The sequence below is a fragment of the Ruegeria sp. BHSB064 genome, from assembly GCF_059613205.1.
The window spans coordinates 1-56729 of record NZ_JBXWSB010000011.1 but is presented as its reverse complement, the minus strand read 5'-3'; the positions used below and the strand labels follow the sequence as shown (position 1 = coordinate 56729).

General features: G+C 56.6%; 52 protein-coding genes and 3 tRNA genes (1 of these 55 running past the window's edge). 20 read left to right on the top strand and 35 right to left on the bottom strand.

Annotated elements, in window-relative coordinates; all coding sequences use genetic code 11:
- From AC2FNU_RS04590 to AC2FNU_RS04575, 4 genes are all read right to left on the bottom strand, one after another.
- On the bottom strand, positions 1-864 hold the 5' portion of the coding sequence (locus AC2FNU_RS04590; protein WP_496785396.1) for a fructose bisphosphate aldolase. 18 nt of this gene lie to the left of the window's left edge; 864 of the gene's 882 nt are visible here — the first part of the coding sequence; its start codon is at positions 862-864; the stop codon falls past the left edge of the window.
- Between the two features lie 73 nt (positions 865-937).
- The gene (locus AC2FNU_RS04585) at positions 938-2287 is read right to left on the bottom strand and encodes a cytochrome P450 (protein ID WP_496785393.1); all 1350 of its coding nucleotides are present in this window, start codon (positions 2285-2287) and stop codon (positions 938-940) included.
- Positions 2284-3498, bottom strand: coding sequence for a hypothetical protein (locus tag AC2FNU_RS04580; protein WP_496785389.1), 1215 nt, complete (start codon positions 3496-3498; stop codon positions 2284-2286). The genes AC2FNU_RS04585 and AC2FNU_RS04580 overlap by 4 nt, the downstream gene beginning before the upstream one ends.
- A 62-nt stretch (positions 3499-3560) precedes the next feature.
- Positions 3561-4313: a cytochrome c biogenesis CcdA family protein gene (locus AC2FNU_RS04575; protein WP_171089861.1), complete on the bottom strand. Its 753-nt coding sequence runs from the start codon at positions 4311-4313 to the stop codon at positions 3561-3563.
- Between the two features lie 106 nt (positions 4314-4419).
- Between AC2FNU_RS04575 and AC2FNU_RS04570 the strand changes: the two genes are divergently transcribed.
- Positions 4420-4653, top strand: a complete 234-nt coding sequence (locus AC2FNU_RS04570; RefSeq protein WP_496785385.1) for a sulfurtransferase TusA family protein — start codon at positions 4420-4422, stop codon at positions 4651-4653.
- A 47-nt stretch (positions 4654-4700) separates the two neighbouring features.
- Here the strand turns inward: AC2FNU_RS04570 and AC2FNU_RS04565 are convergent, their stop codons facing one another.
- From AC2FNU_RS04565 to purC, 7 genes are all read right to left on the bottom strand, one after another.
- On the bottom strand, positions 4701-7595 hold the full coding sequence (locus AC2FNU_RS04565; RefSeq protein WP_496785383.1) for an Rne/Rng family ribonuclease: 2895 nt from the start codon (positions 7593-7595) through the stop codon (positions 4701-4703).
- A gap of 497 nt (positions 7596-8092) precedes the next feature.
- Positions 8093-9427, bottom strand: a complete 1335-nt coding sequence (locus tag AC2FNU_RS04560; RefSeq protein WP_050603452.1) for a sigma-54-dependent transcriptional regulator — start codon at positions 9425-9427, stop codon at positions 8093-8095.
- Positions 9428-9439: 12 nt separating this feature from the next.
- Positions 9440-11185, bottom strand: a complete 1746-nt coding sequence (locus AC2FNU_RS04555; RefSeq protein ID WP_480798923.1) for a sensor histidine kinase — start codon at positions 11183-11185, stop codon at positions 9440-9442.
- A 69-nt stretch (positions 11186-11254) separates the two neighbouring features.
- A complete protein-coding gene (purQ, locus tag AC2FNU_RS04550; protein ID WP_496785379.1) occupies positions 11255-11923 on the bottom strand; it encodes a phosphoribosylformylglycinamidine synthase subunit PurQ in 669 nt (222 codons plus the stop codon).
- An 11-nt stretch (positions 11924-11934) separates the two neighbouring features.
- The gene (locus tag AC2FNU_RS04545) at positions 11935-12978 is read right to left on the bottom strand and encodes a zinc-dependent alcohol dehydrogenase family protein (protein ID WP_496785374.1); all 1044 of its coding nucleotides are present in this window, start codon (positions 12976-12978) and stop codon (positions 11935-11937) included.
- 4 nt (positions 12979-12982) lie between these two features.
- Positions 12983-13213, bottom strand: a complete 231-nt coding sequence (gene purS, locus AC2FNU_RS04540; protein ID WP_117872765.1) for a phosphoribosylformylglycinamidine synthase subunit PurS — start codon at positions 13211-13213, stop codon at positions 12983-12985.
- Between the two features lie 235 nt (positions 13214-13448).
- Positions 13449-14204, bottom strand: coding sequence for a phosphoribosylaminoimidazolesuccinocarboxamide synthase (gene purC / locus AC2FNU_RS04535; RefSeq protein WP_171089849.1), 756 nt, complete (start codon positions 14202-14204; stop codon positions 13449-13451).
- Between the two features lie 187 nt (positions 14205-14391).
- On the opposite strand from purC, the gene AC2FNU_RS04530 reads away from it, so the two are divergent.
- Positions 14392-14709: a DUF1476 domain-containing protein gene (locus tag AC2FNU_RS04530; RefSeq protein ID WP_171089847.1), complete on the top strand. Its 318-nt coding sequence runs from the start codon at positions 14392-14394 to the stop codon at positions 14707-14709.
- 121 nt (positions 14710-14830) lie between these two features.
- Positions 14831-15844, top strand: a complete 1014-nt coding sequence (gene bmt, locus AC2FNU_RS04525) for a betaine--homocysteine S-methyltransferase (RefSeq protein ID WP_496785369.1) — start codon at positions 14831-14833, stop codon at positions 15842-15844.
- A gap of 11 nt (positions 15845-15855) precedes the next feature.
- On the opposite strand, the gene AC2FNU_RS04520 is transcribed toward bmt, so the two are convergent.
- From AC2FNU_RS04520 to AC2FNU_RS04475, 10 genes are all read right to left on the bottom strand, one after another.
- A complete protein-coding gene (locus AC2FNU_RS04520; RefSeq protein ID WP_496785365.1) occupies positions 15856-16632 on the bottom strand; it encodes an enoyl-CoA hydratase-related protein in 777 nt (258 codons plus the stop codon).
- 75 nt (positions 16633-16707) lie between these two features.
- Positions 16708-17163, bottom strand: a complete 456-nt coding sequence (locus AC2FNU_RS04515; protein WP_496785363.1) for a cytochrome c-type biogenesis protein — start codon at positions 17161-17163, stop codon at positions 16708-16710.
- Complete coding sequence (locus tag AC2FNU_RS04510; protein ID WP_496785358.1) at positions 17160-19124, bottom strand: heme lyase CcmF/NrfE family subunit; 1965 nt, start codon at positions 19122-19124, stop codon at positions 17160-17162. Before AC2FNU_RS04510 ends, AC2FNU_RS04515 begins: the two co-directional genes overlap by 4 nt.
- Positions 19125-19199: 75 nt before the next feature.
- Positions 19200-19778, bottom strand: a complete 579-nt coding sequence (locus AC2FNU_RS04505; protein WP_496785353.1) for a holin family protein — start codon at positions 19776-19778, stop codon at positions 19200-19202.
- Entirely contained in the window at positions 19769-20380 is a 612-nt protein-coding gene (locus AC2FNU_RS04500) for a holin-associated N-acetylmuramidase (RefSeq protein ID WP_496785351.1), read from the bottom strand. The genes AC2FNU_RS04505 and AC2FNU_RS04500 overlap by 10 nt, the downstream gene beginning before the upstream one ends.
- A gap of 149 nt (positions 20381-20529) precedes the next feature.
- Positions 20530-20976 (bottom strand): cytochrome c maturation protein CcmE, encoded by a 447-nt coding sequence (gene ccmE, locus AC2FNU_RS04495; RefSeq protein WP_171089834.1) that lies wholly within the window; start codon positions 20974-20976, stop codon positions 20530-20532.
- Between the two features lie 7 nt (positions 20977-20983).
- Positions 20984-22012, bottom strand: a complete 1029-nt coding sequence (argC, locus tag AC2FNU_RS04490) for an N-acetyl-gamma-glutamyl-phosphate reductase (protein WP_496785347.1) — start codon at positions 22010-22012, stop codon at positions 20984-20986.
- Positions 22013-22106: 94 nt separating this feature from the next.
- Positions 22107-22916 carry a glutamate racemase gene (locus tag AC2FNU_RS04485; protein WP_496785343.1) on the bottom strand — a complete coding sequence of 270 codons (810 nt, stop codon included), beginning with the start codon at positions 22914-22916 and terminating at the stop codon, positions 22107-22109.
- Between the two features lie 8 nt (positions 22917-22924).
- Positions 22925-23803, bottom strand: coding sequence for a lysophospholipid acyltransferase family protein (locus AC2FNU_RS04480; RefSeq protein ID WP_496785340.1), 879 nt, complete (start codon positions 23801-23803; stop codon positions 22925-22927).
- A 78-nt stretch (positions 23804-23881) separates the two neighbouring features.
- Complete coding sequence (locus tag AC2FNU_RS04475) at positions 23882-27301, bottom strand: indolepyruvate ferredoxin oxidoreductase family protein (RefSeq protein ID WP_496785338.1); 3420 nt, start codon at positions 27299-27301, stop codon at positions 23882-23884.
- A 169-nt stretch (positions 27302-27470) separates the two neighbouring features.
- On the opposite strand from AC2FNU_RS04475, the gene AC2FNU_RS04470 reads away from it, so the two are divergent.
- The 5 genes from AC2FNU_RS04470 (at position 27471) to grxD (ending at position 34234) form a co-directional block, all read left to right on the top strand.
- Positions 27471-28379 (top strand): LysR family transcriptional regulator, encoded by a 909-nt coding sequence (locus tag AC2FNU_RS04470; protein WP_496785335.1) that lies wholly within the window; start codon positions 27471-27473, stop codon positions 28377-28379.
- A gap of 437 nt (positions 28380-28816) precedes the next feature.
- On the top strand, positions 28817-30916 hold the full coding sequence (locus tag AC2FNU_RS04465; RefSeq protein ID WP_496785334.1) for a mechanosensitive ion channel family protein: 2100 nt from the start codon (positions 28817-28819) through the stop codon (positions 30914-30916).
- Between the two features lie 179 nt (positions 30917-31095).
- The gene (gene purL, locus AC2FNU_RS04460) at positions 31096-33255 is read left to right on the top strand and encodes a phosphoribosylformylglycinamidine synthase subunit PurL (RefSeq protein WP_496785332.1); all 2160 of its coding nucleotides are present in this window, start codon (positions 31096-31098) and stop codon (positions 33253-33255) included.
- A 145-nt stretch (positions 33256-33400) separates the two neighbouring features.
- Entirely contained in the window at positions 33401-33637 is a 237-nt protein-coding gene (locus AC2FNU_RS04455; RefSeq protein ID WP_480498144.1) for a BolA/IbaG family iron-sulfur metabolism protein, read from the top strand.
- A gap of 234 nt (positions 33638-33871) precedes the next feature.
- Positions 33872-34234, top strand: coding sequence for a Grx4 family monothiol glutaredoxin (gene grxD, locus AC2FNU_RS04450; protein WP_171089818.1), 363 nt, complete (start codon positions 33872-33874; stop codon positions 34232-34234).
- Between the two features lie 6 nt (positions 34235-34240).
- Here the strand turns inward: grxD and AC2FNU_RS04445 are convergent, their stop codons facing one another.
- Genes AC2FNU_RS04445 through AC2FNU_RS04435 form a run of 3 tightly spaced genes read right to left on the bottom strand, consistent with a single transcriptional unit; the run spans position 34241 to position 35834 of the window.
- The gene (locus AC2FNU_RS04445; RefSeq protein ID WP_496785329.1) at positions 34241-34588 is read right to left on the bottom strand and encodes an MliC family protein; all 348 of its coding nucleotides are present in this window, start codon (positions 34586-34588) and stop codon (positions 34241-34243) included.
- Positions 34585-34980 (bottom strand): cell division protein ZapA, encoded by a 396-nt coding sequence (locus tag AC2FNU_RS04440; protein WP_496785324.1) that lies wholly within the window; start codon positions 34978-34980, stop codon positions 34585-34587. Before AC2FNU_RS04440 ends, AC2FNU_RS04445 begins: the two co-directional genes overlap by 4 nt.
- A complete protein-coding gene (locus AC2FNU_RS04435) occupies positions 34980-35834 on the bottom strand; it encodes a hypothetical protein (RefSeq protein WP_496785322.1) in 855 nt (284 codons plus the stop codon). Before AC2FNU_RS04435 ends, AC2FNU_RS04440 begins: the two co-directional genes overlap by 1 nt.
- Positions 35835-36070: 236 nt before the next feature.
- Between AC2FNU_RS04435 and tkt the strand changes: the two genes are divergently transcribed.
- Positions 36071-38095 (top strand): transketolase, encoded by a 2025-nt coding sequence (tkt, locus tag AC2FNU_RS04430; RefSeq protein ID WP_496785320.1) that lies wholly within the window; start codon positions 36071-36073, stop codon positions 38093-38095.
- Positions 38096-38140: 45 nt separating this feature from the next.
- On the opposite strand, the gene AC2FNU_RS04425 is transcribed toward tkt, so the two are convergent.
- Positions 38141-38548 (bottom strand): hypothetical protein, encoded by a 408-nt coding sequence (locus AC2FNU_RS04425; protein ID WP_496785316.1) that lies wholly within the window; start codon positions 38546-38548, stop codon positions 38141-38143.
- A 1-nt stretch (position 38549) separates the two neighbouring features.
- Positions 38550-39509 carry a DUF808 domain-containing protein gene (locus AC2FNU_RS04420; protein ID WP_496785312.1) on the bottom strand — a complete coding sequence of 320 codons (960 nt, stop codon included), beginning with the start codon at positions 39507-39509 and terminating at the stop codon, positions 38550-38552.
- Between the two features lie 181 nt (positions 39510-39690).
- On the opposite strand from AC2FNU_RS04420, the gene gap (AC2FNU_RS04415) reads away from it, so the two are divergent.
- The 3 genes from gap (AC2FNU_RS04415) (at position 39691) to gap (AC2FNU_RS04405) (ending at position 41994) form a co-directional block, all read left to right on the top strand.
- Entirely contained in the window at positions 39691-40692 is a 1002-nt protein-coding gene (gap, locus tag AC2FNU_RS04415; protein ID WP_496785310.1) for a type I glyceraldehyde-3-phosphate dehydrogenase, read from the top strand.
- Between the two features lie 71 nt (positions 40693-40763).
- Positions 40764-40907, top strand: coding sequence for a hypothetical protein (locus AC2FNU_RS04410; protein ID WP_171089800.1), 144 nt, complete (start codon positions 40764-40766; stop codon positions 40905-40907).
- Positions 40908-40989: 82 nt separating this feature from the next.
- A complete protein-coding gene (gene gap / locus AC2FNU_RS04405) occupies positions 40990-41994 on the top strand; it encodes a type I glyceraldehyde-3-phosphate dehydrogenase (protein WP_496785306.1) in 1005 nt (334 codons plus the stop codon).
- Here the strand turns inward: gap (AC2FNU_RS04405) and coaD are convergent.
- The 3 genes from coaD to AC2FNU_RS04390 all read right to left on the bottom strand — a co-directional run bounded on the left by coaD (position 41986) and on the right by AC2FNU_RS04390 (position 43964).
- Positions 41986-42477 carry a pantetheine-phosphate adenylyltransferase gene (gene coaD, locus AC2FNU_RS04400; protein WP_496785302.1) on the bottom strand — a complete coding sequence of 164 codons (492 nt, stop codon included), beginning with the start codon at positions 42475-42477 and terminating at the stop codon, positions 41986-41988. The genes gap (AC2FNU_RS04405) and coaD overlap by 9 nt on opposite strands.
- An 85-nt stretch (positions 42478-42562) precedes the next feature.
- Positions 42563-43000, bottom strand: coding sequence for a CBS domain-containing protein (locus AC2FNU_RS04395; RefSeq protein WP_496785300.1), 438 nt, complete (start codon positions 42998-43000; stop codon positions 42563-42565).
- A 61-nt stretch (positions 43001-43061) separates the two neighbouring features.
- The gene (locus tag AC2FNU_RS04390; RefSeq protein WP_496785298.1) at positions 43062-43964 is read right to left on the bottom strand and encodes a LysR family transcriptional regulator; all 903 of its coding nucleotides are present in this window, start codon (positions 43962-43964) and stop codon (positions 43062-43064) included.
- A gap of 104 nt (positions 43965-44068) precedes the next feature.
- Here AC2FNU_RS04390 and AC2FNU_RS04385 point away from each other — a divergent pair, with 104 nt between their 5' ends.
- Positions 44069-45568, top strand: coding sequence for a CoA-acylating methylmalonate-semialdehyde dehydrogenase (locus tag AC2FNU_RS04385; protein ID WP_496785295.1), 1500 nt, complete (start codon positions 44069-44071; stop codon positions 45566-45568).
- A gap of 205 nt (positions 45569-45773) precedes the next feature.
- Positions 45774-46358, top strand: coding sequence for a L,D-transpeptidase (locus tag AC2FNU_RS04380; protein ID WP_496785293.1), 585 nt, complete (start codon positions 45774-45776; stop codon positions 46356-46358).
- Positions 46359-46423: 65 nt separating this feature from the next.
- On the opposite strand, the gene AC2FNU_RS04375 is transcribed toward AC2FNU_RS04380, so the two are convergent.
- Positions 46424-46900, bottom strand: a complete 477-nt coding sequence (locus tag AC2FNU_RS04375; protein ID WP_496785291.1) for a fasciclin domain-containing protein — start codon at positions 46898-46900, stop codon at positions 46424-46426.
- A gap of 71 nt (positions 46901-46971) precedes the next feature.
- Positions 46972-47823, bottom strand: a complete 852-nt coding sequence (locus AC2FNU_RS04370) for a class I SAM-dependent methyltransferase (RefSeq protein ID WP_496785286.1) — start codon at positions 47821-47823, stop codon at positions 46972-46974.
- Between the two features lie 137 nt (positions 47824-47960).
- Here AC2FNU_RS04370 and AC2FNU_RS04365 point away from each other — a divergent pair, with 137 nt between their 5' ends.
- The 5 genes from AC2FNU_RS04365 (at position 47961) to AC2FNU_RS04345 (ending at position 52674) form a co-directional block, all read left to right on the top strand.
- On the top strand, positions 47961-49076 hold the full coding sequence (locus tag AC2FNU_RS04365) for a carboxylate-amine ligase (RefSeq protein WP_496785284.1): 1116 nt from the start codon (positions 47961-47963) through the stop codon (positions 49074-49076).
- 102 nt (positions 49077-49178) lie between these two features.
- Positions 49179-50321: an acyl-CoA dehydrogenase family protein gene (locus AC2FNU_RS04360; RefSeq protein ID WP_496785281.1), complete on the top strand. Its 1143-nt coding sequence runs from the start codon at positions 49179-49181 to the stop codon at positions 50319-50321.
- Positions 50322-50328: 7 nt separating this feature from the next.
- Positions 50329-51369 carry an enoyl-CoA hydratase/isomerase family protein gene (locus AC2FNU_RS04355; RefSeq protein WP_496785279.1) on the top strand — a complete coding sequence of 347 codons (1041 nt, stop codon included), beginning with the start codon at positions 50329-50331 and terminating at the stop codon, positions 51367-51369.
- Between the two features lie 3 nt (positions 51370-51372).
- Complete coding sequence (mmsB, locus tag AC2FNU_RS04350; protein WP_496785275.1) at positions 51373-52245, top strand: 3-hydroxyisobutyrate dehydrogenase; 873 nt, start codon at positions 51373-51375, stop codon at positions 52243-52245.
- Positions 52246-52350: 105 nt separating this feature from the next.
- On the top strand, positions 52351-52674 hold the full coding sequence (locus AC2FNU_RS04345) for a hypothetical protein (RefSeq protein WP_496785273.1): 324 nt from the start codon (positions 52351-52353) through the stop codon (positions 52672-52674).
- 16 nt (positions 52675-52690) lie between these two features.
- Here the strand turns inward: AC2FNU_RS04345 and uvrA are convergent, their stop codons facing one another.
- The 3 genes from uvrA to AC2FNU_RS04330 all read right to left on the bottom strand — a co-directional run bounded on the left by uvrA (position 52691) and on the right by AC2FNU_RS04330 (position 55925).
- Complete coding sequence (uvrA, locus tag AC2FNU_RS04340; protein WP_496785270.1) at positions 52691-55549, bottom strand: excinuclease ABC subunit UvrA; 2859 nt, start codon at positions 55547-55549, stop codon at positions 52691-52693.
- 177 nt (positions 55550-55726) lie between these two features.
- Positions 55727-55803: transfer RNA gene (locus AC2FNU_RS04335), tRNA-Asp, on the bottom strand.
- Between the two features lie 45 nt (positions 55804-55848).
- Positions 55849-55925 (bottom strand) — tRNA-Asp (locus tag AC2FNU_RS04330).
- A gap of 180 nt (positions 55926-56105) precedes the next feature.
- Here AC2FNU_RS04330 and AC2FNU_RS04325 point away from each other — a divergent pair.
- Positions 56106-56180, top strand: a tRNA-Val gene (locus AC2FNU_RS04325).
- 63 nt (positions 56181-56243) lie between these two features.
- Here AC2FNU_RS04325 and AC2FNU_RS04320 read toward each other — a convergent pair.
- Entirely contained in the window at positions 56244-56531 is a 288-nt protein-coding gene (locus AC2FNU_RS04320) for a hypothetical protein (RefSeq protein WP_496785267.1), read from the bottom strand.
- Positions 56532-56729 lie beyond the last annotated feature (198 nt).

Here is a 56729-nt window from a genome sequence, read left to right as displayed (position 1 = left end):
GATCTTATCGATGTTGCTGCCCAAGGCTGCATTGAACTCTGCATCAGATTGCTGTTTCGACAAACCTTCGGTCAGCGCACGCGAGAACGACGCGATCATCTTGCCGTTCTGACCCAGCAGATCACACGCCTGCTCGGTCGAATATCCACCTGACAAAGCAACCACGCGCACCACGCGCGGGTGATCGGCCACTTCATCATAAAGATTTGCCGTGCTCGGGATCGTCAGTTTCAGCATGATGTCCTGCCCCTCGGCCAGTTGGTCCAGGTTTTTCAGGATTTCAGCCTTCAGGATGTCTTCCGCCTCGGCTTTGGTTTCCGAATTGATGTTGACCTCGGGCTCGACAATCGGAACCATGCCTGCGGCGACAACTTCGCGGGCCACATCGAATTGCTGTGCCACAACGGCGGCGATACCTTCCGCGTTGGCTTCATGAATCACCGAACGTTCTTTTGTGCCAAACACCCCGTCTGCCTTGGCCAACGTCTCGGCCAGACCCGGAATCGGCTTCATCAACTGAACACCATTGGCCGTCTCTTCCAGGCCCTTGTCGATTTTCAGGAACGGAACGATGCCTTTGACAGACCAAAGGTAATCCGCAACCTTGCGGCCTTCGATCTCTTCACCCAGCGTGCGTTCGAACAGGATCGCACCGATCACTTTGTCCTTGGTGAAGTCGTCTGCCAGAATGATCCGCGCGCGCATGTTCTGGATTTCGCCAAACATCTCTTCTTCCGAGGCGTAATCCGACGCGTCCACCCCGTACAGCGCCAGCGCCTTGGGGGTCGATCCACCGCTTTGATCCAGTGCAGCGATAAAGCCTGCTCCGTTGGTCATTTGCGCGCGCTGTTCTGCTTTGGACATAATGCTTTCCCGTTCAAGAATGATTCCGATTTCATTCCTCGCATACAGCACGGCGGTGGACGATGGTAGTTTGTTAGCGCTCAACCAACTTCAACCATATCCCTTCCTTGGACCGAACAGTCAGATGCGCCACCGGAACCGGCGTTTTGCCGGGGATTGTTTCGAATTTGAAACGTCGCACCAGCGTTGACAGGATCAAAGTACCTTCAACCATCGCAAACCCCGCCCCCGTGCACACTCGTGGCCCAGCAGAGAACGGAATGTAGGCATTGCGCTGACATATTTTGCCGTTCTCTGTTGTCCATCTTGCGGGATCGAACCCGTCCGGATTGTCCCAAAGTCGTTCTTGCCGATGCAAGTGCCACGGGCTGATGACAATTTGTGAACCCTTTGGAACCTCTCGATCTCGAAACCTTTCAGGACACTGCGTTTCCCGCACCATCATCGGCACTGGTGGATAAAGCCGCAACGCCTCGCGAAACACATCTCGGGTGACGTTCAGCCTGGACATGGTCGCAAAGGACGGTTCCAGATGTGCTTGTGCCTCTTCCGCGACTTTCTCCTGCCATTCTGGATAAAGCGCCAGCAGATACAGTGTCCAGGCTAGGGCCGAGGCGCTGGTCTCGTGGCCCGCCAGAAAGAAGATTGCGACCTGATCAATCATCTCATCGGTTTCAAAACACTTCCCCGTGGCAGGATCGGGAGTTGTCATGATTTTCGTGGCCAGATCGTTTGGTGCCGTCCCATCAGCTATGGCTGCCGCGCGATCTGCTGTAAGTTTCTGGATTAAACGCCTGATATCATGCGCATTCCGCCGTGTGTCGCCGGAATGAAATCGAGGTGCCCAACGCGGCAGAGGTAAAAAAGCCGCAAGGTTCAAAAGCGGTTGCTGCCTTTGATAGGCGCGGAACTTATGGAATACTTCGGCTGCGATTTCATGTTCGATCGGTACCGAAAACAGTGTTCGGAAAATGACGTCAGCAGCGACATGGCTGGTGATTTCTTCAACTTCGATCTCCTTCCCCACACTGACGTGAAGTCGATCCGCGCAAGCGTGGGACGCGTCTCGCATCGCCGGAAACGTGTCTTTCAACCGCCCGCCTTCGAACGCTGGATCAATGATACGACGTTGTCGCTTCCATGCCTCACCGTTTGTCAGAAATACAGACTCACCCAAAAGCTGCCGCAAACCTTCGCTGATGCGGTTGGATTTGGGGAAGTCTTCGGACCTCTTTTTCAAAACCAGATCAACCAGTTCCGGCTGATTAATCATGTAAGATCTGAAGAACGGCGTTCGAAATTCAGCCATCCACGCGCGATAGAGCCGCTGAGGCTGTGCTGAAAGCAGGTCTTTCCGAAACAGTCTCAGATACTGCCACAGCGAAACTTTGTCTGGGCGTGGGGTCGGCTTTGGCGGGATCATGCATGAACCCTGGTGTATTTTGATACGGGCTGATCAATTCGCGAGGGTGAAGGCGCGCGCCCGGCAAATCGTGCAGCCAAGGTTTGCGGGCCCGCAGTGATCCGAAAATAATCGTATGCACCCGGACGGTCAAAAGCGCAGAGATACTGAAAATGCAGCTTGAAGAACCGCCAGCGATCCGCCTTCCAGCGCTCAGGTGACAGTGTTTGAGTAAAAGCTGCCGACAAAACCAGCGGCCATTTCTTATCAGGGCTGCCCACACCGCTGACCGCAACCGGGTCGCACAGCGCAAAGGCGCAGCCATCGCCGGGGGCGGTAAAATCGACCCATGCCACAGTGGGTTGCTTGGAAAGAAACTGCAAATCCGCGCGTAAACGGTGTGCGTTTGGCAGGAAGGACACCATCGGCACCACCTGCCCCAAAGTCAGAAACGACAAAACCGGTCCTTGGTCAGACACGTCACGTTCACGGATCAGATCGGCAAGCACCGACACACCCAGATGCGCGCCCGAGCTGTGACCGATCACCAAAACCTCATCCACCTCTTCAGTCAAAGCGTCTTTGATCAGGTCTTGGAATGTGTCCAGCCGCGCCTGCAATTGCGGCGGTGTTTCCCCCTTCAACTGCGCGGAATATGCGTAGTCATGCATCAGGTAATAGGCAAACAGCCGGTTGTCGATTGTGCGAAACCAATGCAGCACAGCATAAGCCAGCACACCCGCCGGACCCAAAGCCCACAGCCCCAGCATTGGGGCAAGCAGATTTAGCGCCACCCCTGCAACCAACAACGCGACCAGCAGTTGCGCAATGAGCATCCCAACCGGATAAAGCGCAGCGATGACCGGCCCCTTTCGCAGCCGCATCAACCGGCGCAGAGTTCCCGTCGAGATGTAGGTCCAAGCGGTTCGAGCCAACTGCAGATAGGTGGACAGGATCGATCCCGTCATGCTGTCCCGTACGATATCCGACCAGACAAGTACATCGACATCCGTGTGCACCTGTTCGCCATCCTGAAGCGACGTGACATGCCAGCCAAAGACGTCAGATCGCGGCTTGGCTGAGACAGAAATCTCGTAACCGGAAATCTCGGCCTGGACCTGTGACTCGGACCGATACAGTTCCCGGTATCGTCTGGGTGGAAAGGGATCATAACCGGGTATGTAAAACACCCGACGTTTGCGCACCTGAGGCTGATTTGTCTGACTGCTCATGCCCTTACCTTCTGCCGTGCAGGTTAACGCAGGCTTGAGGTCAAGGTAAGGGGGTCAGCGGCTCATCCGAAGTTCGCCAAGGCCGGGAAGGTCTCCAGCAACCACCAGCTGAACCGCGTAAACAGACCGGTGATCAGCATGATGCCTACGAACAACAGCAAGCCGCCCATGACCTTTTCGATCGTACCCATGTAAGGCTTGATGCGGTTCATGACGGTCATCGAGCGGTTCAGGAACATCGCCGCCAGCAGGAACGGAATACCCAGCCCCGCCGCATAGACGCCCAGCAATACCGTACCGCGCGCAACAGATGCCTCATTCGCCGCCAGCGAAAGGATCGCACCCAACTGAGGCCCAATGCACGGCGTCCAGCCAAAGGCAAACGCCAGACCCAGGATATAGGCCCCAAAAACCGAGCCACCGGAATCACCGGTATCGATCCGCGCTTCGCGGTCCAGAAAAGGGATGCGGAAAACGTTCAGGAAGTGAAGGCCAAACACGATCACCACTGCGCCCGAGAGCTTGGCAAAAAGCACCTGATTCTGAAGAACAAACGCCCCGAAGGCAGACGCGGTAAAGCCCAGAAGAAGAAAGACGGTCGACAGACCCATCACAAAGAACAATGCCGACATCGTCGCCTTGCGCCGCGCACGTGCCTCATCCTGCATCTCGTTGATTGTGACGCCGCTCATATACGCCAGATAGGGCGGCACGATGGGCAGCACGCATGGTGACAGAAAGCTGATCAAGCCACCCAACAGCGCGACAAACATGGCGGGCAACAGGCCCGCGTCTATTATTTCAATTCCGAACATGTCTCTGCACATAAGTGATGAATGGCGATCCGTCACGGGGCCATTCAGTCACATCCTCGTGGTTGGAATCTGGACAATATTTCAACTTGGTCCTATCCCGAAATGCATGACCGAGATTACAGATACTTTGGACGCCCTTGGGCTTTTGTGCCCTCTACCCGTCCTCAAAGCCCGCAAACGGCTCAAATCCTTGCCTGCTGGGGCCGTCCTGCGTGTGCTGGCCGATGATCCCGCGGCCATCGTCGATGTTCCGCACTTTTGCACCGAGGCCGGACATACGCTGCTGTCTCAGGAACTTGACGGGGCGCATCAGGTTTATCTGATCCAAAAAGCCGTCTAAAACACCCCGGCAAACAAAAAAGACGGGCCCCTTAGCCCGCCTTTTCATTACTTGCCCAGAGACCACCAGCCGCGCCGCTTCGGCTTGGCGGGGCTTGGTTCCGGTTCTTCCGCTACTGTTTCCAGCACCGGCTCGGGCGTTTCGTCCACAGGGGCTTCTTCAGTGGGCGCAACATCTTCAGCAGTGACCTCTTCAACCGCTTGCGCCGCAAGTTCTTCCACAACAGCAGGCGTTTCTTCGGTTGGTGCATCGTCGATGCCGGGTTCTTCGGCGCTTATCGGTTCCTCAGGTGCAGCCTCAAAAGTCTCAGCTTCCGCCTCAACAGTTTCGCTTTGTTCCTGAGCCACCTCGGGTGTCTCGGCCTCGGGGGTTTCTGTAGCGTCTTCTGCCACAGGCACCTCGGCTACGGTCTCAGCTTCAACAGCTTCCGTTTCAGCCTGTTCAACCGTTTCTTCAGCCACTACGTCCTTCTTCCGGCGACGCGGAGCACGTTTGCGCTTGGGCTTGGCAGGCTTTTCTTCCTCTGCCGCTTCTGCTTCTACGACGTCAGCCGCACCTTCTTCATCGGCAGCATTCTCCTGAGTTTCCGCTTCGGTACTTTCGTTGGATTGCTCTGCGGCATCACCATTGCCCCCACCCTTCTTGCGCCGCCGACGACGACGTTTGCGCTTGGGCTTGGCATCTTCTTCGGCCTGGACAGTATCGTCCTCGACCTCTTCCTCGTCAGACGAATCCACCATGTCCATCAATGACGCGTCCACAGAAACGACAGGCGCTGTGGCTTCCGGTACGATCCGGCTGGCGGTCTTGAATTTTTCCATCGAGAAATCGGGGCTCACCAAGTGGATGTCGCCTTCGATCCTCACAGACAGACCATACCGCGCCTCAATCTGCGCAATGTGCTCGCGCTTCTGGTTCATCAGGAAGTTGGCAATGCTGACCGGGCAGCGCACCAAAACTTCACGCGAACGGCGGCGGGTGCCTTCCTCTTCGATCTGACGCAGAATCGACAAGGCCATGTTGTCGTCCGAGCGAATCAGACCAGTCCCATGACAGGCCGGACATGGCTGCGTCGTGGCCTCGATCATTCCAGGGCGCAGTCGCTGTCGGCTCATCTCCAACAAGCCAAAGCCGGAAATCCGGCCAACTTGAATGCGCGCGCGGTCAGTCTTGAGCTTATCTTTCAGACGCTTTTCAACGGCCGCATTGTTCTTGCGCTCGTCCATATCGATGAAATCGATGACGATCAGACCGGCCAAATCCCGCAGACGCAGCTGGCGCGCCACCTCTTCCGCCGCTTCAAGGTTGGTCTTAAGCGCGGTCTCCTCGATCGAGCCTTCTTTGGTCGCCCGCCCCGAGTTCACGTCGATAGCGACCAGAGCCTCGGTCACGCCGATCACGATATAGCCACCGGATTTCAGCTGCACTGTCGGGTTGAACATCCCCGCCAGATAGCTTTCCACCTGATAGCGCGCGAACAGTGGCAGTGCATCTTCATAACGTTTCACGTTCTTGGCGTGAGACGGCATGATCATTTTCATGAAGTCCTTGGCGATGCGATAACCGCCTTCGCCTTCGACCAGAACCTCATCAATGTCTCGATTGTAAAGATCGCGGATCGACCGTTTGATCAGGTCGCCTTCCTCATAGATCTTTGCAGGCGCAATCGATTCCAACGTCAGGGCACGGATCTGTTCCCACAAACGCTGAAGATATTCATAGTCACGCTTGATCTCGGACTTGGTGCGCTTGGCACCTGCTGTACGGATGATCAGACCTGCCCCGGTCGGCACATCAATGTCCGCAGCGATTTCTTTCAGTTTCTTGCGATCAGCGGCGTTGGTGATTTTGCGGCTTATACCGCCACCGCGCGCGGTGTTCGGCATCAAGACGCAATAGCGACCGGCCAAAGACAGGTAGGTTGTCAGCGCAGCACCCTTGTTTCCACGCTCTTCCTTGACGACCTGCACCAGCAGGACCTGACGAACCTTGATGACTTCCTGGATCTTGTAACGACGCGGGCGCGGTTTGCGTGGCGGACGGATGTCTTCGCTGTCATCCTCGTCAGCCACGGATTCAATCGAATCGTCTTTTGAAGAAGCATCGGCACTTTTGCCTTCAGCATCGTCATCTTCCGCGCCCTGATCGCCGTCGGCATCCGCAGACGCTTCATCCGAGGCGTCAACATCCTCAGCAGCAGCTGCCTCCGCGTCATCCGTCGGTGCGCCATCAACTTCTGCGCTGTCTTCTGGCGCCTCATTTGAAGCCGCAACCGCGTCTTCACTAACCTCACCTGCATCATCACCCGCTTCTTCGGGCGAGTCAGACGCGTCTTCCACGTCAGAATCCGCTTCTTCTGCCGCTTCTGCCTTGTCGTCAGAAACAGATTCTGCCGCAGTCACATCACCGTCTTCCGGTTCTTCTACCGGTGTCTCAGCAACCATCTCCATCGGAGAGGTTCCTTCGAGCACTTCGATATCCGCATCTTCGCTTTCGGCCAGATCGATGGTTTCCATACCGGTCGGCTCGGTTGAAACCTCCATTGTTTCAACCGGATCGTCCGATTTCACATCAGCAGCCTTGGAACGCGACCGGGACCGCCGCTTTTTTGGTTTGGCTTCTTCGGCTTCGTCACGCGCTTTCATCGCCTCGGCGTAAGCGCGTTCCTCCTCCATCAGCGCCTCGCGGTCGGCGACTGGGATCTGATAGTAGTCGGGGTGAATTTCCGAAAACGCCAGGAATCCATGCCGATTCCCACCATAGTCCACAAATGCCGCCTGAAGAGACGGTTCAACCCGTGTTACTTTTGCAAGGTAGATGTTGCCAGCCAGCTGGCGTTTGTTTTCGGATTCAAAATCGAACTCCTCGACCTTGTTTCCGTCCACCACCACGACGCGGGTTTCCTCCGCGTGGGTGGCATCGATAAGCATTTTCTTAGCCATGTTTCCTTGGTGCACCGCGCCAAACGCGTTGTCCTGACCTGTCCAGGCGGACAGGCGCTTTTGGGGAGGTGTCTTGTCAGGGCGATATCAGACGGCGCGCGGCAGGGTCTGGCGCTGTGGCCCCCTGCCCGGTCTCTCAATCGTTGCGCGCGCGTCATCGCGGTTCTTCTCCGACAGGCGCAGTTTCTGCAGCCCGCCCATTTATTCCTTTCACCCAACGCATCGGGCTCAGGTACTCTACTGCCCCCAATCGGGGCACAATCGGTCTGCTTCGCAGCGAAAATTACGTGCAGCAAAGCAGCGAAACTCAAAGATTCGGGGCTTAAGGGCGAAAAAAAGGCCCGGCCCGTTCGGACACAATAAAAGCAGTCCTGTGGAAAAGACAATGGGCAAACTGCATCGAGACCGTAGACGCAGTGCGGGATCTCTTCATCTGGCCTCAAATACCTCGGGGGAGTCGCCAAAGGCGACGGGGGCAGAGCCCCCGTTCGTAAAGGTTAAAGATAGTCTGATCGCTGAAGCCCGTATTTCGCCATCTTCTCGTTCAGCGTCCGGCGCGGCAGGCACAATTCGTCCATAACCGACGCGATCGACCCCTTATGGCGGCGCATCGTGTTGTCGATCAGCATTCGCTCAAACGCTTCGACATATTCCTTCAGCGGCTTGCCTTCGGTGGTCATCACCGGCTGCATCTCTTCGTGATCCGACATCAGCAAGGATGCAATTGTCCCCGACCCACGACGTGATTGCAGCACAGCACGTTCAGCAATATTGATCAGTTGACGCACGTTGCCCGGCCACGGGGCCTGCAACAATTGCGCCGCCTCCTGCGCGCTGACCTGAGGCGCATCGCAGCCATATTCTTCTGCAAATTGCTCACTGAGGCGCGTGAACAGGGTCAGGATATCCTCGCCCCTCTGACGCAGCGGCGGCATGGTGATCCGCAACGCCGCCAACCTGTAGAACAGGTCCGGGCGCAGAACGTCTTCGGATGTCTTTCCCGCTTCCTGCAGGTTCGAAATCGCTACGATCCGGGTTTCCGCAGGGGTGCCCTGCTCGTTCATCACACTTAACAGTTTGGCCTGCAACGTGTCGCTCAGCGCTTCCACGTCTTCCAATACCAGCGTCCCGCCGCGCGCTTCTTCGATAGCCGGCAGCTGCGCATCCTCGGGCATCATCGGGCCAAACAGGCGCTTGGCCAGCGCGTCTTCCTCAAGTGCGGCGCAGGACACCAGAACAAACTTCTTGCCAGCGCGACTGCCCACCGCATGGAGCGCGTGCGCAACAAGGGTTTTGCCAGTCCCGGTCTCTCCGTCGATCAGCACATGGCCGTCGGCTTGCCCAAGATCCAAGATATCCTCACGCAGCCGCTCCATAACCGGGCTGGCACCGATCAGCTTGTTCATGATCTGCGTGCCACCCGACAGCTCCCGCCGCAGCGCCCGGTTGTCCAGTGTCAGACGGCGCGCATTGCTGGCGCGCTTGGCGAGTTCGGACATGCGATCCGGATTGAATGGCTTTTCAAGGAAATCGAACGCACCGACACGCATGGCTTCAACCGCCATTGGAACATCGCCGTGCCCCGTGATCATGATGACTGGCAGGGTGCTGTCGGCCCCCATCAGCTTTTTCAGCAGCTGAATACCATCCATCCCCGGCATCTTGATATCCGAAATCACAATCCCCGGATAATCCGGTCCCAGAACCTTGAGCGCATCTTCCGCGCTGGCAAAGGTTTCAGTGTCGTATCCGGACAAAGCAAGCCACTGGCTGATCGATTGGCGCATGTCCTGTTCGTCATCCACAATGGCAATTTTCATGGCCTGTGCCATAGTCATTCCTCGTTATTCCGCGGCCTCGAGGCCGTCGCTTCCCAGTGCTGGCAACTGCATTTCAAACACCGCGCCCCCATATTGGCCGTTGCGCGCAGTCAGCCGTCCCCCATGGTCGTTCACGATCCCTGACGAGATGGCAAGCCCCAGTCCAACCCCGTCACCGGGCTGTTTGGTGGTATAGAACGGCTCGAACAGGTTCTCGATATCCTCAATACCGTGCCCGTTGTCCCGAACGGTCAGAACCGCCATGTCGCCCGCCGCCAGGATGATTTCCACATCCGGCTCTGCTACTGATTTGGTGGCATCCAGAGCGTTTCGCAAGAGGTTGACCATCACCTGCTCGATCCGCATCCGGTCCCCCATAACCATGACAGGTTCTTCTGGCAGGATCTGCGTGATCTTCACATGACGCTGACGCAGTTGAGGCTCCATCATGGATAAGGCCGAGGCCAGCGCTTCGCCAAGATTTACAGGCGAAAACGCATCCGCCCCCTTGCGAGCATAAGACTTGAGCTGGCGCGTGATCGCCCCCATCCGCTCGATCAGACCATCGATGCGACCAAAGCTTGCCAGCGCCTCTTCCGGCCGGTTGCGCCTCAACAACAGACGCGCACCGGCAAGATAGGTTTTCATTGCAGCCAGAGGTTGATTGAGCTCATGACTGACCGCTGCCGACATCTCGCCCAGGGCGGCCAGTTTCGAGCTTTGCGCAAGGGTCTGTTCCGCCAAATCCAGCGTCTTTTCAACCCGTTCCCGCTCAGCAATTTCCCGCTGTAGCCGTGCGTTCAATGCGCGAAGCTCTGCCGACTCGCGCTGAAACAGGGCCATGCGAAGGGTCGCCCGACGGCTGAGCGCATAAAACGTCAGCGCCAGAAGAATCGCAAAGCCCATGATTTCCAGCGCAAGCACGCTGTTCACCTTTTCCCGGATCGAAGCAAAGGTTGTGAACGACGTCATTTGCCAGCCCCGAAACGGGATGCGTGTTTCCATGCGCATCACCGCCTCGCCTTGCAGGTAGGCATCCGGCGGCAAAGCCGTCCAATCGGTTGTGGCCCGAATGGCGCGTTGAATTGCACCCTGCGGCGGCTGGCGCAGCATCGCTGTGCTTTCTTCTAACCCACGCCAGCGGGGCTCGGTGGATAGGATGATGGTTCCGGTGCTGTCCGTGACCATCACTGCGTCCGAGATACCGGCCCACGCGCGTTCGAATTTCTGCAGGTCGACTTCAACAACGATGACGCCCAGAATTTCCGACCCGTTTTCCAGTCGCCGGGAATAGACAAAGCTATATCCGCCGGATTCCTTGGGAATGACCGAAAAGATCGTGGCATTAGATCGGATGGCATCCACATAATAAGCTGTATTTCTGTGCCCTTCGCCCAGCTTGTTACGATCCGTTGCGGCAACGGTTCGACCGTCACTGTCCAAGAGCATCAGTGAGGCCGCGCCAATTTCTTCAACGAAGGAAATCAAACGCTGGGTTGATAGTGTATAGTCACTGGATTGCAGCGCCGAAATGAGCGTCGGGTCTCGTGCCAGCAACTGCGGCACGATCGAGTTTCGGCGCAACTCGCTCAGCAGGTTGCCGGAATACAGGGCCAGTCGCAGCTCGGCCCGGTTTCGAGTGGATTCCGTGAACCTGTCGGTCAACAGGCTGTTGGTGATCCAGACTGTCGTAATAGTTGCGAGCAGCAGAATAAGAACCGCGACGCGCAATCGCCAGCCCAGCGGAGCACCGCGAAGCGGTTTCAACATATTTGACCAAGCTGATCGCACGTCCGAGTTCATGGCCAGACGTTACGCGCGGGCGCGCGTGACCTCAAGTCACGCTGATTCAAACACGCCTGACAATGCGCGGAACAGCGCCACTCCGTCGGTGCCACCATGCCCTTCATCTGCCGCACGCTCAGGGTGGGGCATCATCCCCAATACACGTCGGTTTTCGGACAGGATGCCAGCGATGTCGCCGACCGAGCCATTGGGATTCTCGGAATAGGTGAACGCGATGCGATCCTGATCCTTCAGGGCCGCAAGCGTTTCGTCATCTGCAAAGTAGTTGCCATCATGATGCGCGATTGGGATGCCGATCACGTCGCCTGCATTGTAGCCCCCGGTAAACACGCTGTCGCTTGTTTCAACCTTCAAGCCCACTGTTTTGCAGATGTATTTCAGCCCGGCATTGCGCAGCAACGCGCCCGGCAGGATCCCGGTTTCGGTCAGAACCTGAAACCCGTTGCAGATACCCACGGCATAGCCGCCGCGCTCGGTATGCGCGACCACCGCCTTGCAGATCGGGGACTTTGCAGCGATGGCCCCGCAGCGCAGATAGTCGCCATAGGAAAAGCCACCCGGTACACCTACGATATCCACACCTTCGGGCAGCGCTGCGTCCTTGTGCCAGACCATATCAACCTTGAACCCGGCCTGCTCAAAGGCGACGGCGAGGTCTCGGTCACAGTTGGATCCGGGGAATACGATTACGGCTGCGCGCATGGCGGGCCCTCCTACGAGACAAAATCTGTAACCACCGCAACGCCCGGCGGGGTTGGGTGGTCAAAGGCGGCAAGCTCAGCGCTCACCTGGTTAAGAGTTATTTTGCGCGTGACCAGCGGGCTCAGGTCAATCCCGCCCCCTGCGATCAGCGACAACAAAGACGGATAGCGCCAGCTTGGCATGCCACGCGTTCCGAAAACAGAAAGCTGGCCGGAATAAAGCACGTCCATCGGCAAAGCCATCTGCGTGTGATCCCCGGCTGGCATTCCGATCTGCACCATGCGCCCCATTTTGCGCAGGGACCGCATCGCAGATACGGTTGTGACTTCGATTCCCAAAGCCTCAATCGCAACATGCGCGCCGCCGCCGGTGAGGTCTTTCACGGCCTGAGGCGCATCACATGTAGCGGCATTGACAACCGCATCAGCCCCCAAAGACTGTGCATAGTCCAGCTTGTCGTCTGCAATATCGACCACGACGACCCGTGCGCCAAGCGCCTTGCCCAAAAGCAGCGTGGAAATCCCAACACCGCCACCGCCAAAGACAGCGATCCATTCCCCACCCTGAACCTGTGCTCGTCCGACCAAAGCCTGCCACGCCGTTGTCACACGACACCCCAAGGCTGCAGCAACTTCGGGCGCAATGCTATCGGGCAATGTCGTGAGGTTCGCATCCGCATGGGCCACTGCGATATATTCCGCAAAAGCACCATCGCAGGTAAAACCCGGAACAATCTGGTCGTTACAGATTGTCTGATGCCCCTGCGCGCAGTCTGCGCAATGCCCGCAAGCCAGAATGAACGGCGCGATAACTCTGTCGCCCACTCGCCAGCGGGTGACCCGAGAACCGACCGCGACAACCTCACCACAATATTCATGACCGGGTGTCATCGGAAGGATCACGTCCGGGTCCGCGCCTGACCAAGCATGCCAATCGGATCGGCACACGCCACACGCCAAAACCCGAACCACAACACCATCTTCGGCGGGTTCGGGATCGGGCACGGTCGCAACCTCAAGCGGTTGACGATAGGTGATCAGACGCGCGGCCCGCATTCGATCAGACCAGTTCGATCTCGTAGCGTTCGATAACGGTGTTGGCCAACAGCTTTTCGCACATTTCGGTCACATCTGCCTCGGTCGCGCCATCGGCCAGTTCCAGATCAATCACTTTGCCCTGACGGACGCCTTCGACCTGATCAAAGCCCATTGCGCCCAATGCGTGCCGAACTGCTTCGCCCTGCGGGTCCAGCACCCCGTTTTTGAGCATCACATGAACCCGTGCTTTCATTTTGGCAACTCCACCTTCGGGCCGCAATCCATGGCCCATTTCGTTGCGCGGGGGATAGCGTGCCTGACCGTTTTCGACAACCCTGTTTCCCAAGCAGTTTGCCGCACTTGTCATTAAGCGAAGCGACTATTTTGGTTGATGATCAAAAGATGAACCTGCCGCGCACGCAAAAACCAAAATGCGCCGCGGTTTTAGCCGCAGCGCAATTTAGTTGAAACAAAAGTTCCAGAACGGATCAGTTGATCAGCGTCGGCTTGGTGACATTGGTATTCGGCAGCACACCCAGACGGCGCGCAACTTCTGAATAGGCATCGGTCAGATTGCCCAGATCACGACGGAACACGTCTTTATCCAGTTTCTGGCCGGTTTCGATGTCCCAAAGGCGGCAGCTGTCGGGGCTGATTTCGTCAGCCACAATCAAACGCTGATAATCCCCTTCGAAAATGCGTCCGATTTCGATCTTGAAGTCCACTAGGCGAATACCAACCGCCAGCATCACACCGCTCATGAAATCGTTCACGCGCAACGCTAGGCTGAGGATATCGTCCATGTCCTGTTGGCTGGCCCAGCCAAAGGCGGCGATATGTTCTTCGGTGACCAGAGGATCACCCAAAGCATCGTCCTTGTAGCAATATTCGACGATCGGACGCGGCAGCTGTGTCCCTTCGGCAATGCCCAGACGTTTAGACATCGATCCGGCAGCATAATTGCGAACGATCACTTCCAACGGCACGATTTCGCAATTGCGCACCAGTTGTTCGCGCATGTTCAGACGGCGAATAAAGTGGTTCGGAATGCCGATCTGGGTCAGACCGTTCATGAAGAACTCGGACAGTCGGTTGTTCAGCACGCCTTTGCCGTCAATCACGTCCTTCTTTTCTGCGTTGAATGCAGTGGCGTCATCCTTAAAATACTGTACGATTGTGCCCGGTTCGGGGCCTTCATACAAAATCTTGGCCTTGCCTTCGTAGATTTTCTTGCGACGCGCCATAAGCGACCTTTCCAGTCTGAGCAGAGGGAATGAGTCCCTTCTCGTTGGCGTCCTCATAGTGCAAGCACTCTTTTCCCGCAAGTTCATGTACCCGAGAGGCTTTGACGCAGCGCAAATACCTTGCGCCCGGGACGTCGTATGGTCATATCATCAGGAAAGAAGATGTAACCCAAGAGGTCCTCACCCAATGACCACGTTCGATGAACGCGAAAACGCCTTTGAAGCCAAGTTTGCCCATGATGAAGAAATGCAGTTCAAGGCGCAGGCCCGCTGCAACAAACTGCTGGGCCTGTGGGCGGCAGAAAAGCTGGGCAAATCCGGCGCGGAAGCCGAAGAATATGCCAAAACCGTTGTAGTCGCCGATTTCGAAGAAGCCGGGCACGAAGACGTTGTACGTAAGGTCGCCGGTGATCTGGGTGATTTATCGTCGGCCGAAGAAATCCGCGCCAAGATGGCCGAAATTCTGCCGGAAGCCAAAGCTCAGGTCATGAGCGAAGCTGACTAAGGTTTTCTTACAGACCTCATGATCTTCATGAGTTTTATGAATTTGCTTTGACGCCCCGGTCATGTGACATGGGGCGTCTCTATTTTTAACGGCGATTTGCGCCTTTTTCTGGAATAACCCAATGACAAATGCGCTCAGCAAGCTTCTGGACACCAAAGATGCCATTTTGGCCGATGGTGCGACAGGGACCAATCTGTTCAACATGGGCCTGCAGTCTGGCGACGCACCTGAACTTTGGAACGTGGAGGCCCCAGACAAGATCCGGGCGCTGTATCAGGGTTCGGTGGATGCAGGCAGTGACCTGTTTCTGACCAACACCTTTGGCGGCACGTCTGCACGGCTCAAGCTGCACGATGCTCAGAATCGCGTGGGTGAACTAAACCGCATCGGCGCTGAACTGGGACGCGAGGTGGCAGACAAGGCCGGGCGACTTGTCGTTGTTGCGGGTTCTGTTGGACCAACCGGTGAAATCATGGAACCGGTCGGCAGCCTGACGCATTCCGACGCGGTGGAAATGTTCCACGAACAAGCAGCGGCGCTGAAAGAAGGCGGAGTTGATGTTCTGTGGGTAGAAACCATCAGCGCCCCTGAAGAGTTCCGCGCTGCTGCAGAAGCATTTGCACTGGCTGACATGCCATGGTGTGGCACGATGAGCTTTGATACTGCCGGGCGCACGATGATGGGTGTGACCTCGGCCGATCTGGCGCAAATGGTCGAAACACTACCCAACCCGCCCATCGCCTTTGGGGCAAACTGCGGTACCGGCGCATCAGACATTCTGCGCACAGTTTTGGGCTTTGCCGCACAAGGGACAGAGCGTCCACTGATCTCCAAGGGTAACGCGGGCATTCCGAAATACGTGGATGGTCACATCCACTATGACGGCACGCCCGAGCTTATGGGCCAGTATGCAGCAATGGCACGCGACGCGGGCGCGACAATCATTGGCGGTTGCTGCGGAACAATGCCTGATCACCTGCGCAAGATGCGTGAGGCACTGGATACCACATCGCGCGGCGAACGCCCGACTCTGGATCAGATCACTGATGCGCTGGGTCCATTCACGTCGGCCTCTGATGGAACCGGCGACGAGGCTGCCCCCGAACGCCGCACGCGCCGCCGTCGCCGTGCCTGAAGTGAATTAAATCAGCGCCCTTCGAATTTCGGAGGGCGTTTTCCCATGAAGGCCACCACACCTTCGGCGAAATCGCGCGAGCGACCACATTCGCCCTGCAGATGCGCCTCGGTCGCAAGCTGCTGAGGCAGCGTGTTTTCATAGGTTCCACGAATGGCCTGCTTGATCGCGCCGTAAGTTGCTGTTGGACCATTGGCCAGGTATTCCGCCCGTTTCCGCCAATGCGCAGCGAAATTGTCATCGGGCACAGATTCCCAGATCAAGCCCCAGTCATCCGCTTGTCGTGCGCTGATCTTGTCGGCGAACAATGCCGCACCCATCGCCTTGGCCATTCCCATATGACGCGGCATGAACCAAGTTCCTCCGGCATCCGGCAACAAACCGATCCGCGCAAAGGCTTGCAGGAAATAGGCGCTTTCAGTTGCGATCACAACATCCGCGCAAAGGGCCAGGTTCGCCCCTGCCCCGGCCGCAGCCCCATTCACAGCCGCAATTGTGGGAACCGGACAGCTGTGGATCGTTTCCAACATTGGTTCGTATTCGTCGCGCAAAGAACGCTCCAGATCGATCTTGCCGGTTGAGGACGCATCACCCAGATCCTGCCCGGAACAAAAGGCGGGACCAGCGCCGGTGATCACAATGCACCGGGCTCGGCTTGCGGCGTCTTTCATTGCGTGGGCGACTTCAGCGCGCATCTGTGTTGTCAGAGCGTTCATTTTGTCTGGTCTGTTCAAGGTCAAAACCGCCAGACCATCCGCAATATCCAGAACAACTGTTTCGTAATGCATGAAAACCCTCCCGTCGCGCCAAGCGTTTTCGAACACTTACTGGCCCAAACAAGAAGGTAAAGGCAGAACCAAACGTCAGTCTTCAAGAATTCGGCGCAGACGCTCCTTTTCGTCTTCACTCAGCGCCGCGCTTTCCGCTGACGCATGAGCTTTGGCACGGTTGCGCAGAAAATTCAGCCCGACCCCGGCCGCAATCAACAGCATGATGGGGCCGGCGAGCCAAAGGAACAGGTTCGAGCCGCTGGTGGTGGGCTTGAGCAGTACGTATTCGCCATAGCGATCAACGATAAACGCGATGGCCTGTTCGTCGGTATCGCCTGCAACCAGACGTTCCCGCAGCAGCAAACGCAAATCACGCGCCAGATCAGCGTTGCTTTCGTCGATGCTTTCGTTCCGACAAACAAGGCATCGCAATCCGGTGCTAAGGTCGCGGGCGCGTTGTTCCAGCACCGGATCATCCAGAACCTCATCCGGCTGCACCGAAAACACGGGTGTCGCCAGCAACATCAGGATCAGTACAAGGCGTTTCATTCTGCGGGTACTCCGCCAACCGGGGTTTTTCGCGCCCCTGCGGCAACCCTGAACCGCCTGTCACACAGGCTGAGGATACCGCCAAGCGACATCAGGATGCAGCCAGCCCAGATCCAGTTCGCGAAAGGCTTGATATAGGTGCGCATGACCCAGCCCCCATCTGCCTGTTGATCACCGATCACAACGTAAAGATCACCCAGGAAACGGTAATCAATCGCAGCCTCGGTCGTGGGCATACGGGCAACCGGATAATCCCGCTTTTCAGGGTGAAGTGTCCCAATCGGGCGTCCATTTTTTTCAACCAGAACATCTGCCGTGGTCGAGAAATAGTTTGGCCCTTCAACCAACCGCACATCTTGCAGGGTCAGCGTAAACTGCCCCACCTCAAAGGGCTGATTGGGTTGCGCAACGCGGATATCTTCGGCCTCCCAAGCGGTCAGGCCAGCCACGGCAAAGATGGTGACGCCCAGACCAGTATGCGCGACCGCTTTACCCCAATCTGCACCCGGCAGGCGGAACAGGCGTTTCAGGCTGCCGTTGCGGCCCGTGCGGCTCCACAAATCGATGGCGGCACCAAACGTAATCCATGCCCCAAGGAACAGACCCACCGGCCCCAACGCGCTGCGTCCGGTCTGCATGGCCCAAACCAGCAAAGCAATCGCCAGCGCCAGCCCAAAGGCATAGCGCAGAGACCAAGCCGTCCTTCCAATCCTTCCCCGTTTCCAAGGCAACATAGACCCGATCGGCAGGATCAGCCCCAGCAACACCATGAACGGAGAGAAAGCAGCGTTGAAGAAAGGCGCTCCGACCGAAAGCTTCCGGTCAAACATCATCTCGGCCACCATGGGCCACATGGTGCCCACAAAAACAACGAAGCAACTGACGGCCAGCAAAACATTGTTGGCCACCAAAGCGCTTTCGCGGCTGACCATACCAAAGACGCCCTTGGCCTCCATCGCCTGAGCGCGCGCAGCAAAAAGTGTCAGCGCCCCACCGATAAAAAACACCAGAATCATCAGGATAAAAACGCCGCGCTCCGGGTCGGTGGCGAAGGCATGAACCGAAGTCAGAAGACCCGAACGCACAATGAATGTACCGATCAGTGAAAATCCGAACGCAATGATCGCCAGCAGAATGGTCCAGCTTTTCAGCGCCTCGCGCTTCTCCACAACAATGGCAGAGTGCAACAAAGCGGCCGCCAGAAGCCAAGGCATGAACGACGCATTCTCGACCGGATCCCAGAACCAGAACCCGCCCCAGCCCAATTCGTAGTAAGCCCACCATGACCCCAGTGCGATACCAATGGTCAAAAAGACCCAGGCCGCCAATGTCCAGGGCCGCACCCAACGCCCCCAGGCCGCATCGACACGCCCTTCGATCAGGGCTGCAATGGCAAAGCTGAACGCCATGCTCAGGCCCACATAACCGAGATACAGAAAAGGCGGATGAAAGGCCAAGCCTGGGTCTTGCAGCAATGGATTCAGGTCGCGCCCGTCAAACGGCGCAATTGCAAGGCGGTCGAACGGGTTCGACGTGAACAGGATGAAGGCAAAAAACGCGACCGCGATTGACGATTGCACCGCCAGCACACGGGCCTTGAGCGTCGGCGGCAACCCGCCTCCAAAGAACGCGGCTAACGCGCCAAACAAGGTGACAATCAACACCCACAGCAACATGGATCCTTCGTGGTTCCCCCATGTTCCACTGATCTTGTAGATCATCGGCTTGGCAGAATGGCTGTTCTCAACCACGATCCTCAGGGAGAAGTCCGACACGACAAACGCCCAGATCAACGCACCGAAGGAAAACGCCGTCAAAAGGAACTGTACGATGGCCGAAGGCTCGGCAAATGCCATCCAACCGGCCCAACGTTTCGAAGCCCCGATCAGGGGCACCACGCTTTGCACGATAGCAACAAAGAAGGCGAGGATAAGGGCGAAGTGACCGAGTTCTGTAATCATGCCCCGGAATATACTCCGCGGCCAATCCGGGGGCCAATAACTTTCGTCAAGTACGAAGGCACATAGTGTCGCGGGTCAAGTTCCGCGCAGCTTGCGCCAATCGTCCAGCGCCGGGTTAGTATCCGGGCGCATGACATCCTGAGACAAGTCGACATCCGGACCGGGCTTCGCAGCGCCCGGACTATCACCGCGCAAGGTACGCAACTGCTCGATATTGTTCAGAACAGTGGGCAGCCGCAATATGGTTGAGCTGATATCACGCTGAAATTCCTGCATCTTTAACTGGTGCCTTGCGCCAAAATAGAAGGATACGATGACACCCAACAACCACCACAAGGGCTCTGGCACCAAGGCCATGCCTTGCATCCTAGCGGCAAACCACAGCGGGTCCACCATGGCTGCAACGAACAGCCCAAGTGTTCCCAAGGCCAATGCTGGACGTGGCAACCGATTTACCCCATCCATGAAACGGTCAAATGATCCTTTTTGCGCGGTTTGAAACTCACCACCAAACTGCAACATGGCCTGTGTCTGCACTTCGACCCCGCGTTGCGCACGCGCTTCAGCATTCTCACGATAAAGTTCAACAGTTTCTCGAACCGCATTCCGCCCATTCCCGAACAACAGCGCCAACACACCCGAGATCAGTCCCATGCTGCAACCCTTCTTTGAAATTCAATATCCGACATGTGATAGCGCGCAGACAAAAACTCTTCGGCCCGCTTGATCCAACCGCCTTTGCCTCCCGAGCGGCTGCGCGCGTATTTTCTGGATGCCGGTCGTCTATCGGCGAGGCGAAAATAGTAATTGCGCCTTGCCACCCCGTAGGCATCCCGCAAAACAATTGGGTCCGGCTGAGCGGCACTTTCGCAAGCGGCCGCGGTCTTCGGCCCAAGTAATCCATCCACCACCACATTGAATCCCATGTCCCGCAATAGTCGCTGCAGGATTTTTATCGCCTGCGCCCCGGCATTCACATACATGTCAAAGACCGAAGCGTGCAGCAGATTAGGCAACCGCGAGATGCCTGGTTTCTCAAAGTAATGACGTATGAAAATCTCAACCGCTTGCCGCTGGGTCAAAACCTGAACATCACGTACGTCAACCACTCCATCACCGGTTAAATCCAATCCCAACCGCCGCATGGTGTGAATGGTCACACCATATTTTGTGGCGCCACCCGGATCGTCCGGATCATCCACAAACCCGCCTTCCCGCGCCACGATCTCTTTCGCGATCTGTCGAACCGTTTGCATGGCCTTCCCCAACTCGTTGATCAGAGCAACGGTCCTGCAAACATCTTTAAACGCGCTAATAGCAAAGGGCGCTGCCCGCCAATTGCGCGCAACGCCCCGCTTCTTCTGTTCAAAAATACCTCTGCCAGAGGCACGCAGCGCAGCTGCGTTCAGCTACCCTCTGCCTCTTTGTAGACGCCCTGCTCTTTCAGCGCGTCCATAACCTCTTTCGGCATGTAGGTTTCATCATGTTTGGCAAGGATTTCAGTCGCTTCAAACACGCCGTTCACGTAGCTTCCAGTGCCAACCATACCCTGGTTCTCGGTAAACAGATCCGGCAGTACACCCGTGAACGAGACCGGGACACTCTCACCCCCATCTGTAACCACAAAATGTACGGTTTCGCCCTGCCCGCGAATGATCGAGCCTTCTTCAACCAGCCCGCCAATGCGGAACACCTCGGTCGGCTTGGGCGGCTCGGCAATCACCTCGCTGGGGGAACGGAAGAAATTGATGCCATCCTGCAAGGCCCACCCAATCAACGCCGTCGATGCCACCAAGGCAACGACAGCTACCAGAATGACTTGTACTCGACGACGTTTCTTGAGCGTTTTCATACCGTCCTCACGGGAATAGAGGGGCCATCATGAGGCCCAGAGTTTCATCCTCACCTAACATCAGGTTGGCGTTCTGCAAGGCTTGGCCACTGCTACCTTTTGTCAGGTTATCCAGCGCTGCAATCACAATCGCGCGACGTTCGATCCTGTCTGCGACAACACCGATATGGCAGAAGTTCGACCCGCGTACATGATGGGTCGACGGCGCTTCGCCCATTGGCAGCATTTGGATAAAGGGCTCGTCTGCATAAGTCTTTGCCAGCGTTTCATAGACGCTTTGTGGATCACCCTTTACATAAGTCGTTGCCAGAATGCCCCGGTTTGCAGGGATCAGGTGCGGCGTGAACTGTACATGTACAGTGCGACCTGCAAGCTTCGAGAATTCCTGATCAAACTCGCCCAGATGCCGGTGCGTGCCACCGACTGCGTAAGCATTGGAACCTTCACTAAGCTCTGCGTGCAACAAGTTTTCTTTCAGCGACCGGCCTGCACCCGACACGGCGCATTTCAGGTCCAGCACAATATCGTCCAGATCAATTACACCGGCAGAGATCAACGGACGCAGCACATACTGCCCTGTCGCCGCGTTGCAGCCTGTACCAGCGACCAAACGTGCCGACCTGATCTCATCCCGATAGAACTCGGTCAGACCATAAACAGCCTCTTCCTGCTGTTTCAAAGCGCTGTGCGGATTGCCATACCACTTCTCATACTCATCCGGGTCCTGCAGCCGGAAATCCGCTGACAAATCAATGATCTTCAGGTCTTTGGGCAGATCCCGGATCACCTCTTGACTAGTTTTGTGCGGCAAAGCACAGAAACACAGATCGACATTGGAGAAATCGATCTCGGAAATCTTGCACAGATCCGGCAAGTCCATGTGGCGCAGATGCGGAAAGACCTGCGCCATGCTCATCCCTGCCTTCCGTTCGGCGGCCAAAGCAACAATGTGCAGGTTCGGGTGCTCGGCGATCAGCCGCACCAGTTCAGCGCCGGTGTAACCAGAAGCGCCCAGAATTGCGATTTTATGGGTCATGTCAGACCTCTTCTTTACGTGTGTCACATATCACGACCGCCGATGTGACGGTCTTTGAATTAGAAAAATCGGGTAAGTGCGTCCTTGACCTAAATCAGGCCGCCTCGAACGAGATTTGTCGTCGGAGGAATTGCGTCGCCCGATCACTGACAAACCCCGGCTTGCCCGTGGTCAGATAGCCGCCTGCGCCATCGCCAAGCATGTTGGGATGACGTTGCAGATAGTCGGCCAGACTTTCGGCCACCAGATCCCCTTGGCTGAAGACTTGAACGTCTGAGCCCAAAGCGGCCTGAAAGGTCTCGGCCATCAACGGATAGTGTGTGCAGCCTAAAATCGCGGCCTGCGGCTCGGGCATTTTTCGTTTCAAAGCATCCACATGGCTGCGAACCAAGGCTTCGGCCAGAATCATGTCGCCGTCTTCAATGGCATCGACCACACCACCGCAGGCCTGCGCCTCGACATCCACACCGATTGCGCGGAATGCCAGTTCCCGCTGAAAGGCCCGGCTGGACACGGTGGCAGGCGTGGCGAACAAGGCCACATGCTTCACAGCCACTTCACGCGGCGGAGAGTTATCCCCCCACTGCCGTTCGGTCAGCGCTTCGATCAAGGGAACAAAGACGCCCAGAACCCGCTTACCCTCGGGCACGCCTTCTTCCTGCATCCGGCGCAGAGCGGCAGCGCTTGCGGTGTTGCAGGCCAGAATCACCAGATTGCACCCGCGATCCCACAGCTCGTGCACGGCCTTGCGGGTCAGTTGATAGATATCCTCGGCATCGCGCACACCGTAAGGTGCATGAGCACTGTCCGCAAAATACAGGAAATCAACGTCGGGCAGCCGTTGCTGCGCGGCGTTCAGAACGGTCAGACCGCCCAAACCGGAATCAAAGATACCTACTGCCATTTGCCCCTTCAGGCGCGATGCCGTTCCTCAAATTCATAGCCGTAGTCATAGGACTCCAACGGCTCTGGAGACAGCTCATACGTGGCTTTGCGCAGGAAATCCATCATCTTGCGCGTATCCTTACCCAACGGGTTCAGAACGTCGCGCCCGATAGGCTCTCCGATCACCACTTTCACTGGGGTATCGACGCGTTTTTTGAATTCTTTGATCAGGAGGCCCATGCGCAGCGTGTTGTGCAAATGGCTTGCGATCTGGAACAGCCGCGACGTGTGCCCATCAAAGAAAACCGGCACCACAGTGGCATTGGACTTTGCCACCATACGCGCAGTAAAGCCACGCCAACCCGGATCCATCGGATGTGCAAACGGCTTGACGCCGGTGCTGACCGTGCCTCCGGGGAAAATGCCAATCGCCCCACCCTCGCCCAGATAGTTGAGAGCCGTTTTGCGCGTCTCCAAATTCAGCTTCATCGCTTCTTTGGTTTCATCAAACGAAATGGGCAAAATGATACGGTTCAGATCTTCTGCCTTGCGGAACACCCGATGGGCCAGAATACGGAAATCACCGCGTGTCTCAGACAGGATATGCCCCATCATCAGGCCATCCAGAATGCCATAGGGATGATTGGCAATCAGGATCAGGGGGCCATCCGTCGGAATGTTTGCAAGCGATCCCCCCACAACATCCAATGTCAGGCCATAGCGTTCGACCATCACGGCCCAAAAGTCGCGCCCGTTGGCAACGTCTTTCTCGTATCCATCTGCGCGTTTGATCAGGCGCATACGGCCCGTGGTATTCTCCATAAGCTTAATAACCATTCGCCCGCCTTTGGTTTCGGCGGAATGGGCATAAGAGATGTCACGAACAGCATGACGACGAGAAGGCATTTGGGTCTCCGGTTTGTTGCCTGCAAAATAAGTGCAAGTAACAATTTTGCCTAGCCATCGTGACAGGGTTGTGACGAGTTACTCCGCCGCAGCCTTCATCTCAGGCCCGCCGCTGCGGATGGATGCCAGCAACTCCTCGCGCCGTTTGGCTGCTTTGGCCTCGTTTTCCTGCAAAACAGGTCCAAAACCACGGATATCCAGCGGCAGTCGAGCCAAGGCAGAGATCGCATCACGCGTGTCCTGCGACAATAAAGGCAGCACTTCGCGCATGTCCTTTTCGTACTGCCGGATCAAAGCGCGCTCCATCTTGCGTTCGGACGAATACCCGAAAATATCGAACGGCGTCCCACGCAGAGCCTTCAATTTGGTCAGCAACTTCAACGGTCCCATGACAGATTCGCTGAATGCGCGCTTCTTGGGCCTGCCGTTGCTGCCTGTCCCACCGAAAATGGGCGGCGCCAAATGGAAGGTCATCCTAAAGTCGCCATCAAACTCGGCCGCCGCCTTTTCCCGACTGGTCAGCAGAAGGCGGGCAACCTCGTATTCATCCTTGTAGGACAACAACTTGTGATAGCCCTTTGCCACCGCCTCGCGCACCTCGGTATCCTCAATGCTGTCGACCAACTTACGATACCGTTTCGCCAGCCGGGCGCTTTGGTATTCGGTCAGATGCTGTGCACGGAACGCGATGATCTGGTCCAGCGTTTTGGGCATCTCGGCCACGGTTGGCGACAAAATGGACTGCACCTCTTCCGGATGCAGTACAGCCCAACGACCGATATCAAACGCACGCTTATTTCGTTCGACCGCCGTTCCGTTAAGCTCGATGGCGTCAAAGATCGCCTGATGGCTGACTGGCAACAATCCACGCTGCCATGTCGCGCCAAAGATCATCATGTTGGAATAGATCGAATCGCCCATCACTGCGCGCGCCAGATCGGTCGCGTCAAAAAGCGAGACATCTTCTTTCAGCCGCGCCTGCAAGGCCAGTTCCAACTGATCGGCTGGAATGCGAAACTCAGTATTGCGTGTGAAATCGCCCGTAACAGTTTCATGGCTGTTTACGACTGCGCCAGTACGTCCTGTGCGCGTCAGACCCAAGGTCTTCGCCCCGGCGGACACCACCAAATCGCCGCCGATCAGCGCGTGGGCTTCACCGGTGGCGACACGGATGGCACTGATATCTTCGGGACGATTGGCAAGACGGCAGTGGATATGAACTGCGCCACCTTTCTGCGCCAGGCCCGCCATTTCCATCATGCCCGCGCCCTTGCCATCGATCTGCGCCGCCTGAGCAAGAATTGCGCCAAGGGTAACGACGCCTGTACCCCCAACACCCGTGATGACCACGTTATGCGTTCCCTTGATCGCGGGCAGCTCGGGCATCGGCAGGTCCGGCAGGTCGATCTCGGTCGTTGCCTCTTTGCGGATCTTCGCGCCCTCAAGCGTCACGAACGAGGGGCAAAAGCCATTCAGGCAAGAAAAATCCTTGTTGCAGCTTGACTGATCAATGGCGCGCTTGCGGCCCAGTTCGGTCTGTTTCGGCACAATCGACACGCAGTTCGACTGTACTCCACAATCGCCACAGCCTTCGCAGACATCAGTGTTGATGAACACACGCTTGTCCGGGTCCGGGAATGTGCCCCGCTTACGGCGTCGGCGCTTTTCAGCCGCGCAGGTCTGAACATAGACTATGACCGAAACACCTTCGATCTCGCGGAATTTCTCCTGCACTTGCATAAGATCCGCGCGCTCATATGTCTGAACGCTGGCTGGCAGAGCCTTGAAGTTCACGTCTTCCTTTTCGTCATAGACCAGCGCGACCTCACGGACGCCCATCGCCTTGACCTCGGCAACGATCCGTTCTGCGGTCAGGTCGCCTTCGTTGTCCTGCCCACCGGTCATGGCGACCGCGTCGTTGAACAGGATTTTGAAGGTGATGTTCGTTCCTGCAGACAACGCCGCCCGGATCGCCTGAACGCCCGAATGGTTGTAGGTGCCGTCGCCGAGGTTCTGAAAAACATGCTTGGTGGTCGAAAACGGTGCTTCACCAATCCAGTTCGCGCCTTCACCACCCATTTGGGTGAAACCGGTCGTTTCACGGTCCATCCACTGAACCATGTAGTGGCAACCAATACCAGCATAGGCGCGGCTGCCATCGGGCACCTTCGTTGAGCTGTTATGAGGACAGCCCGAACAGAAATACGGAAGCCGCGTCGCAATTTCCTGCGCGTTGTCGGCCCGGCGTGCTTCGGACAACGATGCAAGCCCGGCGTTGATGCCTTCAGTTTCACGCCCCTCTTCGATCAGGATTTCGCCCAGTTTTTCGGCTATCATGATCGGATCCAAGGCACCGCGTGTGGGGAATAATTCTTCCCGGTGCAACGTTCCGGCGCCACCTTTGTACCAGCCATAAACCCTGCGACCCCGCCGGTCGTCAAAAATGGCCTCCTTGACCTGAACTTCGATCAGCTTGCGCTTTTCCTCGACGATCACAATCAAGTCCAGCCCTTCGGCCCAGTCATGGAACCCGGCCATATCCAGTGGGAAGGTCTGCCCAACCTTGTACGTGGTGATCCCCAACCGCTCTGCTTCGGACTCGTCGATATTGAGAAGCGACAAAGCGTGTGTCAGATCCAACCAATTCTTACCTGCTGCGACGAATCCGATCTTGGCCCCCGGCTTGCCCCACATTCGCTTGTCGAGCTTATTGGCATGAGAAAACGTCTCGGCCGCGAACCTCTTGTAGTCGATGACGCGCGTTTCCTGCAGATGCGGGGTATCGCCCAAACGAATATTCAACCCACCTTCCGGCATGTCGAACTCGGGCAAAACAACCTGCATGCGGTCGGGGCTGCCATCCACGACCGAGGTGACCTCGATCGTGTCTTTCATCGTTTTCAGGCCAACCCAGACACCAGCAAACCGACTAAGCGCAAAGCCGTAAATCCCGTAGTCGAGGATTTCCTGAACCCCCGCTGGGCTGACAATCGGCATATACATATCGACCAAAGACCATTCTGACTGGTGCAGAACGGTCGAGCTTTCGCCGGTATGATCATCGCCCATTGCCATAAGGACGCCGCCATGTTTGGCCGTACCGGCCATGTTCGCATGGCGCATGACGTCACCAGATCGATCAACACCCGGCCCTTTGCCGTACCAAAGCCCAAAAACCCCGTCGAACTTGCCGTCGCCTCGCAGCCCGGCTTGCTGGCTACCCCAAAGGGCGGTGGCTGCCAGATCTTCGTTTAATCCGAACTGAAACGTCACATCGTTTTCGGCCAGCGGCTTTTGAGCGCGCATCATTTGCTGATCAACCGCGCCAAGGGGTGACCCCCGATACCCGGTTACAAGGCCCGCTGTATTCAGGCCGGCTTGCCGGTCTCTGGCTTTCTGCATCAGCATCAGCCGGACAAGCGCCTGAGTTCCGTTCAACAGAACGGGGTTTTTCTCAAGATCAAACCGGTCATTTAACGTTATCTGTGGCTGACTCATCAGACGTCTCCCCTCGTCAGATCAGTGTGCTTTATTTCGGTGCATTTTAGGTCATAATTTCTGACCTGTATAGGATTTATCCACTGATAAGTAACGATTTCGCCCTTTGAATGTGGAACTTGTCACCTCTTTCATATAGGCGTTCAAATGGATAACGAAAGTTGCGGCGATGGATTGGGACAAGCTTAGAATATTTCACGCGGTAGCCGATGCAGGCAGCCTTACCCATGCGGGTGACAAGCTCAACCTGTCTCAATCTGCTGTGAGCCGACAGATCCGCGCCCTGGAAGAATCGCTGGATGCCACCCTTTTTCACCGTCATGCACGGGGGCTGATTCTCACCGAACAGGGTGAATTGCTGTTCGATGCCACCTCTGCCATGTCAAAACGTCTTGATGCAGCAGCCGCGCGCATTCGGGACAGTGAGGAGGAAGTCTTTGGCGTGTTGCGCGTTACGACCACTTTTGGATTCGGAACACTCTGGCTGGCCCCCCGCCTGCGCAAATTGTACGAGGAGTATCCCGACCTCAACATCGATCTGATGCTGGAAGAGAGGGTTCTGGACCTGCCCATGCGCGAGGCAGATGTTGCCATTCGAATGAAAGAGCCCAGCCAGGCCGATCTGGTTCGCAAGCGCCTGATGACAGTTCAAATGATGCTGTACGCGACTCAGGATTATATTGAGGCCCATGGCGGAATGCTGAAGTCGCTTGAGGAAATCAAAGATCACCGTCTGATTTGCCAGACCCCTGCGGCACCGCAAGTCGGGGCAAGTGCCGCCATGGTACGCCATCTGATGACGTACAATCCCGGTTCATTGCTGACGGTGAACAACTATTTCGGTGTTCTGCAAGGGGTACTGCACAACTTGGGCATTGGCGTCCTGCCGGACTATGTGACCCAGGATTTTCCGCATCTGGTGCCGGTCTTGTCTGACATCGAAACTGCTGATGTTCCCGTTTATCTGGCTTATCCCGAAGAACTCAGACATTCAAAACGCGTTGGCGCGTTCCGGGATTTCGTTCAGGATGAGATCATTGCACAGCGCAAACAACTGAAACAGATGGGAAAACTCTAGCTATGCGCCCATAGCATATCGGGCATGAGGTCTTTACAGAGTTAAATTCCTTGAACGTTCACAAACTGACCCCTAAATGAGCACTCGAAGGCGGTGATGCTGAAACGCTCATCATCTTCATACCTCCCTGTTGGACTACGGCCGAGCTTATAGCTCGGCCTTTTTTTTGTGCCCTCGCGATTTCCCTGTTTCTAAAGGCGAAATCTTCTGGGAAACCGGCGAAGTTTTTCATATGATCCCGAAAAACAACCATAATTCTCGTGATCGAGGGCAAAAAAGCGATGCTTAATCCACTCCGCCTCTGTTTGGCGCTGGTTTCCATTTTCTTTCTTTCTTTACCAGTTCTTGCTCAGGACACCGCCTCATCCGGTACGGCGTCCTCAGTTTCTATTCCGGAAAATCTAACCCCTGAACAAGTAGACGACCTGGTCGCACGCATGTCAGACGACCAGGTGCGTGCCATCCTACTTGAACGTCTGGATGCCGTTGCCAAGAAGCAGGCCGAAGAACAAGAGAAGCAGGAAGATCCGCTGACCGAGATCAATGAGATATGGGCCGAAATGGTTTCATCCTGGACGCATGTTGTGACAACGATGCCAAATATCGTCACAGCCCAGATAACTGCGTTCAGTAATTTCTCGGGTACTTTTGGAACAACCGGGGTCTTTACCCTGCTGGGGCTTATTCTTTCGGTCCTGGTCGTTGGGTATATCGCAGAAAAGCTGTTCGGCCTGTTCACCCGCCGTTGGCACAAAACAACCGAGGTGGCGGACGAAGCGGATCTTTGGGGCGCAGCACGTTATCTTTTCAGCCGCTTTTGCCGCGAAATTGCCGGATTGATTGTTTTCTACGTGGTCATACGCGCAGTTGGTCGCGGCCTTCTGACACCCGAACAGATTACTTATGCTGCACCGTTTGTCTTCTATCTGATCTGGGTTCCGCGCCTGGGTGCTGCGGTTTCTCGGTTCGTGCTGGCCCCGCAAAAGCCGCAGTATCGCTTGGTCAACATCAACGACCATTGGGCAAAATACCTTCACCGCAACCTGATCGGACTTTTGGTCCTGATTGGCTTTACGTTGTTCATCCTGCGCTTCAACGCGCTGAACGGTGTTTCGGGCGATGAAACCCGAATCGGATTCTGGCTCAACGCGGCTATCCATATCTATATCGGTTGGATCGCCTGGACCGCCCGCGAAGGGCTATCGCAGATGATGCTGGGAACAGACCCCGATTACACCAAATTCGACGAGGAAGTGGCCCGGTATTACCCCTACTTCGCAATCGGGGTTTCGGTGGTCATCTGGCTGCTGGTCGAATTTCTGGTTGCCCAGCGGAATCCCGCAACGCTCAGGCTGCTTGTCGGCGGTGCGCATTTCGCAACGATGTTCTGGTTGCTGATCGCGCCCGCGCTCGACACGCTCATCCGAGGGTTGGTGCGTCACCTGCAACCTCCGATGTCTGGCGAAGGCCCGCTGGCCGAACGGGCCTACAGATCTGCCAAGCGCAGCTATATCCGCATCGGGCGCGTTGTGGCTGGTCTGTTTGTGGTCTTCATGATTGCAAGGGCTTGGCAGCTGGATCTACGCAACGTCGCCTCGGCCGGAGTCAGCGCCGAAGTGGGTGGCGCTGTGATCGAGTTCCTCCTGATCATTGCCATCGGCTACATTCTGAACGAGTTCGTGTCGCTCTACATCAACAGGCGTCTGGCGCGTGAACAAACAGCGGCAGAGGCGCTGGATGAAGAAGCCGGCGGCGAAGGTGGCGGTGCTGGTGGATCGCGTCTGGCAACAGTGCTGCCGCTGCTGCGGATCACCGCTCAGATCACCATTGCGGTCATCTTCGGCCTTTTGGCTTTGGGCGCGTTGGGCATCAACATCACGCCTCTGCTGGCCGGTGCCGGTGTTCTGGGTCTGGCCATCGGTTTTGGCGCGCAGAAACTGGTCGCAGACATCGTGGGCGGCATTTTCTTCCTGATCGACGACGCCTTCCGCGTGGGTGAATATGTGGATGTTGGAGGCACGATGGGCACGGTCGAGAAAATCTCGATCCGGTCGATGCAACTGCGTCACCACCGCGGTCCTGTGCACACCATTCCCTACGGTGAGATTCAGAAGCTGACCAATTTCAGCCGCGACTGGGTGATCATGAAGCTGAAATTCACCGTGCCGTTCGACACTGACCCCAACAAGGTCAAGAAGATCTTCAAGAAGATCGGTGCCGAGATGATGGAGGACGAAACCCACAAGGATGGTTTCCTTCAGCCCTTCAAATCTCAGGGTGTCTTCGACTTTGACGATGTCGGCATGATCATCCGCGGCAAGTTCATGGCCAAGCCCGGCAAGCAGTTCACCCTGCGCAAGGAGATCTTCAACCGCGTCAAGGCCGCCTTCAAGGAAAACGGCATCGACTTTGCCCGCCGCGAGGTGCGCGTTGCAATCCCGGGTTTGGACGAAGCCGAGAACCTGACACCGGAACAGAAGACGGCCGTTGGTGCTGCGGCTGCAGCCGAACTAAACAAGGATCAAGGTTCAGCGTAACCCTCGCCGGTTACAATTGCGATTTGCGCTTGCGATTGAGCGCCTTTTACGGAACCGGCCTAACCGTCGGTTCCGTTTTTCTTTGAAAGACGCACCCTGCGCCGTCTTGACCCTTTCCACACGCGCGCGCTTGCCCTAAAAGGCGCGCAATCTCGGCCCACTTGGACACAGGACAGAAGATGCAAGAGCCCGCCATCACACCCGATCTGATAGCTGCACATGGGCTCAAGCCCGAGGAATACGACATGATCCTCGAGATCATTGGGCGCGAACCGACCTTTACCGAACTGGGTATCTTCTCGGCCATGTGGAACGAACACTGTTCCTACAAGTCATCCAAGAAATGGCTGCGTACCCTGCCCACGTCTGGCCCTCAGGTCATCTGTGGTCCGGGTGAAAACGCTGGTGTGGTCGATATCGGCGATGGTCAGGCCGTGGTCTTCAAAATGGAAAGCCACAATCACCCCTCTTACATCGAACCCTACCAAGGTGCCGCGACCGGTGTGGGAGGCATCCTGCGCGACGTGTTCACCATGGGCGCGCGTCCCATCGCGTCCATGAACGCGTTGTCCTTCGGTGAACCCGGCCATCACAAAACCCGCCAATTGGTGAACGGCGTCGTCGAAGGCATTGGCGGTTATGGCAACTGTTTTGGCGTGCCTTGTGTGGGCGGTGAAGTCCGGTTCCACCCCGCGTACAACGGCAACTGTCTGGTGAACGCATTCGCGGCAGGTCTGGCCGACAGCGACAAGATTTTCTATTCAGCCGCCTCCGGCGTGGGTATGCCGGTCGTTTATTTGGGCGCAAAAACCGGCCGTGACGGCGTCGGCGGTGCGACCATGGCGTCTGCCGAGTTTGACGACACGATCGAAGAAAAACGCCCCACCGTTCAGGTCGGCGACCCCTTCACGGAAAAGCGCCTGATGGAAGCGACGCTGGAACTGATGCAGACCGGTGCCGTGATCTCGATCCAGGACATGGGTGCCGCTGGCCTGACCTGCTCGGCCGTTGAAATGGGCGACAAGGGTGGCCTTGGCGTACGTCTTGATCTGGAAAACGTGCCTCAGCGCGAAGAGAATATGACAGCCTATGAGATGATGCTGTCGGAATCTCAGGAACGTATGCTGATGGTTCTCAAGCCCGAACTTGAGGCTGAGGCCCGGGCCGTGTTCGAGAAATGGGATCTGGACTTTGCAATCGTAGGAGAGACCATTGCCGAAGACCGCTTCCTGATCATGCACAATGGTGAAGTGAAAGCCGATCTGGTTCTGTCCAAGCTGTCCTCGACCGCGCCGGAATACGACCGTCCGTGGGAACCGACGCCCGAGGCCGACGAACTGGCCGAAGTGCCTCAGATCGATCCGATCGACGGGCTGCGCGCCCTGCTCTCTTCGCCCAACTACGCGGGCAAGCAGTGGGTGTACGAGCAGTACGACACCATGGTGATGGCGGACAGCGCCCGCACACCGGGTCTGGGCGCAGGCATGGTGCGCGTCCACGGCACTGACAAGGTGCTGGCCTTCACGTCAGACGTGACACCACGCTATGTGCGCGCCAACCCAGTTGAGGGTGGCAAACAAGCCGTGGCCGAAGCTTATCGCAACCTGACCGCAGTCGGGGCCAAACCGCTGGCCACTACAGACAACCTGAACTTCGGCAACCCGGAAAAGCCCGAGATCATGGGCCAGTTCGTAGGTGCCATTCAGGGCATTGGTGCCGCCGTTGGCGCGCTGGATATGCCCATCGTTTCAGGCAACGTTTCGCTGTACAACGAGACCGACGGTCAAGCGATCCTGCCCACCCCAACCATCGGCGCTGTTGGCCTGTTGTCCCATTCGGACGAAATCATCGGCAACGAGGTTCGCGAAGGCCACGTCGCGCTTGTGATCGGTGAAACCAAGGGCCATCTGGGTCAATCCGCCCTGCTAGCCGAAGTGTTCAACCGCGAAGACGGCGATGCGCCGCATGTCGATCTGGATGCCGAAAAGCGTAACGGTGACTTCATTCGCGCCAATCGCGAAATGATCAAAGCCTGTACCGACCTTGGGGATGGCGGTCTTGCATTGGCCGCCTTTGAATTGGCCGAAGCGGCGGGCGTTGGTGTTCACCTCGACGACGCCCCAACCGAATTCCTGTTTGGCGAAGATCAGGCCCGCTATCTGGTCGCCTGCAACTTCGATCAGGCCGAGGCATTGATGATTGCTGCCGGTCAGGCAGGAGTTCCGCTGGTCTCGGTTGGGCGCTTCACCGGTGATTGCGTGAAGATCGGTGGTTCCGAAGCTCCGCTGGCCGAGCTGACAGACACCTTCCGCACCAGCTTTGCTGCGGCTGTGGCCTAATATACAGGTTTGTTCTCGTCTCAAATACGGAAATCCTCTGCGTCTAACCGCGCGTAGGATTTGCCGAGTTTGTCCGCACGTGCCATCTTGCACGCCCCGCCCCATCGCTCTACATCTTGGGAAAGACTTTCAGGAGTGAACCTACATGCCGATGAGCGCCCACGAGATTGAAACCCTGCTGCGCGAGAGCTTTCCCAACGCGGAAATTCAGGTTGGTGGCAGCGATGGCGTTCATATGTCCGCCATGATCGTGGATGAAAGCTTTCGTGGTAAAAACCGCGTTCAGCAACAACGCGCCGTTTATGCGGCTCTGAAAGGCAAGATGGACGGCCCGGATGGAGAATTGCACGCACTGGCGCTGACCACCAAAGTGCCGGAGTAATGGATGAAGCTTTCGGCTGGGTAACGCTAAGGATTGCCTGGCTCATTTTCGACATTATCAATCTTGCCACGATCCTGTTTTGCGACCTGCCGGAGCTAATAAAATATGGCCCAAGGTATTGGCGTGTCACACGTAAAATGAGACGCCGCGTATACGAAAGAAAGTTGGGATAATCTGCTAAATTTGCAAACTGCGGCCCCTGCCCCATAGACGCCAAATACAAGGAAACGCGAAATGACCGATGTGAAAACCCAGATCGACGAAACCGTCAAAGCCAATGACGTGGTGCTGTATATGAAAGGCACCAAAGAGATGCCCCAGTGCGGCTTCTCATCCCGCGTGGCCGGCGTTCTGAACTATATGGGCGTAGACTATGCCGACGTGAACGTTCTGGCTGACGAAGAAATCCGTCAGGGTATCAAGGACTATTCAGACTGGCCGACCGTGCCGCAGCTTTACGTCAAAGGCGAGTTCGTTGGCGGTTGCGACATCATCACCGAAATGACCCTGTCCGGTGAGCTGGACACGCTGTTTGATGAAAACGGAGTCGGCTACAACAAAGATGCAGCCGACAAGATCCGCGAAGCAAACGCATAAGCCAACTTACCGGCTGGAACAGTCCCGATAGATCGCTTGTTCATTGGCGGCACCTGCCGCCAAATAGCTGATTGAGGCGTTCCAGCCTTTAGAACGCAGGATATAGGTTCCTTCAGCTCCGAGAGATTCGTAGCGGATGCCCGACCCGCTTTCGACCTGACGCATGGCGACCAGAGTGTTGTCCACCATCGTCGCCGCCGCGCCCGAACCATCTGGCGCGTTGAAGTAAGTCACTGGCAAAGGTACGCCGTTTTCGCAGGTGAATGTGACGGACAGTATGTCAATCTCTGCCATTGCAGTTGTCGCAGGAAGGGCCAGCGCGACGGCGGCAATGGCGTTTCGCAACAAAGTCATTGGGCTTTCTTCTCCTCGACAACTGCCGCAAGGGCTTCTGCCCGTGCTGCCAGCTCCGCCAGTGTATCTGTGACAGAGGGTGGAACCACCGCCACTTCGACCCGCTCCGGTTCTGGCGGCGGAGCATTCCTGAGACCCTGAAGTTCAGCCTCAGCCTCGGCCAGCTTCGCTTCCAGCGATTTTACCTTGTCTTCCGTCGCTGCCGTCTTGTCGGCCAGCATGAGACCGGCCATCAGAAGCATCCGGGATTCAGGCATTCTGCCGATCTGATCCGACAACACCTGCGCCTCATCATCCAGCATCTTTGCTGCGGAATGCAGAAAAGGCTCTTCACCGTCCCGGCACGAGACGTCAAAGCCGCGACCGCCGATATTTATGGTCACTTCAGGCATTACTCTACCTCACCTTCTACAAGTTTCGCCTGCGACAGCAGAGGTTCCAGTCGCGCTAGAACGGCCTGCGCTTCGGCCGCGTCCGAGGCTTGCGCCGCGCGCGTGGCCTCCAGTTCGGCGACTGTTGCGCGGTTCAAAAGTTCCGCGTCTGTCAAACCCTCAGTGGCCGCCGCACGCAATTCGTCAACGGCGTTTCGCAATTGTTCATTCGCTTTACGCATGCGCTGCAGATCGTCATCCAGACGAGACATTGCTGCCCCATGACTGGCCCGCTCAGCACGCAGCATTTCCAGTTCAGCGCTCAGGTCATCGACACGCACGGTATCTTCCAACTCGGCCTTGAGGCGGTTGTTTTCCGCCTCGACCGCCTTGGCCTGATCCAGCATACCGCGCAGCTGTTCCAGTTCCGCCTTTAACGGCTCAGGATCTTCCAAAGCGTCCAGCTCTGCCCGCATCTTTTCGTTTTCGGCTTTCAATGCGTCCAGCTCAGTGCTGTTGTCTAGCGCTGCCTTGGCTTCGGCCAGCTCGGCACGCGCCGCTTCAACCGAAGTGATCTTGGCGCGAGCTTCCTCCAGCTCGGCGCGCAGCGCGTCGGTTTCTGCGCTGTCAGACGGAGCCGCGCGTAGTTCCTCAAGATCAGCGCGCAAGCCATCCATCTGCTGTTCGTGCTGCTCTTTCAGGGATTTCAGACGTTCCTGAAGCTGTGCGTTGGCGACACGTTCGTCCTCAAGTGCAGTTTGAAGCCCCTCGTCCGGCCCAGTGGTCTGGGGTGCAGCGCCCAATGCATCGACACCCGCACCAATGCGGTCCATCGCAGCAATAATACGGTGCTGTAAGTCTTCTATCTGGCTCATGCCCCTGTCACCTCTTTATCAAGGTTCATTCTGTTTCGATGCGATCCGAATCAAAACCGAATCCCGCCTGAGGACAGTCTAGCGGAATGCGACAGAAAATACCCACTGTTTGCTTTCAACCACTTGAGCCCCGCTCTTCATGCATCCGACCCCGATTCACCCCGGTTCCGCTTGCACTTTGGGTGTTGAGTGGTATTGAGCGCGCAAACAGCTTCAAACCCAAAGGAACAACGCCCGTGGACCTGACTGCGCTGCGCAATGCCAACCCTGAACACTGGGACAAAGCTGCGGCCATCCGCACTCTGACCCTTGACGCCGTCGCGGCTGCCAATTCCGGACATTCCGGTATGCCCATGGGCATGGCCGATGTTGCGACCGTACTGTTCGAAAAGCACCTGAAATTCGACGCATCAAACCCAAGCTGGCCTGACCGCGACCGGTTCATCCTGTCAGCTGGTCACGGCTCGATGCTGGTTTACTCGTTGCTGTATCTCACTGGTCATGAAGACGTGACCCTGGATGAGATCAAGAACTTCCGTCAGCTGGGCGCAAAAACGGCAGGCCACCCGGAAAACTTCCTTGTTGACGGGATCGAGACAACCACCGGCCCGCTCGGTCAGGGCATTTCGAACGCTGTGGGCTTTGCCATGGCCGAAGAAATCCAGCGCGCGCATTACGGCAAGAAGGTTGTTGATCACTATACCTACGTTATCGCAGGCGACGGTTGCCTGATGGAAGGTGTCAGCCAGGAAGCCATCACGCTGGCCGGTCGTCATGAACTGAGCAAACTGATCGTCTTCTGGGACAACAACAACATCACCATCGACGGTACGGTCGATATTGCCGATCGCACAGATCAGGTGCGTCGTTTTGCGGCTTCGGGCTGGCATGTGATCGAGATCGATGGCCATGATCCAAAGGCCATTGATGCGGCCATTATCGACGCGAAGAAGTCCAGCAAGCCGACCATGATCGCATGTGAAAGCCACATCGCGCTGGGTCATGCAGCACAGGATACGTCAAAAGGCCACGGCGCGCTGACGGATCAGGATCAGCTGAAGGCTGCAAAAGAAGCCTATGACTGGCCCCATGACGCGTTCGAGGTGCCTGCAAACGTGAAATCCGCATGGGAAGCTATTGGTGCCCGTGGTGCTTCTGAACGAGCAGCGTGGGAAGAGCGTTTCGCGCAACTTTCCGAACGCAAGCAGGCCGAGTTCAACCGTGCCTACGCGTTTGAAGCACCAAAGAAACTGGCTGGCGCCATCCGCGCGTTCAAAAAGCAAGTTTCGGAAGATCAGCCTAAGCTGGCCACCCGCGCGTCGTCTGAAAAGATTCTGAACGTCGTGAACCCGATCATGACCGAAACTGTTGGCGGCTCGGCTGACCTGACCGGTTCGAACAACACCAAATCGGCCGATATGGGTGTCTTCCTGCCGGAAAACCGCAAGGGTCGTTACATCCACTACGGTATCCGCGAGCACGGCATGGCCGCTGCGATGAACGGTATGGCGCTGCATGGTGGCATTCGCCCCTATGGCGGTACGTTCATGGCCTTCACCGACTATGCCCGCCCGTCCATGCGTCTGGCGGCCCTGATGAAAATCCCGTCGGTCTTCGTGATGACCCATGACTCCATCGGTCTGGGCGAAGATGGCCCGACCCACCAGCCGGTTGAACATCTGGCCATCTCGCGTGCAACGCCTAACACCTATGTGTTCCGCCCCGCTGACACAGTTGAAACAGCCGAAGCGTGGGAACTGGCGCTGACCTTCAAGGACAGCCCGTCGGTCCTGTCGCTGACCCGTCAAGGCGTGCCGACAGTGCGCACTCAGCACAAAACCAAGAACCTTGTTGCGCAAGGTGCTTATGTTCTGGCCGAAGCCGAAGGCAAACGTCAGGCCATCCTGATCGCCACCGGGTCCGAAGTGTCACTGGCCATGGAAGCCAAGGCAATGCTTGAGGCCGACGGCATCGGCACACGCGTCGTCTCGATGCCCTGTATGGAACTGTTCGCGCAGCAGGACGAAGCCTATCGCAAGCGCGTTCTGCCCGCTGGCCCCGTGCGCGTCGGCATCGAAGCCGCTGTTCGCGCAGGTGGCTGGGACCGTTGGTTGTTGGGCGAGCGTGGCCGCGAAGCCAAAGCCGGCTTCATCGGCATGTCGAGCTTTGGCGCATCAGCCCCGGCTGGCGAGCTTTACAAGCATTTCGGCATCACCGCGGAGGCGACTGTAGCCAAGGTCAAAGAACTTCTGGGGCTATAAAACAGACCCAACTGATCAAGCAAAGGGCGGCCTTGGCCGCCCTTTTCATTTGGGTTCAGCCTTAACCCGAAGTGCAAGTTCTTCATAGGCTTTCAGAGCATAATCCAATCGCAACTCATACCGTCCTTGCACCACCACTTTCTCAGGTGCTTGCAGGCCGAGGCAAGACAACGCCTGGCGAAGATGTGTTCCTGACAACGGAACATAAGTAGCCGATTGACCCGCTAAAGCGTTGTAAAAGCGTCCGCCGACCCAACAGCTACGCTTCTGCGCCCTGAAAGCGGTATCAACCCGAAAATGCAAGAAACTGTACAGCTCGGATTCATCGAATGGGACTTCGTCTGCCGCAACACTCAAAGCAGATAGAATTGAGGATCTGCCGTTTATTCCGCGCGTGCCGACTTTTCTAATAAGCGGGCCATCGATGGTCGTGCCCAGACGGTAACGGGTCAATTCAGTGTTTCGCATTCTTACTTAACAGTGGTGCTATGATCCGGGTCGCCACAGGGATCAAAACCAATCCCCATGCCAAACCAAATACGCCATCCATTGTGGCCTTGGAAATCCATTCAACCGCGCCCACCCACTGTTCAGAGACGGAATGTCCAATGGCATATGCCCAATCGTGGATGTGATGACCCAACCAGCCAAAGCCCAGAACCTCCATCCCGTGGATGACGATCGAGCCTCCCACCCACAGCATCGCTGCAGTTCCAACAATGGACAGTGTTTTCATCACGCCGGGCATTGCCTTGACCAACCATCGGCCCAGACCGCGACCAATAGGTGTCGGCGCGTTCTGCGCCAGATAAAGCCCGACATCATCCATTTTCACGATCAGCGCGACGGACCCATAAACGGCGACCGTCACCCCTATTCCCACGACGGCCAGCGTCGCGGCCTGCATCCACAGGTTAGGCGCTTCGATCGCCGCCAAGGCAATCGTCATTATCTCAGCCGACAGGATAAAGTCCGTCTTGATCGCGCCCTTTACCTTTTGTTCTTCCAAATGACCGGGGTCACGAACGTCCATGTCCTGTTCAATGGCGTGGCTGCCATGGGGGAACAAGACGTGAAATATCTTCTCAGCGCCTTCAAAACAAAGGTAAGACCCGCCAATCATGAGTAGCGGGGTGATCAGCCAGGGCGCGAAATTGGCAAGTAGCAGCGCCACTGGCAGCAACAGTATGATCTTGTTGAAAATCGACCCGCGTGCAATGCGCCAGATGATCGGCAACTCGCGTGCGGGTGCAAACCCCTGAACATATTTCGGTGTAACCGCCGCGTCGTCGATGATGACCCCGGCAGTCTTGGCCCCAGCCTTACCTGCCGCCGCAACCACGTCGTCGACCGAAGCGGCCGCCACTTTGGCAATTCCCGCCACATCGTCCAAAAGGGCCAACAGTCCGCTCATCTCGTGTCCTTTCCTGTCACGTGCCGCACCCGGACCCTACCTGATCTCTCAGCTAGCGCAAGCGTTAGCGCAATCGGCGCAGGTTTGCGCTAACACCTTAAAAATATGCCGTTTTTGCCCTTTTGAGATTCCCATTTCGCCGCTATATGGCCCACAACGCAAGCGCATCTGGAGACGTCACATGACCATCAAGGTCGGTATCAATGGTTTTGGCCGTATTGGCCGCTGCACCCTGTCGCACATCGCCGCTTCGGGGCGCAACGACATCGAAGTGATCAAAGTCAACGCCACCGGCCCGTTGGAAACCTCGGCGCACCTGCTGAAGTACGACAGTGTTCACGGGCGTTTCCCGCGTGAGGTTTCCATCGAGGGCGACACCATGGATCTGGGCCGCGGCCCAATGCAGATGTTCTCGACCTACGACATGAACGAGCTGGACTGGGAAGGCTGCGACGTCGTTCTGGAATGCACCGGCAAGTTCAACGACGGCAACAAGGCCAAAACTCACCTTGAGCGCGGCGCCGGCAAAGTTCTGCTGTCTGCCCCTGGCAAGAATGTCGACAAGACCATCGTCTTTGGCGTGAACCACAACACGCTGACCGCAAACGACAACATGGTTTCGAATGGCTCTTGCACCACAAACTGCCTGGCACCGCTGGCCAAGGTTCTGGACGAAGGTATCGGCATCGAAAACGGCATCATGACCACGATCCACGCCTATACCGGCGATCAGCCGACCCTGGACCGCCGCCACAGCGACCTGTACCGCGCCCGCGCCGCTGCAATGTCGATGATCCCGACCTCGACCGGAGCCGCCAAGGCGTTGGGCGAAGTTCTGCCAAACCTGAAAGGCCGTCTGGACGGGTCCGCGATCCGCGTCCCTACCCCGAATGTATCGGCCGTAGACCTGACCTTCCGTGCCGCGCGCGATGTAACCGTCGAGGAAGTCAACGCTATCGTCGAAGAAGCCGCCAAAGGACCGATGCAGCGCGTACTGGGTTTTGAGCCCGCGCCGCTGGTCTCAACCGATTTCAACCACACCGAAGAAAGCTCGATCTTCGCGCCGGATCAGACCCGCGTTGTCGACAATCGCTTGGTCCGTGTTCTGGCATGGTATGACAACGAATGGGGCTTCTCGGTTCGTATGGCCGATGTGGCCGTTGCGATGGGCCGTCTTAACTGACCCTTCGGACTTCGCTTGTACCTTAATGCCCGCTCAGGTTATCTGGGCGGGCATTTTTGTTCGGAACGGCCATGACCAATCAAATCGCCATCTGGCTCGGCATCCTTCTGCTTGGGGGCGTGATGTTGGACATGACGCTGTATAGCGGCGACCACCTGCTGTTCCTTGCCAAGAAGCTCTACGAATTTCTAGACTGGCTCGCTTTCTGGCGCTGACCGAGGTTTTTCTTGACTCTTTCGTTGATCTGGAGTTGTTAGCGCTAACTAATCTGACAGAGAAATTTCGACGGAGCAGACCATGACCCTGAAACTTGCGATCAACGGATTTGGACGGATTGGGCGCGGGGTTCTGCGCGCAGTTATGGAAAGCGGCCGCACAGACGTTGAAATCGTTGCGATCAACGATCTGGGCAAGCCCGATATGAACGCGCATCTGTTTGAGTTCGACAGTGTGCATGGTCGCTACGCCAACCCGGTTACACTCAGCGATGCAGGTTTGGATGTGGGTCGTGGTCCGATCCGTCTGACCAGCGAACGCAACCCCGAAGACCTGCCGTGGTCGGATATTGATGTCGTTCTGGAATGCACCGGTGTGTTCCGTACCCGAAAAGCCGCCGAACGTCACTTCAAGAACGGCTCGAAAAAAGTTCTGATCTCGGCCCCGGCCCGCGGTGACGGTAACGTCAAAACCGTCGTGTTTGGTGTGAACGATCACGAACTGACTGCCGAAGACTTGGTCGTGTCGAACGCATCCTGCACCACCAACTGCCTGTCTCCGGTTGCCGCGGCCTTGGATGCCGGGCTTGGAATCAAGCACGGCAACATGACAACTGTTCACGCTTATACCGCCAGCCAGCCGGTACATGATTTGGTCGGAAAAGACCCTTACCTGTCGCGCGCCGCTGCGTTGTCGATGATCCCCACAACAACAGGCGCGGCCGCTGCTGTTGGTCTGGTTCTGCCACAACTTCAAGGCAAACTGACAGGTCAGGCGATCCGTGTCCCGACCCCGAACGTTTCAGTCGTTGATCTGGTGGCCGAGGTTTCCCGCCCAACCACCGAAGAGGAAGTGAACCAGCTGTTTATTGATGCCGCCGCCAAAATCCCCGGCGTGTTGGCGGCAGAAAGCCGTCCGTTGGTTTCCATTGACTTCAACCACGACCCGCACAGCTCGACCGTGTCGCTGGCCGAAACCAAAGTCACCGATGGCACACTTGTTCGCGTATTGGCCTGGTACGACAATGAATGGGGATTCTCGAACCGGATGCTGGATACAGCTGCCGCGATGGGCGCCCTAACCTAACCGTTCTTTCAGCGCGGTGTTGACGCGGGGCGTGACGAATTTCGACACGTCCCCATTCAACCGGGCGATTTCCTTGACCAGCTTCGAGGCAATTGCCTGATGGCGCGCTTCTGCCATCAGAAAGACAGTCTCGATTGAATCGTCCAATGCACGGTTCATTCCAACCATTTGGAATTCGTACTCAAAGTCTGCGACCGCCCGCAAACCGCGCACAATGATCTGTGCACCCACGTCACGCGCGCAGTCAATCAGCAGGTTTTCAAATGGATGGGCGATAATCTCGGTGCCTGTCTGCTCAGAGAGTTGAGCGCATTCGGCTTCGATCATAGCCACGCGCTCTTCCAACGAGAATAAAGGTCCTTTATCTCGATTTATCGCAACGCCGATCACCAGTTTGTCTACCAATGCAGACGCCCTACGGATGATGTCGATATGCCCCATGGTTATGGGATCGAAAGTGCCCGGATATAATCCAACCCGCATCGCGCCCTCCTGCGCAACAAAATTTCTGCGCAAGCAAACATAACTTTGCTGCAGGTGCAAGTGATTGCTGAAGCAACCCTTGCCGTCAGTGCCCCATTATCATGCCTTCCAAAGCATCTTTTTCCATGGCCAGTTCTGCCAGCTGTGCCTTCACGACATCGCCGAGTGTGACAATGCCGACCAGCTTGCCATCTTCCACCACCGGCATATGGCGGAACCGCCCTTCTGTCATGCGGGACATGATGTCTTGGACCGTCGCCTGACGGGTCGTCGTGACAAGATCTTGCGTCATATAGGACTGGACCGGCTGGTTCAGGCAGCCACTGCCACTGGCCGCCAGTTCCCGGACGATGTCACGTTCAGACAGGATGCCGGACGCGGTTTCACCGCCGTCTTCGGAAATGATGACCGTCCCGATCCGCTTCTCCGCAAGAATCTTCGAGGCCTCCGAGACCGTCGCCGTTGGCGCAACTGTCACAACGCCGTCTGTCGCTTTGGACTTCAGGATGGCCTGTACTAACATTAAGAATACCTCCGGAAATAATGACACTTATTCCAAAGCGTTGCGCGATTGTTGCGACCTGTCAAGCGTCGGCCTCTGCTTCCAAACGAAGCACTTCCTCGCGAATACCGCGTGTCAGGGCATCAGCAAAGCGGTTCAACCGTTCGTTGCGCTGATCTCCTTCGTGCCGAACAAGATAGAAACTGCGCGTCAAACTCACTTGATCCGTCAGGATTTTCCGCAGATCGGGATGGAATGGCAGCGTGAAGTCATGGGCCACACATACCCCGGTTCCCAGCGTGACCTGACGCAATTGGACCGAGACCGAGTTCGATGCAAGCGCGACACGGTCAATACCTATGTCATTGAGGTAATCCAGCTCTCGGTCAAAGATCATGTCGGGAATGTACCCGATCAACCTGTGCTCTTTCAGATCCGCCACAGATTGGATCGGGCCATTCAGTTGAAGATAGTCTTCCGTCGCAACCATGTGCAGTTTGTAGTCGCTGATTTTTTTTACCCGCAACTGCCCGGCTGTTGGCGCGCTCACTGTCACGGCCATATCCGCCTCGCGTCGAGACAGGTTAATGACCCGAGGCAGGGCAAGTATCTGAATGTCCAGATCAGGGTTCGCATCGCTGATTTTCGCGCAGACCTGCGGCAACAGGTAATTGGCGCTGCCATCGGGCGCACCGATCCTGATCTGGCCACTCAGCGATTTCGTTGACCCGGCCACCGCCCCGGCGGCCGCACGCATCGCTTCTTCGGCGTGCAGCCCATGTTCCAAAAGGCGTTGTCCCGCAGGCGTCAGAACGTAACCCTGCTGCGATTTGGTGAACAAAGTTGATTCCAACGTGGATTCGAGCCGGGCCACGCGACGCCCCACAGTAGCAGGATCAATCTTCAGTATGCGACCGGCAGACGACAGGCTTTCTTCCCGTGCCACAGCCAAAAATATTCGCATATCGTCCCAATTTGGGGTCATCCCGCCCTCTTTTGCATTTTTGCAAAACTCTTTTGAGACATTGCCTCTGTTCGCGGGATTTCTGCAAGCCTATTCTGCGCGCAAACCTATCGGAGGAGCTCTTGATGCAAGACCTGACCCATTTTTTAAACGGCGAAATGGTTGCCGGAACATCCGGTCGTTTCGACGACGTTTACAACCCGGCGACCGGCGAAGTTCAGTACAAATGCCCGATGGCCAGCGCGGCAGAAACCACCGCGGCCATTGAAGCCGCTGCCGCTGCCCAACCCGCATGGGGCGCGACCAACCCGCAAAAGCGTGCACGGGTTATGATGGCCATGGTTGGCCTGATGAACCGCGACATGGACAAGCTGGCCGAGGTCCTGAGCCGCGAGCATGGTAAAACCATCCCCGACGCCAAGGGCGACTTGCAGCGTGGTCTCGAAGTGATTGAATACTGCATCGGCGCGCCGCAGATGCTGAAAGGTGAATACACCGACAGCGCCGGCCCCGGTATTGACATGTACTCGATGCGTCAGCCTCTGGGCGTTGTTGGTTCGATCATGCCGTTCAACTTCCCCGCCATGATGCCGCTTTGGCACGTAGGCCCGGCGCTTGCCTGTGGAAACGCGGTGGTTCTGAAACCGTCCGAGCGTGACCCATCCGTTCCGCTGATGCTGGCAGAACTCTTTGTCGAAGCCGGTCTGCCCAAGGGTGTGTTCCAGGTCGTGAACGGCGACAAGGAAGCCGTTGATACGATCCTCGACAGCGAAATCATCCAAGGCGTAAGCTTTGTGGGGTCTACCCCGATTGCGCAATATATCTACAGCCGTGCAACCGCCAACGGCAAACGCGCTCAGTGTTTTGGCGGCGCCAAAAACCACATGATCGTGATGCCAGACGCTGACTTGGACCAGGCGGCCGACGCGCTGGTCGGTGCCGGTTTCGGCGCGGCAGGCGAACGCTGCATGGCTGTATCCGTGGCAGTTCCGGTTGGCGAAGAAACCGCCGACAAGCTGATCGAAAAGCTGATCCCGCGTGTCGAAAAGCTGAAAGTTGGCCCTTACACTGCTGGTGATGATGTAGACATGGGGCCGGTTGTGACCGGTGCTGCCAAAGAACGAATCCTGGGCCTGATCAACTCGGGCGTAGAGCAAGGCGCCAAACTGGTTGTCGACAACCGTGACTTCAGCCTGCAGGGCTATGAAGATGGCTTCTTTGTTGGCCCGCATCTGTTCGACCACGTCACCCCGGACATGGACATCTACAAACAGGAAATCTTTGGCCCTGTCCTGTCCACTGTGCGTGCCGGTTCTTACGAAGAAGCGCTGAAATTGGCGATGGACCATGAATATGGCAACGGCACCGCGATCTTCACCCGTGACGGTGATACCGCGCGTGATTTTGCCAGCCGGATCAATATCGGCATGGTCGGCATCAACGTTCCGATCCCGGTTCCGCTGGCCTATCATACCTTTGGCGGCTGGAAGAAATCGATGTTTGGTGACCTGAATCAACACGGCCCTGACAGCTTTAAGTTCTATACCCGCACCAAGACCGTCACATCCCGGTGGCCATCGGGCATCAAGGAAGGTGGCGAGTTCAACTTCAAAGCCATGGACTGATCTGAACTGCCATTGAATTTTCAAGCCCGGCCCGAATTTGGGCCGGGTTTTTTGCATCTTTTCGCCGATAAACCTGTCTGCGGCCTCGCCTTCACAAGAAATTCAGACATGGCCCACTGGAAAAATACCTCCAAGACAAATATTTTATCCGGCAAGTGTGTACCGAGCAGTAAAATTATCGGAGGCAGTCTTGTCCCAATCTCGTATGACCCGTCGTTCCGCCTTGTTGGGCGCTGCATCTTTGCTGGCGACCCCCGCCCTTGTTCGGGCGCAAAGCACAGATGCTTTCCCGGAAACGGAAGATGCCATCAGCACGCAATTGCCGGTGCGCCGCAACGTGTCTTCATTTTCTCAACAGAACTGGCAGGATCACTTTGATGAGCTTGGCGTGGGCTGCCTGCTGGCCGATATCACCAGCCGCGCCGTGCATTACTGGAGCCCGGACGGAACCTACAAGCTTTACCCAAGTTCGGTCCCGATGAGTGAAGAGCTCACTAAACGCGGGTACACAAGAGTTGTGCGCAAAACCGAATTCCCAAGCTGGACGCCGACGGCATCCATGCGCGAGCGCGATCCCTCATTGCCTGTACGGATGGAAGGTGGCGACCCTGGCAACCCATTGGGCACCCGTGCCATGTATCTGGGCTGGCCAGCTTATCTGGTTCACGGCACACATGACACGCGCAAGATTGGCCGTCAGAGTTCGTCCGGATGTATCGGGCTCTACAATCAGCACGTGGAAGAACTGTATCCGCTGGTTCAGATTGGGACACAGGTGCGTCTGGTCTGATTTGCTTATCATTAAAAGCAAAAGCCCCGGTCAATCGCCGGGGCTTGGATGTTTTGAGACGTGGTTTATTCCGGCAGGATAACTGCGTCGACCACGTGAATCACACCGTTGCTGGCCTCAATATCGGCCTGCACAACCTTGGCATCGTTCACTTTCACCCCGTTTCTCGCGTTTACGCTCAAACGGTCGCCCTGAACTGTCAGAACCTTGGCGCGCTTGCCAGCAATGTCGCCGGACATCACCTTGGCAGGAACCACGTGGTAGGTCAGGATCGATACAAGCTGATCCTTGTTCTCGGGCAGCAGCAGGGATTCCACCGTACCCTCGGGCAATGCTGCGAACGCCTCATCAGTTGGGGCAAATACGGTGAATGGGCCATCGCCCTTCAAAGTATCAACCAGACCAGCGGCCTGAACGGCAGCGACCAAGGTGTTGAACGATCCAGCGGCAACGGCTGTATCAACAATGTCAGCGGCCTGCGCCTTAAGCGGCATGGCAAAAGCAAGTGCGGCGGCTGCGCCCATGAATGTGCGACGGAACATAGCTGTCTTCTCCTCTCCAGCGTGTTATGGAAAGGGGTACGGACCTTTTGCCGCAGCGGATCACTCTGAGATCATTTTTCTTTGAGTTGCACCCAGATGCTCTGAGCCCGCCCCTCAGCCAAAAACGGCAAGGCGGCAACGGCACCCGGGCGATCCTGTTGAAGGTAATATCCCGGCCAAAGCATTGAATACGCATCAGATTGTAGCAACGCGTGCAGCATGTACTGCTCTCCCCAGCCCGGGCAATCATAGAAGAAACGTTTGGGATATTCGTAGGGTAAAAAAACGTCGTGCACATGAATAACGACGCCGGGTTTCAGCGCCGGAATGATGCGACAGAATAGGTGGGCGACGTCATTGCTCATCCTGACGACATGGCTTGAATCGATGAATAGAACATCTCCGGCTTCAAGCTCGGCAAACAGCGATGGGTCGACCTCTTCAAGACGTTTTTGTTCGAAGTGGTCCACGACATGGGCAATGTCGGCACGCGGGTATGGGTCAATCGCGGTGATCTCTGTGTCCAACCCGCCGTCAATAATTGCCTGCCGGGTCACGCGGGTTGAGTTCCCGCACCCCACCTCGATCACGCGCTTGGGCTGAAAGCGTCGGATCATCAGATACAAGGCATCTGCATCCGGGCTGTCGTAATAGCCGTTGCCTGTGCGATAGCCAGTCTGATTGCACGCCGGATCTTTCAACGCCTGCAAATCCGCCTTGTGACGGTCATATTCCGCCACCAGTTGCGCGATATCGAACCCTTCCATACCCGGAGATAACGCATAGGCCGGGCGTGTCAGCCCTCCGGCAGCTTCAAAAGCCTCAAGCCGCGCGCGCTCTTCCTGTTCGGTAACCTTGTCGATCAACCTCACCCCCAACTCGTCCAGAGCGGCGTTAATCTTTGGGAATTTTCTGGGCTTCACGGCGATGGCTCCACGGTGTTTGCTGATCCGTTCCTTACAATTGCCGCCTGTACCTGTGCAAGGACAAGCCGGTCAAACCCTTGGCAAGAAGCAAATTTCCGTATTCACTGGATCGCACGACAGACAAAGGGGTCGCCATGCAGCAGGAATTCACACTGGGCATTGAAGAAGAGTATCTTCTTGTGGATCGCGACAGCCTGCAATTGTCCGAAGCGCCCGAAGCGCTGATGGAGGCCTGTCAAAACGATTTCGAAGGTCAGGTGAGCCCCGAGTTCCTGCAATGTCAGATTGAAGTCGGAACGCGCCCACACACGACAATCGCCTCGGCGCGGGAAGACCTCAAACGCCTGCGTTCCTGCGTGTCGAAACGGGCTGCTGACTATAATCTGTCCCCGATCGCTGTATCCTGTCATCCCTTTGCGAACTGGAAGGATCAACACCACACCCGTAAGGAACGCTATGACGCTTTGCAACACGCGCTGGGGGGCGTGGCACGTCGCATGCTGATCTGCGGGATGCATGTGCATGTCGGGGTCGAAGACCCTGCCCTGCGTGCCGATCTGATGCCGCAGCTGTCTTACTTTTTGCCCCATCTTCTGGCGCTGTCCACATCGTCCCCCTTTTGGAATGGCGAAGACACCGGCCTGTCCTCGTATCGCCTGACCGTATTCGACAACCTGCCCCGCACCGGCCTTCCCCCAATCTTCGGCAGTTGGAGTGAATATGAGCGCACCACGGGTATTCTTGTGGATCTGGGCGTGATCGAGGACACAACCAAAATCTGGTGGGACCTGCGCCCGTCGCATCGTTTCCCCACGCTTGAAACGCGGATTATGGATGTACAGCCCCGACTGGAACACACCCTGTCCCTGGCGGCACTGGTTCAGGCGTTGACCCGAATGTTGTGTCGACTGAAAGACCGTAACCTGCGCTGGCGGCAATATGATCGCTTCCTCATCGGAGAAAACCGCTGGCGCGCACAGCGCTATGGCGTGGGCGAAGGGCTGATTGACTTCGGCGACCGGTCGGTCAAACCAATGTCCGAACTGATCGGCGACCTGATGGGTTTGTTGGCCGAAGACACCGAAGCGCTTGGCACGATGACCGAACTGGCGCGTCTACGGCAGATCGCTGAAAACGGCACCTCAGCCACCCGTCAACGCCGCGTTCACGCCGAGGCCGTGGCGCGTGGAGATGATCCGGGGCAAGCTGTCGTGCGTCACCTGATCGAAGAATTTCACACGGATCTCTAGGCTTCTCCTCTCTCTTCGCGACCCATTGTTGAGCCTGCAAAATTTCTGTAAGAATTCGGAAATAAACAACCGTTCAATTCATTGCCGACGGGAGGGAGCGCCATGGATTTCGCACTCAGCGAGGAACAGACAGCCATTTTCGACATGGCACACGCGTTTGGGCAGGAGAACATTGCACCTTTTGCGCGGCAGTGGGAATCCGATGGCACTATTCCGAAATCGCTTTGGCCACAAATCGGCGAGCTTGGTTTTGGGGCGTTGTATGTATCCGAGGACAGCGGTGGTTCGAACCTGACCCGTCTGGATGCCACCTTGGTATTCGAGGCATTGTCGATGGCCTGCCCTTCGGTCGCTGCGTTCCTGTCGATCCACAACATGTGCGCCAAGATGTTGGACAATTTCGCAGACGATGACCTCAAGGCACGCATCATGCCTGATGTCCTAAGCCTCAATACAGTTTTGAGCTATTGCCTGACCGAACCCGGTTCCGGCTCGGACGCGGCGGCCTTGAAGACCCGCGCTGAACGCACGAACGAAGGCTATACGTTGAACGGCACCAAGGCGTTCATCTCAGGCGGCGGATACTCCGACGCCTATGTCTGCATGGTGCGTACAGGCCAAGATGGCCCCAAAGGTATTTCAACCGTTTATGTCGAGGACGGCACACCGGGTCTCAGCTTTGGAGCACTGGAAGAGAAAATGGGCTGGAAAAGTCAGCCTACCGCGCAGGTGCAATTCGATGATTGCAAAATCCCGGCTAGCAACCTTGTCGGCACCGAAGGCGACGGGTTCAAATACGCCATGATGGGCCTCGACGGCGGGCGACTGAACATCGCGGCCTGTTCGCTTGGCGCCGCACAGGCCGGGCTGGATAAGACATTGCAATACATGTCCGAACGCAAGGCGTTTGGCCAATCCATTGATCAATTCCAGGCCCTTCAGTTCCGCTTGGCGGATATGGAGATTGAATTGCAAGCAGCACGGACTTTCCTGCGCCAAGCCGCGTGGAAACTGGACAACGGAGCGCCTGATGCCACGAAATTCTGCGCGATGGCCAAGAAATTCGTGACCGAAACCGGATCGAAAGTGGTGGATCAGTGCCTACAACTGCATGGCGGTTATGGCTATCTTGCCGATTACGGCATCGAAAAGCTTGTGCGCGATCTTCGCGTGCATCAGATACTGGAAGGCACGAATGAGATCATGCGCGTGATCGTATCGCGCCAGATGCTTGCCAACCGCTGAGGCCCCTATGTCAGACATCGAAATCCGCACCACAGGCCGTGCCGGACGCATCACCCTGACACGCCCACATGCTTTGAACGCATTGAGTTACGAGATGTGCATGGCCATCGATACGGCGATGCGCAACTGGCGCGAAGATGATGCCGTTGATCTGATCATTCTGGACGCCGAAGGGGAAAAAGCCTTTTGCGCGGGCGGTGACATCGCCGAGCTTTATGAAACCGGTACTAAAGGCGACTATGCCTACGGACAGACATTCTGGCGCGACGAATACCGCCTGAATGCGATGATTTTTGAGTACCCCAAGCCGGTCATCAGTTTTCTTCAGGGTTTTACCATGGGCGGCGGTGTCGGTATTGGGTGCCACGGCAGCCATCGCGTTGTCGGGGAAAGCTCCAAAATCGCGATGCCCGAATGCTCGATTGGTCTGGTGCCGGATGTGGGCGGCTCGCTGATGCTGGCGCTCGCCCCCGGTCGATTGGGCGAGTTTCTGGGAACAACCGGGTTCCGAATGGGGCCTGCGGATGCAATTCTGGCGGGGTTCGCGGACCATTACATCCCTCAATCGCGCTGGTCCGATCTGATTGAGATGCTGGAAGCTTCGGGTAACGCGGGCCTGATCTCGCAGCACGCCGAAACCCCACCCGCCGGAGAACTGGCCGGGTTGCGGGCCGACATTGATCAGCATTTCTCGGGCGAAACGCTGGGCGACATCGTGACAAGCCTGCGCAACAGTGACCAGGAGTTTTCGCAGAAAACCCTAGCGACATTGGGAAAAAACGCCCCCCTTTCCACGGCCTGTACGGTTGAGATGTTGCATCGTCTGCGCGGTCCCGCATTGTCCATACGGCGTGCCCTGGACCTGGAATACCGTTTCACCCACCGGTCGATGGAACACGGTGACTTTCTGGAAGGTATTCGCGCGCAGATCATCGATAAAGACCGCAGCCCAAACTGGCAGTTTGCCGATATGAACGTCCCTTTGACGGCCGTTTCGAAAATGTTGCAACCGCTGGGTGCGGATACCCTGACTTTTGAGGAGGACTAAAAGATGCAGATCGGTTTCATAGGGCTGGGAAATATGGGCGCGCCCATGGCGGCCAACCTGGCAAAGGCCGGGCATCAGGTTCAAGGGTTTGATACAGCAGGCGTCACCGTGGAAGGTGTCACTCAGGCCAAAACAGCGTCTGACGCGGTTGCAGGGGCGGACGCGGTCATTACCATGCTGCCGAACGGCTCTATTTTACGGGCTGTCGCGGATCAAGTCATTCCTGCCATGTCGAAAGGGGCTGTGCTGATCGACTGCTCGACCGTTGACGTGGACAGCGCGCGTGCGGTTGCCGATCAGGCCATTGGTTCGGGGCTTCTGTCCGTGGACGCACCCGTTTCAGGCGGTATTGGCGGAGCTTCAGCGGGAACGCTGACGTTCATGGCCGGTGGATCGGAAGACGCATTCGCAAAAGCTGCCCCCCTGTTCGAGATCATGGGGCAAAAAGCAGTTCATTGCGGCGAAGCCGGGGCCGGACAAGCCGCCAAGATCTGCAACAACATGATTCTTGGCGTCACCATGATCGCCACCTGCGAGGCTTTTGCATTGGCGGACAAACTGGGGCTGGACCGGCAAAAGATGTTCGACGTGGTCAGCACATCGTCGGGCTATAGCTGGACGATGAACGCCTATTGCCCTGCCCCCGGCGTTGGCCCGCAAAGCCCTGCTGACAATGACTACACGCCTGGATTCGCTGCTGAGCTTATGCTGAAAGACCTGCGTCTCAGCCAGCAAGCCGCAGACAGCGCTGATGCGGATACTCCGATGGGTCAGGTCGCGACTGCCCTTTACGAGCAGTTTGTCGAAAACGAAGACGGACTGGGCCGCGATTTCAGCGCGATGCTTCCACGCTTCGAAAAACGCGGGCGCGAATAGGCAATCGGCGGCCTCTTGCCCAACCATTTGACAGGCTATCGGCAAGGGGCCATCTATCCAGTCATGTTCCGAGGCGTCTTCAGCCTGTTCGCAAAGGAAAGCGGCATGACAAAATACCTGGTGACAATTGCGATGCTTGCAGCGATGGCGCTTGCCCCTGTTACAGCCGTAGCCAAAAACAAAAATGGACATTGCCCACCGGGTTTGGCCAAAAAGTCCATTCCTTGCGTGCCTCCGGGACAAGCCAAAAAGATCTACCGGAATGGTGATTTCATCCGCAACGATTATCGTTGGATCGACAATCCGTACCGCTATGGGCTGAACCGGAACTATTCCTATATTCGCGCGGGCGACTATGTGTACCGGGTCGATCCCGATACGCGCAAGGTCCTGAACCTGATCGGTGCGGTTGCCGATATTCTGAACTAAGCTGGCAGGTCAGCGGCTATTCTGCCGCGACGCGCGCGTTGTCCAACATCGATTTCAGGTAGCGCCCGGTATGGCTGCGCTCGACCGTGGCGACCTCTTCGGGTGTGCCAACGGCAACAATCTCACCACCGCCATCGCCACCCTCGGGACCAATGTCGATGATATGATCTGCGGTTTTCACCACGTCCAGATTGTGCTCGATCACCACAACCGTGTTACCCTGATCGACCAGTTCGTGCAGCACTTCCAACAGTTTACGCACGTCTTCGAAATGCAGACCCGTGGTCGGTTCATCCAGGATGTAAAGCGTCCGCCCGGTTGAACGTTTCGACAGTTCCTTGGACAGCTTCACGCGTTGTGCTTCGCCACCAGACAACGTGGTGGCCTGTTGCCCAACCTTGATATAGCCCAGCCCAACGCGGGCCAAAGCATCCATCTTGTCCCGGATCGACGGCACGGCCTTGAAGAACTCCTGCGCGTCTTCCACCGTCATATCAAGCACATCCGCGATGGACTTGCCCTTGAACTTGATCTCAAGCGTCTCGCGGTTGTAGCGCGCGCCTTTGCAGGTCTCGCAGGTGACATAAACGTCGGGCAGAAAGTGCATTTCGATCTTGATGACACCGTCACCCTGACACGCCTCGCACCGGCCACCCTTCACGTTAAAGCTGAAGCGACCGGGCTTGTACCCCCGCGCTTTCGCCTCGGGCAACCCGGCAAACCAGTCGCGGATCGGCGTGAAGGCCCCGGTGTAAGTCGCTGGATTTGAACGCGGAGTCCGCCCGATTGGGCGTTGATCAATGTCGATGACTTTATCCAGATGCTCAAGCCCCTTGATCGTCTCGCACGGCGCCGGAGTTTGACGGGCACCATTCAGGCGCATCGATGCGGTTTTGAACAGTGTTTCAATGGTCAGCGTGGACTTACCGCCACCAGATACCCCTGTCACACAGACAAATTTGCCCAAAGGAAACTCGGCCGTGACGTTCTTGAGGTTGTTGCCCGTGGCTTTTACGACGGTCACTTTCTGCTTCTTGCCCGCACGCCGTTCAACCGGAACCGCGATTTCACGCGTCCCCGCCAAATATTGCCCGGTGATCGAGGCCGCATCACCCGTGATGTCCGCAGGTGTACCATGACTGACAACCTGCCCCCCGTGAACGCCCGCTCCGGGGCCAATGTCGAACACATAATCGGCCTCGCGGATGGCCTCCTCGTCATGTTCGACGACAATCACTGTGTTGCCCTGATCCCGCAGATTCTTGAGCGTGCCCAGCAACCGGTCATTGTCACGCTGATGAAGGCCAATTGACGGCTCGTCCAACACGTAAAGAACCCCAGTCAGACCCGAGCCGATTTGGCTGGCCAGACGAATACGCTGGCTTTCCCCGCCCGACAGTGTTCCACTTGAACGCGACAGCGTAAGGTATTCCAAACCAACGTTATTCAGAAACCCAAGCCGTTCGCGAATCTCTTTCAGAATGGCGCGCGCGATTTCATTTTTCTGCGCGCTCAGGTGGTTCGGCGCGTCCTCGATCCAGGCCAGAGCCTCCCGGATTGACATCTGCACCACTTGCCCAACATGCAGACCCGCGATCTTGACCGCCAGCGCCTCGGGCCGCAGGCGATACCCCTCACATGTGCCGCATGGACGGTTGTTCTGATAACGTTCGAATTCCTCGCGAATCCAAGCGCTGTCCGTTTCACGGTAACGGCGCTCCATATTCGGGATCACGCCTTCAAAACTGCGCGTCACCTGATAAACGCGTCCGCCTTCGTCATAGCGGAACTGGATCTCTTCATCGCCAGAGCCGCGCAGGAACACCTGCTGCACCTTCTGGGGCAGGTCTTTCCATGGCGTGTTCTTGTCGAACTCATAATGCCGTGCAATGGCTTCGATGGTTTGCAGGAAATACGGCGACTTGCCTTTGCGCCATGGCGCCAAGGCCCCGTCATAGAGTTTCAGCGACTGATCCGGTACAACAAGGCGCTCATCAAAGAACAACTCGACCCCCAACCCATCGCAATCAGGGCAAGCCCCAAATGGTGCGTTGAAGGAAAACAGGCGCGGTTCGATCTCGGGGATAGTGAAGCCGCTGACCGGGCAGGCAAAGTTCTCGCTAAAGGTGATACGCTGCGGATCGCCCTCACGCGGGGCAGTTTCCAGAATCGCAATACCGTCTGCCAGATCCAAAGCTGTGCGCAGGCTGTCGGCCAAGCGGGTCTCCATACCCTCTCGGACAACAAGTCGATCCACCACCACATCAATGTCGTGGCGAAACTTTTTGTCCAGCGTCGGTGGTTCATCCAGTTCATAGAACTCACCATCGACTTTGACACGCTGGAACCCTTGCTTGCGCAGCTCCAGGAACTCTTTTTTGTACTCACCCTTGCGATCGCGCACGATCGGGGCCAGCAGATAACCTCGCGTGCCCTCCTCCATGGTCAAGATCCGGTCGACCATGTCCTGTACCTGCTGCGCCTCGATCGGCTGTCCGGTTGCAGGGCTATAGGGTGTTCCGGCGCGAGCGAACAGCAGGCGCAGATAGTCATAGATTTCCGTAACGGTCCCGACAGTAGAACGCGGGTTCTTGGATGTTGTTTTCTGTTCGATGGAAATCGCCGGGCTCAGGCCGCTGATGTGATCCACATCGGGCTTTTCCATCATATCGAGGAATTGACGCGCATAAGCTGAAAGGCTTTCCACATAGCGCCGCTGCCCTTCGGCATAGATGGTATCAAACGCCAGCGAGGACTTGCCCGAACCAGACAAACCGGTGATCACCACCAGCTGATCCCGCGGGATATCAACGTCGATGCTTTTGAGGTTATGCTCGCGCGCGCCGCGCACCTCGATATTCTTCAGCTCAGCCATTTCCGGCCCCCAACAAACACGTCCCTCAGAAATAGGCGAGCAGAGCCGAGTCTCCAACAGAAAAGTTAGAACAAACTGTGAACAGACGGATTATTGCCGACACTTCCTGACATCACGCGCGGCTACAATGCGGCAAACCATCAAATTCAGTAACGTGGGATGTTTCTAACGGGAAAATGGCGCGGTTGACGGGGCTCGAACCCGCGACCCCCGGCGTGACAGGCCGGTACTCTAACCAACTGAGCTACAACCGCGCATCTATTTTCGTGGCCTTTACCCTGGACCAAGGAGTGCAGCGATGGCGCGGTTGACGGGGCTCGAACCCGCGACCCCCGGCGTGACAGGCCGGTACTCTAACCAACTGAGCTACAACCGCCCGCTGCACGTTCACTGCTGAACGTTGGGGTGTATTATGGCTACGCTCGGGCAGCGTCAAGCGGCGTTTTGAAGTTTTTTATCAGAATCCAGATTTTTGTTCGCCCTCCGTTTTTTGCGCGCTGAACAAAGCCAAATCCACTTGCAGCCGAACCGCAGGACAGATATCAACGCGTCCCATGGGTGATTAGCTCAGTGGTAGAGCGCTTCGTTCACATCGAAGATGTCAGGAGTTCAAATCTCTTATCACCCACCATATTTTTCAATATGTTACGTGATTTTTGCGAAGTGTTCTAAGGTCATTTGAACCTAAAAGAACCTAATACCGCACAGCGTCTATCTCAGGCCACCCGGGTAAATTCTCGGGCACCGGTACATCATTGCGTTCCAGCCATTCTTTTATCGCGGACCAATGGTCCTGGGGCTTTGCTGTGTATCTGCGCGAATGCAGATCCGAGATCGAGCGCTGCAATCGCGGATACCACTGAATCTTGAGCTTGAGCTTGTGGGCCTTTGCCCAAACGCGCAGCGCTGCTTCCCAATCGGGAAGCGGGCGAGACTCAAGCTCTTTGTGAAGGTCGAAGGGGATTCTGTTAGGCCAGGTCATGACCGAGATATGAGGTAGGCAGACCGAAGCGGCAAGCACCTCATTTGCCAGAATCAGAATTCCTCGTTTAGGCTTAGCCTATTATTAGGCGGTTGTATACTTGACAAACCCAAAGTGGATTCCCATATCAACATCAAGAAGTTGAGGGAAATGATATGTCCGTTCTGTCCAAAGCCTACATGTACGATGAAGCCGAAG

Excerpts from the sequence above, each read along its gene's own strand:
- AC2FNU_RS04585 (WP_496785393.1), bottom strand. The coding sequence starts at position 2,287 with ATGATCCCGCCAAAGCCGACCCCACGCCCAGACAAAGTTTCGCTGTGG.
- AC2FNU_RS04580 (WP_496785389.1), bottom strand. The coding sequence starts at position 3,498 with ATGAGCAGTCAGACAAATCAGCCTCAGGTGCGCAAACGTCGGGTGTTT.
- AC2FNU_RS04575 (WP_171089861.1), bottom strand. The coding sequence starts at position 4,313 with ATGTTCGGAATTGAAATAATAGACGCGGGCCTGTTGCCCGCCATGTTT.
- AC2FNU_RS04570 (WP_496785385.1), top strand. The coding sequence starts at position 4,420 with ATGACCGAGATTACAGATACTTTGGACGCCCTTGGGCTTTTGTGCCCT.
- AC2FNU_RS04565 (WP_496785383.1), bottom strand. The coding sequence starts at position 7,595 with ATGGCTAAGAAAATGCTTATCGATGCCACCCACGCGGAGGAAACCCGC.
- AC2FNU_RS04560 (WP_050603452.1), bottom strand. The coding sequence starts at position 9,427 with ATGGCACAGGCCATGAAAATTGCCATTGTGGATGACGAACAGGACATG.
- AC2FNU_RS04555 (WP_480798923.1), bottom strand. The coding sequence starts at position 11,185 with ATGTTGAAACCGCTTCGCGGTGCTCCGCTGGGCTGGCGATTGCGCGTC.
- purQ (WP_496785379.1), bottom strand. The coding sequence starts at position 11,923 with ATGCGCGCAGCCGTAATCGTATTCCCCGGATCCAACTGTGACCGAGAC.
- AC2FNU_RS04545 (WP_496785374.1), bottom strand. The coding sequence starts at position 12,978 with ATGCGGGCCGCGCGTCTGATCACCTATCGTCAACCGCTTGAGGTTGCG.
- purS (WP_117872765.1), bottom strand. The coding sequence starts at position 13,213 with ATGAAAGCACGGGTTCATGTGATGCTCAAAAACGGGGTGCTGGACCCG.
- purC (WP_171089849.1), bottom strand. The coding sequence starts at position 14,204 with ATGGCGCGTCGCAAGAAAATCTACGAAGGCAAGGCCAAGATTTTGTAT.
- AC2FNU_RS04530 (WP_171089847.1), top strand. The coding sequence starts at position 14,392 with ATGACCACGTTCGATGAACGCGAAAACGCCTTTGAAGCCAAGTTTGCC.
- bmt (WP_496785369.1), top strand. The coding sequence starts at position 14,831 with ATGACAAATGCGCTCAGCAAGCTTCTGGACACCAAAGATGCCATTTTG.
- AC2FNU_RS04520 (WP_496785365.1), bottom strand. The coding sequence starts at position 16,632 with ATGCATTACGAAACAGTTGTTCTGGATATTGCGGATGGTCTGGCGGTT.
- AC2FNU_RS04515 (WP_496785363.1), bottom strand. The coding sequence starts at position 17,163 with ATGAAACGCCTTGTACTGATCCTGATGTTGCTGGCGACACCCGTGTTT.
- AC2FNU_RS04510 (WP_496785358.1), bottom strand. The coding sequence starts at position 19,124 with ATGATTACAGAACTCGGTCACTTCGCCCTTATCCTCGCCTTCTTTGTT.
- AC2FNU_RS04505 (WP_496785353.1), bottom strand. The coding sequence starts at position 19,778 with ATGGGACTGATCTCGGGTGTGTTGGCGCTGTTGTTCGGGAATGGGCGG.
- AC2FNU_RS04500 (WP_496785351.1), bottom strand. The coding sequence starts at position 20,380 with ATGCAAACGGTTCGACAGATCGCGAAAGAGATCGTGGCGCGGGAAGGC.
- ccmE (WP_171089834.1), bottom strand. The coding sequence starts at position 20,976 with ATGAAAACGCTCAAGAAACGTCGTCGAGTACAAGTCATTCTGGTAGCT.
- argC (WP_496785347.1), bottom strand. The coding sequence starts at position 22,012 with ATGACCCATAAAATCGCAATTCTGGGCGCTTCTGGTTACACCGGCGCT.
- AC2FNU_RS04485 (WP_496785343.1), bottom strand. The coding sequence starts at position 22,916 with ATGGCAGTAGGTATCTTTGATTCCGGTTTGGGCGGTCTGACCGTTCTG.
- AC2FNU_RS04480 (WP_496785340.1), bottom strand. The coding sequence starts at position 23,803 with ATGCCTTCTCGTCGTCATGCTGTTCGTGACATCTCTTATGCCCATTCC.
- AC2FNU_RS04475 (WP_496785338.1), bottom strand. The coding sequence starts at position 27,301 with ATGAGTCAGCCACAGATAACGTTAAATGACCGGTTTGATCTTGAGAAA.
- AC2FNU_RS04470 (WP_496785335.1), top strand. The coding sequence starts at position 27,471 with ATGGATTGGGACAAGCTTAGAATATTTCACGCGGTAGCCGATGCAGGC.
- AC2FNU_RS04465 (WP_496785334.1), top strand. The coding sequence starts at position 28,817 with ATGTCAGACGACCAGGTGCGTGCCATCCTACTTGAACGTCTGGATGCC.
- purL (WP_496785332.1), top strand. The coding sequence starts at position 31,096 with ATGCAAGAGCCCGCCATCACACCCGATCTGATAGCTGCACATGGGCTC.
- AC2FNU_RS04455 (WP_480498144.1), top strand. The coding sequence starts at position 33,401 with ATGCCGATGAGCGCCCACGAGATTGAAACCCTGCTGCGCGAGAGCTTT.
- grxD (WP_171089818.1), top strand. The coding sequence starts at position 33,872 with ATGACCGATGTGAAAACCCAGATCGACGAAACCGTCAAAGCCAATGAC.
- AC2FNU_RS04445 (WP_496785329.1), bottom strand. The coding sequence starts at position 34,588 with ATGACTTTGTTGCGAAACGCCATTGCCGCCGTCGCGCTGGCCCTTCCT.
- AC2FNU_RS04440 (WP_496785324.1), bottom strand. The coding sequence starts at position 34,980 with ATGCCTGAAGTGACCATAAATATCGGCGGTCGCGGCTTTGACGTCTCG.
- AC2FNU_RS04435 (WP_496785322.1), bottom strand. The coding sequence starts at position 35,834 with ATGAGCCAGATAGAAGACTTACAGCACCGTATTATTGCTGCGATGGAC.
- AC2FNU_RS04420 (WP_496785312.1), bottom strand. The coding sequence starts at position 39,509 with ATGAGCGGACTGTTGGCCCTTTTGGACGATGTGGCGGGAATTGCCAAA.
- gap (WP_496785310.1), top strand. The coding sequence starts at position 39,691 with ATGACCATCAAGGTCGGTATCAATGGTTTTGGCCGTATTGGCCGCTGC.
- AC2FNU_RS04410 (WP_171089800.1), top strand. The coding sequence starts at position 40,764 with ATGACCAATCAAATCGCCATCTGGCTCGGCATCCTTCTGCTTGGGGGC.
- gap (WP_496785306.1), top strand. The coding sequence starts at position 40,990 with ATGACCCTGAAACTTGCGATCAACGGATTTGGACGGATTGGGCGCGGG.
- coaD (WP_496785302.1), bottom strand. The coding sequence starts at position 42,477 with ATGCGGGTTGGATTATATCCGGGCACTTTCGATCCCATAACCATGGGG.
- AC2FNU_RS04395 (WP_496785300.1), bottom strand. The coding sequence starts at position 43,000 with ATGTTAGTACAGGCCATCCTGAAGTCCAAAGCGACAGACGGCGTTGTG.
- AC2FNU_RS04390 (WP_496785298.1), bottom strand. The coding sequence starts at position 43,964 with ATGACCCCAAATTGGGACGATATGCGAATATTTTTGGCTGTGGCACGG.
- AC2FNU_RS04385 (WP_496785295.1), top strand. The coding sequence starts at position 44,069 with ATGCAAGACCTGACCCATTTTTTAAACGGCGAAATGGTTGCCGGAACA.
- AC2FNU_RS04380 (WP_496785293.1), top strand. The coding sequence starts at position 45,774 with ATGACCCGTCGTTCCGCCTTGTTGGGCGCTGCATCTTTGCTGGCGACC.
- AC2FNU_RS04375 (WP_496785291.1), bottom strand. The coding sequence starts at position 46,900 with ATGTTCCGTCGCACATTCATGGGCGCAGCCGCCGCACTTGCTTTTGCC.
- AC2FNU_RS04365 (WP_496785284.1), top strand. The coding sequence starts at position 47,961 with ATGCAGCAGGAATTCACACTGGGCATTGAAGAAGAGTATCTTCTTGTG.
- AC2FNU_RS04360 (WP_496785281.1), top strand. The coding sequence starts at position 49,179 with ATGGATTTCGCACTCAGCGAGGAACAGACAGCCATTTTCGACATGGCA.
- AC2FNU_RS04355 (WP_496785279.1), top strand. The coding sequence starts at position 50,329 with ATGTCAGACATCGAAATCCGCACCACAGGCCGTGCCGGACGCATCACC.
- mmsB (WP_496785275.1), top strand. The coding sequence starts at position 51,373 with ATGCAGATCGGTTTCATAGGGCTGGGAAATATGGGCGCGCCCATGGCG.
- AC2FNU_RS04345 (WP_496785273.1), top strand. The coding sequence starts at position 52,351 with ATGACAAAATACCTGGTGACAATTGCGATGCTTGCAGCGATGGCGCTT.
- uvrA (WP_496785270.1), bottom strand. The coding sequence starts at position 55,549 with ATGGCTGAGCTGAAGAATATCGAGGTGCGCGGCGCGCGCGAGCATAAC.
- AC2FNU_RS04320 (WP_496785267.1), bottom strand. The coding sequence starts at position 56,531 with ATGACCTGGCCTAACAGAATCCCCTTCGACCTTCACAAAGAGCTTGAG.